The sequence below is a fragment of the Sphingomonas sp. FW306-1B-B10E genome (assembly GCF_058782005.1).
Window position 1 is genome coordinate 1 of the sequence record NZ_JBYSXG010000019.1, and the last position, 57,671, is coordinate 57,671.

Annotated in this window: 39 protein-coding genes (1 of these 39 running past the window's edge); 23 read left to right on the forward strand and 16 right to left on the reverse strand. The window is 67.3% G+C overall.

Going from position 1 to position 57,671, the window contains the following annotated elements; translation table 11 throughout:
- Positions 1-54: 54 nt before the first annotated feature.
- The 3 genes from AC3WJI_RS09560 to AC3WJI_RS09570 all read right to left on the reverse strand — a co-directional run bounded on the left by AC3WJI_RS09560 (position 55) and on the right by AC3WJI_RS09570 (position 3,569).
- Positions 55-1,776, reverse strand: coding sequence for an ATP-binding cassette domain-containing protein (locus tag AC3WJI_RS09560; RefSeq protein ID WP_492757025.1), 1,722 nt, complete (start codon positions 1,774-1,776; stop codon positions 55-57).
- A 135-nt stretch (positions 1,777-1,911) separates the two neighbouring features.
- Complete coding sequence (locus AC3WJI_RS09565; protein ID WP_492757026.1) at positions 1,912-2,919, reverse strand: HlyD family secretion protein; 1,008 nt, start codon at positions 2,917-2,919, stop codon at positions 1,912-1,914.
- Positions 2,916-3,569: a CerR family C-terminal domain-containing protein gene (locus AC3WJI_RS09570; RefSeq protein ID WP_492757027.1), complete on the reverse strand. Its 654-nt coding sequence runs from the start codon at positions 3,567-3,569 to the stop codon at positions 2,916-2,918. The genes AC3WJI_RS09565 and AC3WJI_RS09570 overlap by 4 nt, the downstream gene beginning before the upstream one ends.
- Before the next feature lie 116 nt (positions 3,570-3,685).
- On the opposite strand from AC3WJI_RS09570, the gene AC3WJI_RS09575 reads away from it, so the two are divergent.
- Positions 3,686-4,297 (forward strand): TetR/AcrR family transcriptional regulator, encoded by a 612-nt coding sequence (locus tag AC3WJI_RS09575; RefSeq protein WP_492757028.1) that lies wholly within the window; start codon positions 3,686-3,688, stop codon positions 4,295-4,297.
- Positions 4,298-4,299: 2 nt separating this feature from the next.
- Here AC3WJI_RS09575 and AC3WJI_RS09580 read toward each other — a convergent pair whose 3' ends face one another.
- Positions 4,300-5,670, reverse strand: coding sequence for a cytochrome P450 (locus AC3WJI_RS09580; RefSeq protein WP_492757029.1), 1,371 nt, complete (start codon positions 5,668-5,670; stop codon positions 4,300-4,302).
- Positions 5,667-6,791 carry a hypothetical protein gene (locus AC3WJI_RS09585; protein WP_492757030.1) on the reverse strand — a complete coding sequence of 375 codons (1,125 nt, stop codon included), beginning with the start codon at positions 6,789-6,791 and terminating at the stop codon, positions 5,667-5,669. The genes AC3WJI_RS09580 and AC3WJI_RS09585 overlap by 4 nt, the downstream gene beginning before the upstream one ends.
- Positions 6,792-6,812: 21 nt before the next feature.
- Between AC3WJI_RS09585 and AC3WJI_RS09590 the strand changes: the two genes are divergently transcribed.
- Positions 6,813-7,106, forward strand: a complete 294-nt coding sequence (locus AC3WJI_RS09590; protein ID WP_492757031.1) for a hypothetical protein — start codon at positions 6,813-6,815, stop codon at positions 7,104-7,106.
- Between the two features lie 32 nt (positions 7,107-7,138).
- Here the strand turns inward: AC3WJI_RS09590 and AC3WJI_RS09595 are convergent, their stop codons facing one another.
- Both AC3WJI_RS09595 and AC3WJI_RS09600 read right to left on the reverse strand, forming a co-directional pair.
- Positions 7,139-7,936, reverse strand: a complete 798-nt coding sequence (locus tag AC3WJI_RS09595) for a 3-deoxy-manno-octulosonate cytidylyltransferase (protein WP_492757032.1) — start codon at positions 7,934-7,936, stop codon at positions 7,139-7,141.
- Positions 7,937-7,946: 10 nt separating this feature from the next.
- Positions 7,947-8,942, reverse strand: a complete 996-nt coding sequence (locus tag AC3WJI_RS09600) for a KpsF/GutQ family sugar-phosphate isomerase (protein ID WP_492757033.1) — start codon at positions 8,940-8,942, stop codon at positions 7,947-7,949.
- 232 nt (positions 8,943-9,174) lie between these two features.
- Between AC3WJI_RS09600 and AC3WJI_RS09605 the strand changes: the two genes are divergently transcribed.
- A complete protein-coding gene (locus AC3WJI_RS09605; protein WP_492757034.1) occupies positions 9,175-10,047 on the forward strand; it encodes an FkbM family methyltransferase in 873 nt (290 codons plus the stop codon).
- A 17-nt stretch (positions 10,048-10,064) separates the two neighbouring features.
- Here the strand turns inward: AC3WJI_RS09605 and AC3WJI_RS09610 are convergent, their stop codons facing one another.
- Positions 10,065-10,727, reverse strand: a complete 663-nt coding sequence (locus AC3WJI_RS09610) for an ABC transporter ATP-binding protein (RefSeq protein ID WP_492757035.1) — start codon at positions 10,725-10,727, stop codon at positions 10,065-10,067.
- Positions 10,728-10,923: 196 nt separating this feature from the next.
- Between AC3WJI_RS09610 and AC3WJI_RS09615 the strand changes: the two genes are divergently transcribed.
- From AC3WJI_RS09615 to AC3WJI_RS09630, 4 genes are read left to right on the forward strand one after another with little or no spacing between them, the layout of a single operon-like run.
- Positions 10,924-12,099, forward strand: a complete 1,176-nt coding sequence (locus AC3WJI_RS09615) for a glycosyltransferase family 4 protein (RefSeq protein WP_492757036.1) — start codon at positions 10,924-10,926, stop codon at positions 12,097-12,099.
- Positions 12,092-13,444 carry a glycosyltransferase family 4 protein gene (locus AC3WJI_RS09620; protein ID WP_492757037.1) on the forward strand — a complete coding sequence of 451 codons (1,353 nt, stop codon included), beginning with the start codon at positions 12,092-12,094 and terminating at the stop codon, positions 13,442-13,444. Before AC3WJI_RS09615 ends, AC3WJI_RS09620 begins: the two co-directional genes overlap by 8 nt.
- A gap of 6 nt (positions 13,445-13,450) precedes the next feature.
- Positions 13,451-14,584 carry a polysaccharide biosynthesis/export family protein gene (locus tag AC3WJI_RS09625; RefSeq protein ID WP_492757038.1) on the forward strand — a complete coding sequence of 378 codons (1,134 nt, stop codon included), beginning with the start codon at positions 13,451-13,453 and terminating at the stop codon, positions 14,582-14,584.
- Between the two features lie 29 nt (positions 14,585-14,613).
- The gene (locus AC3WJI_RS09630) at positions 14,614-15,810 is read left to right on the forward strand and encodes an FkbM family methyltransferase (protein ID WP_492757039.1); all 1,197 of its coding nucleotides are present in this window, start codon (positions 14,614-14,616) and stop codon (positions 15,808-15,810) included.
- A 6-nt stretch (positions 15,811-15,816) separates the two neighbouring features.
- Here the strand turns inward: AC3WJI_RS09630 and AC3WJI_RS09635 are convergent, their stop codons facing one another.
- From AC3WJI_RS09635 to AC3WJI_RS09660, 6 genes are read right to left on the reverse strand one after another with little or no spacing between them, the layout of a single operon-like run.
- A complete protein-coding gene (locus AC3WJI_RS09635) occupies positions 15,817-19,011 on the reverse strand; it encodes a glycosyltransferase (RefSeq protein WP_492757040.1) in 3,195 nt (1,064 codons plus the stop codon).
- A 14-nt stretch (positions 19,012-19,025) separates the two neighbouring features.
- The gene (locus AC3WJI_RS09640) at positions 19,026-20,198 is read right to left on the reverse strand and encodes a KpsE/RkpR family capsule polysaccharide export protein (protein ID WP_492757041.1); all 1,173 of its coding nucleotides are present in this window, start codon (positions 20,196-20,198) and stop codon (positions 19,026-19,028) included.
- 15 nt (positions 20,199-20,213) lie between these two features.
- Complete coding sequence (locus AC3WJI_RS09645) at positions 20,214-20,966, reverse strand: ABC transporter permease (RefSeq protein WP_492757042.1); 753 nt, start codon at positions 20,964-20,966, stop codon at positions 20,214-20,216.
- Between the two features lie 32 nt (positions 20,967-20,998).
- Positions 20,999-22,243: a glycosyltransferase family 4 protein gene (locus tag AC3WJI_RS09650; protein WP_492757043.1), complete on the reverse strand. Its 1,245-nt coding sequence runs from the start codon at positions 22,241-22,243 to the stop codon at positions 20,999-21,001.
- Positions 22,243-23,490: a capsule polysaccharide biogenesis protein gene (locus AC3WJI_RS09655; protein WP_492757044.1), complete on the reverse strand. Its 1,248-nt coding sequence runs from the start codon at positions 23,488-23,490 to the stop codon at positions 22,243-22,245. The genes AC3WJI_RS09650 and AC3WJI_RS09655 overlap by 1 nt, the downstream gene beginning before the upstream one ends.
- A complete protein-coding gene (locus tag AC3WJI_RS09660; RefSeq protein WP_492757045.1) occupies positions 23,475-25,058 on the reverse strand; it encodes a capsular polysaccharide export protein, LipB/KpsS family in 1,584 nt (527 codons plus the stop codon). Before AC3WJI_RS09660 ends, AC3WJI_RS09655 begins: the two co-directional genes overlap by 16 nt.
- A gap of 333 nt (positions 25,059-25,391) precedes the next feature.
- On the opposite strand from AC3WJI_RS09660, the gene AC3WJI_RS09665 reads away from it, so the two are divergent.
- The 5 genes from AC3WJI_RS09665 to AC3WJI_RS09685 all read left to right on the forward strand — a co-directional run bounded on the left by AC3WJI_RS09665 (position 25,392) and on the right by AC3WJI_RS09685 (position 29,260).
- Complete coding sequence (locus AC3WJI_RS09665; RefSeq protein WP_492757046.1) at positions 25,392-25,973, forward strand: OmpH/Skp family outer membrane protein; 582 nt, start codon at positions 25,392-25,394, stop codon at positions 25,971-25,973.
- A gap of 208 nt (positions 25,974-26,181) precedes the next feature.
- A complete protein-coding gene (locus AC3WJI_RS09670) occupies positions 26,182-26,856 on the forward strand; it encodes an energy transducer TonB (protein ID WP_492757047.1) in 675 nt (224 codons plus the stop codon).
- Positions 26,857-26,899: 43 nt separating this feature from the next.
- Positions 26,900-27,451, forward strand: a complete 552-nt coding sequence (locus AC3WJI_RS09675; protein ID WP_492757048.1) for an RNA polymerase sigma factor — start codon at positions 26,900-26,902, stop codon at positions 27,449-27,451.
- Between the two features lie 58 nt (positions 27,452-27,509).
- Positions 27,510-28,493 carry a FecR family protein gene (locus AC3WJI_RS09680; protein ID WP_492757049.1) on the forward strand — a complete coding sequence of 328 codons (984 nt, stop codon included), beginning with the start codon at positions 27,510-27,512 and terminating at the stop codon, positions 28,491-28,493.
- Positions 28,475-29,260, forward strand: coding sequence for a helix-turn-helix transcriptional regulator (locus AC3WJI_RS09685; RefSeq protein WP_492757050.1), 786 nt, complete (start codon positions 28,475-28,477; stop codon positions 29,258-29,260). Before AC3WJI_RS09680 ends, AC3WJI_RS09685 begins: the two co-directional genes overlap by 19 nt.
- An 11-nt stretch (positions 29,261-29,271) precedes the next feature.
- Here AC3WJI_RS09685 and AC3WJI_RS09690 read toward each other — a convergent pair whose 3' ends face one another.
- Positions 29,272-29,988, reverse strand: a complete 717-nt coding sequence (locus AC3WJI_RS09690) for an STN domain-containing protein (protein ID WP_492757051.1) — start codon at positions 29,986-29,988, stop codon at positions 29,272-29,274.
- Positions 29,989-30,369: 381 nt separating this feature from the next.
- Between AC3WJI_RS09690 and AC3WJI_RS09695 the strand changes: the two genes are divergently transcribed.
- The 9 genes from AC3WJI_RS09695 (at position 30,370) to AC3WJI_RS09735 (ending at position 52,642) form a co-directional block, all read left to right on the forward strand.
- Positions 30,370-31,116, forward strand: coding sequence for a helix-turn-helix transcriptional regulator (locus AC3WJI_RS09695; protein WP_492757052.1), 747 nt, complete (start codon positions 30,370-30,372; stop codon positions 31,114-31,116).
- A gap of 11 nt (positions 31,117-31,127) precedes the next feature.
- A complete protein-coding gene (locus AC3WJI_RS09700; RefSeq protein ID WP_492757053.1) occupies positions 31,128-32,789 on the forward strand; it encodes a ShlB/FhaC/HecB family hemolysin secretion/activation protein in 1,662 nt (553 codons plus the stop codon).
- Between the two features lie 22 nt (positions 32,790-32,811).
- Entirely contained in the window at positions 32,812-34,590 is a 1,779-nt protein-coding gene (locus AC3WJI_RS09705; protein WP_492757054.1) for a DUF2341 domain-containing protein, read from the forward strand.
- Between the two features lie 22 nt (positions 34,591-34,612).
- Positions 34,613-35,026: an ExbD/TolR family protein gene (locus tag AC3WJI_RS09710; RefSeq protein WP_492757055.1), complete on the forward strand. Its 414-nt coding sequence runs from the start codon at positions 34,613-34,615 to the stop codon at positions 35,024-35,026.
- A gap of 10 nt (positions 35,027-35,036) precedes the next feature.
- Positions 35,037-35,756, forward strand: a complete 720-nt coding sequence (locus AC3WJI_RS09715; protein WP_492757056.1) for a TonB-dependent receptor — start codon at positions 35,037-35,039, stop codon at positions 35,754-35,756.
- A gap of 79 nt (positions 35,757-35,835) precedes the next feature.
- Positions 35,836-37,590, forward strand: a complete 1,755-nt coding sequence (locus AC3WJI_RS09720; RefSeq protein WP_492757057.1) for a putative porin — start codon at positions 35,836-35,838, stop codon at positions 37,588-37,590.
- On the forward strand, positions 37,590-38,003 hold the full coding sequence (locus AC3WJI_RS09725; RefSeq protein ID WP_492757058.1) for a hypothetical protein: 414 nt from the start codon (positions 37,590-37,592) through the stop codon (positions 38,001-38,003). The genes AC3WJI_RS09720 and AC3WJI_RS09725 overlap by 1 nt, the downstream gene beginning before the upstream one ends.
- Positions 38,004-38,063: 60 nt before the next feature.
- The gene (locus tag AC3WJI_RS09730) at positions 38,064-51,119 is read left to right on the forward strand and encodes a filamentous hemagglutinin family protein (RefSeq protein ID WP_492757059.1); all 13,056 of its coding nucleotides are present in this window, start codon (positions 38,064-38,066) and stop codon (positions 51,117-51,119) included.
- Between the two features lie 47 nt (positions 51,120-51,166).
- Entirely contained in the window at positions 51,167-52,642 is a 1,476-nt protein-coding gene (locus AC3WJI_RS09735; protein WP_492757060.1) for a Hint domain-containing protein, read from the forward strand.
- Between the two features lie 170 nt (positions 52,643-52,812).
- On the opposite strand, the gene AC3WJI_RS09740 is transcribed toward AC3WJI_RS09735, so the two are convergent.
- Positions 52,813-54,759 (reverse strand): type 2 periplasmic-binding domain-containing protein, encoded by a 1,947-nt coding sequence (locus tag AC3WJI_RS09740; protein WP_492757061.1) that lies wholly within the window; start codon positions 54,757-54,759, stop codon positions 52,813-52,815.
- 506 nt (positions 54,760-55,265) lie between these two features.
- On the opposite strand from AC3WJI_RS09740, the gene AC3WJI_RS09745 reads away from it, so the two are divergent.
- On the forward strand, positions 55,266-57,017 hold the full coding sequence (locus AC3WJI_RS09745) for a GspE/PulE family protein (RefSeq protein WP_492757062.1): 1,752 nt from the start codon (positions 55,266-55,268) through the stop codon (positions 57,015-57,017).
- A 2-nt stretch (positions 57,018-57,019) separates the two neighbouring features.
- Positions 57,020-57,671 carry the 5' portion of a type II secretion system F family protein gene (locus AC3WJI_RS09750; protein WP_492757063.1) on the forward strand. The gene runs 557 nt beyond the window's last position, so 652 of the gene's 1,209 nt are visible here — the first part of the coding sequence; the start codon lies at positions 57,020-57,022; its stop codon lies beyond the right edge, outside the window.

Sequence of the window (57,671 nt, forward strand, 5' to 3'; positions counted from 1 at the left end):
GCCCCACCCCAACCCCTCCCCTGAAGGGGAGGGGCTTTATACGAGGTACGCGCCTCATGCCGCCTCCTTTCCTTCGCGCTTGCGGTCGAATTCTTCGATCAGCGCGATGAAGGTGTCTTCCATCGTCGGGTCTTCGATATCGGCGAGCTTGCCGGCCTGTTTCTTCAATTCATCGGGGGTGCCGGTAGCGATCTGTTCTGCGCGATAGATCAGAGTGACGCGGTCGCAATATTCGGCCTCATCCATGAAGTGCGTAGTGACCAATACGGTCACGCCCTTCTCGACCAGCCCGTTGATATGCGTCCAAAATTCGCGGCGAGTGACGGGATCGACGCCCGAGGTCGGCTCGTCGAGGAAGAGGACGGGCGGCTCGTGCATCACTGCGCAGGCGAGCGCGAGCCGCTGCTTGAAGCCGAGGGGCAGGGTGCCGGCATTGACGTTGAGCTTGCCCTCGAGTTCGAAGATCTGGATCATCGCCTCGATCGCGCGGCCAGCGGCCTTGCGGTCGAGGTCATAGGCGCCGGCGAAGAAATCCAAATTCTGCCGGACGCTGAGATCGCCGTAGAGGGAGAATTTCTGCGCCATATAGCCGAGCGACGCGCGGACGTCGGCGCGTGAGCGGCGCAGGTCGTGCCCCGCCACCGCCCCGCTGCCGCTGGTCGGGGTGAGCAGCCCGCACAGCATCTTGAAGGTCGTCGATTTGCCCGCGCCATTGGGGCCGAGCAGCCCGAAGATCTGGCCGCGGGGGATCTGGAAGTGCATGTCGCTGGCCGCGACGAAATCGCCGAAGCGCTTGGTCAGGCCCTTCGCCTCTATCGCGCATTGATCGCTCTCGGGGATCTCGCGATAGCGTTCGGCGAGCGCGCTGGTGCCGCTCGGGCCGCCGCCGAGCCGCTCGATAAAACCGTCCTCGAAGCGTGGCGAGGCGGGCTCCATCGCAGCGCCTTCGGCATCGAGCGATTGCGGAGTCGGGGCGGGGGCGCCCTTGGCCATCAGCAGTCGCACCGAACGGCCCTGGATCGTGCCGTCGATCACTTCGTCGCGATCTAGCGTGCGCGTGAGGAAATGGCGGCGGCGGTCCTGGAAGCCTGTAACGCGGAAGACGCGGTCGGCAACCTTGCCGGTGAGGTCGCCCGGCGGCCCGTCGAACAGCAATTTGCCGTCGTTGAGCAAATAGACCGTGTCGCACTTCTCGGCCTCGTCGAGATACGCGGTCGACCACAATACGCCGATCCCCTGGTCGGTCAGGTCGCCGACCATCGCCCAGAGCTCGCGCCGCGAGATCGGGTCGACTCCCACGCCGGGTTCGTCGAGCAGCAGAACCTTGGGCGTCTTGACGAGTGCGCAGGCGAGTCCGAGCTTCTGCTTCATGCCGCCCGAGAGCTTGCCGGCGAGGCGGTCCTGGAAGCGGGCTAGGTCGGTGAAGTCGAGAAGGCGGTCGAAGCTCTGCTTGTGCTCGGCCTTGGGGAGGCCGCGCACTTCGGCATAGAGGGTGAGGTTCTCGAGGACGGTAAGGTCTTCGTAGAGGCCGAAGCGCTGCGGCATGTAGCCCAGGTCGTCGAGCTTCTGCCGCGGCGGCGCGCCGAGGACTTCGACCGTGCCTTCGCTCGGCGCCATCAGCCCGGCGAGGATACGGATCAGGGTGGTCTTGCCCGCGCCGTCGGGACCGACCAGGCCGGTGACCTTGCTGGGTTCGATCGTCATGCTGACGCCGTCGAGCGCGGTCAGCGTGTCGAAGCGCTTGACCAGGTTGGTGGTGCGGGCGACGCTTTCCACTAGGCACGCCTCTCCCTGAAAGGGAGGGGATGGGTCCGAGCGAAGCGAGCCGACCCCGGCCGCGGGATGGGCCGACGCTGACGCGTCGGCACCCACCCCCAACCCCTCCTTTTCAGGGAGGGGAGCAAGATTAGCCTAATCGTCATGGCGCGGCCTTGCCCCGATCACCGCGATCGTCACCGGCTGGCCCTGGCGCAGCGCGTCATCGGGATCGTCGACGATCACCCGGACCTGGTAAACGAGGTCGGTGCGCAGGTTCTCGGTCTCGACCGACTTGGGAGTGAACTCGGCGCGCGGGGCGATATAGCCGATCGTCCCGCGATAGGCCTTGGGGTTGCCGTCGGCGCGGACCTGAACCTTCATTCCCGGGCTGATCCGACTTAGGTCGGTCTCGGCGACATAAGCGCGCACGCGCATCGGCCGGTCGATCGACAGGGTCAGCACCGTCTCGCCCGGCTGGACGATCGCGCCGGGTTCGCGAGCGCGGGTCACGACCGTGCCCGCGGTCGCCGCGACCAGCCGCGTGTCCGACTTGTCGGTAGTGACGCTGGTGCGCGCCGCCTGCGCCGAGCGGAGCTCCGCCGCTGCTGCCGCGACATCCTCGCGGCGCGTGCCTGCCTGGAGCAGCGACAGCCCCTGCCGCGCCTCGGCGAGCTGGGCGGCGGCGCGGTCGCGGTCGGCGCGGGTCTGCTCCCAGAGGTCGCGGCTGATCGCGCCGGGCTCGACTAGTGCCTGGCGCCGGGCGAAGTCGCGCTGGGCATTGGCGTAGACCGCCTGCGCCGCGGCGACCCGAGCGCTCGCCTGGGCGACGTCCTGCACCCGGGCGCCGTTGCGTGCCTTGTCGTAATTGGCCTGGGCCTGCGCGACGCGTGCGTCGGATTCGGCGACGCGGCTATCGATCGTCGCGGTGTCGAGCGTCGCGAGCAATTGGCCCTGCGTCACCTTGGCGCCTTCGTCGACGCCGATCGCGCTGATCCGCCCGCCGACGCGGAAGCCCATATCGACTTCGCGGATGTCGACATTGCCGTAGAGGCTGAGCTCGGTATCGGGCCGGCCGGGCAACAGTCCGAAGCCGCGCGTGAAGATCGCCGCGACGACGAGCATGACGACCAAAGCGAGGACGGCCAGGCGGCGTCGGTTCATTGCGGCTTCTCCGAAAGGATGCAGAGCACGTTGGCGCGCAGGCGGGCGCGAAGCAGTGCGGCGGTCTCGTCATCGATCCAGTCGACCTTGAGTGCACGGCACACCGCGGCGCGGCCCGCGCGGAGCACCATCGCCTGGCCGAACAGCAGGATCGCCATCGCCACCGTCTCGCGGTGGGCAAGATCTGGCCGGGCGCGGCCAATCAGCTCGACGAACGCGTCGAGGATCGGCTGCATCGCCTTGGAGAAAAGCAATTCGAACGCCTCGGTCGGCGATTGCTGCTCGCGGATGATGAAGCGCGACCAGGCTTCGGTCTCGGGGCGCAGCATCATCTGGGCAAGCCCGTCGAGAACCATGGCGAGCGATTCGATCGCGGCCTCGCGCGAGGCCCGCCCGGCGGCGACCGCTTGCGCCGTGGCTTCGCCTTGCATCGCGCGGATCGAATTGGCGATATGCTCGGCGGCCGCGAGGTACAGCCCCTGCTTGCCGCCGAAATGATAAGTGATCGACGACATCGCGGTGCCCGAGGCGCGGGCGATGTCGCGCGTGCTAGCGCCCTCGAATCCTAGCCTGCCGAATTGGTCGATCGCTGTGTCGAGAAGTGTCGTCGAGACCATCCACACCTTCGTTCGTTCGAACGAACAGTGCATAGGCTTGCATCTTTCCGGCGACAACCCCCTTGTGTCCCAGTGGCTTGCACCCGATTAACCAGCTACGCGTTAATACTAGTGTATTTTCCACAGTTTGCGATTATGTACCGATCATTATGAAAATTGCCATCTGTAACGCTGCCAAAGGGCGCCCGCGCGAATTCTGCGTCGACGAAGCGCTGAGCCAGGCGCTTCGCGTATTCTGGAGCAAGGGGTATGAGGGCGCGTCGCTCACCGACCTGACCGATGCAATGGGGATCACGCGCCCCAGCCTGTACGCCGCGTTCGGCAACAAGGAGGCGCTGTTCCGCAAGGCGCTCGACCTCTACGAGCGCGAGAAGCTCTCCTACATGGAAGGCGCGCTCGAAGCGCCGACCGCGCGCGGGGTGGCCGAGCGGCTGCTGCGCGGGGCGCTGGAGATGCAGACGAGCGACTGCGAGCCGCGCGGGTGTCTGCGCGTGATCAGCTCGGTCGCCTGCGGAGTCGAGGCCGAATCGATTCGTGAGGAAGTGATCGCGCGGCGCAAGTCGTCGGCGGATGCGCTGATCAAGCGCTTCGAACGCGCCGAGGCGGCGGGCGAGCTCCCCGAGCATATGAACGCCGAGGCGCTTTCGGGCTATCTGGTGGCCTTGCTCCAGGGGCTGTCGCTCCAGGCCGGGGCGGGCGCCAGCCGCGAGGAGCTCGAGCGGCTCGTCGAGACCAGCCTCACGGTCTGGCCGACCAAGTAGCGTTAGGCGGGAGTCACGCGCAGTCGGATCGTCCGGCGCGGTCGCAGTGTAAGGCGGCTGACCGGCTCGGGGGTCTCGCCGGGCACCGGCGCCAGCTGGAAGCGCGTGACGAGCGCGGCGAGGACGATCAGCGCTTCCTGCACCGCGAAGCCCGCGCCGACACAGGCGCGGGGCCCCTTGCCGAACGGCAGATAGGCATGGCGGCAGGCCGAGCGGGCCCCGGCGCGCTCGAATCTCGTCGGGTCGAAGGCGTGCGGATCGGGCCAATGGTCGCGGTTGCGCTGGATCAGCCAAGGCGACACCACCAGCATTGCGCCGGGTTCGAGCTTCTTGTCGCGCATTGCGGTCGGACAAAGGACTTCGCGTAGGAAGAAGCTCACCGGGGGATAGAGCCGCAAGGTCTCGCGGAAGACGTTGCGAGTGCGTGGCAGCGACTTGAGCGCTGCGGCTTCGGGCGCCGCATTCATCCCGGCGGCGCGGCATTCGTCGCGGACTGCCTGTTGCAGCTCTGGGCAGCAGGCGAGGATGTACAACGCCCAGCTCATCGCGCTGGCGCTGGTCTCGTGCCCGGCGAGGAAGATCGTCGATACCTGCTCGACGATCTGGCGATAGCTGAACGGCGCGCCGGTTTCGGGGTGGCGCGCTTCGAGCAGGGTCTGGAGGATATCGGCCGGGCCGTTGGGTGCGCCGGCGTGATAGCCCTGGTAGCGCGCGCGGACGATCGGTTCGAAGACCTGGTGGATGTGCCGCGCCGCCTTCGCCGCCGCCCGGCGGAAGCCGAACGTGGGCAGGCCGTAGATGCGCAGCATCGACACCGACTGGGCGTGGCGCTGGTAGCGGTGGAAGGCGCGGTAGATGATCGCGGCGGGCTCGGCGGCGAGCTGCTCGGAAAACAGCGTGCGGTAGATGATGTCGCCGGCGACATGGGTCATCAGAGGGTCGATCGCGACGGGCTGGTCGCCCGGCAGCTTCTCGATGCGCGCAGCCAGGTCGGTCGCCGCGGCCTGCATCAGCGGGAAGACCGCTTCGAGCGCAGTGTGCGAAAAGGCGGGATTGACCATCTCGCGCTGCTGCTGCCAATCGTCGCCATTGGCCGAGAACAGGCTGTTGCCGATCAGCGGATCGAGCATCTCGACGAGGAAGCGGTGCTTGGGGAAGTCGCGCCAGCCCTCGACCATCGTCCGCTCGACCAGGCTGAGCTCGTTGGCGATGTAGAAGCTTTGCGCGGGCGTGTGGATCTCGCCCATCTGCATCGTGTAGCTCTTGTCGAACAGCACGTGGATCCACGAATTCCAGCCGCGCAGGAATCGCAGGAGCAGCGACGACTTGCTCGCATGCGGCTCGGGAAAGGGCGGGACGAAGCGCGGGGTCACGGGATCGTACGGAACAAGGCGACGGCTTCGGCGATCGTGCGGCGTGCGGCGGTGAGGCTGGGCAGGTCGAGCGGCGAGACGCGGTCGCCAACCCGCAGATAGTCGAAATGGATCTCGTATTTGTTGCGCCAGCCGCGGTGATAGGTCGCGGCGTCGTAGAAGATATGGAAGCGCGGCGAGAGCAGTTCGACCTGCGGCACGATCCGCTCGGCATGGAAGAGCAGCGGATTGACGCCGTGAAAGGCGGCGCCGTCGGGGGGCGAGCCCAGGTCGAACCAGCGGAACTGGCCGGCGGCGACGCGTCGCAATTCGGCGTGGAACGCCGTGGCGTCGCGCCGGCCCGCGACGAGCGGAATGCATTGGCCAAAGGTGACCAGCGCGAACTCCGAGGGTATCTTGCCGTCGAAGCGCGCGAGCAGTTGGTCCATCAGCGACATTGCGAGGATCGAACCGTTGCTGTGGGTGACGAGCAGGACTTCGTCGTGGCCGGAGGAGATTCCTGCGACAATCGCGTCGGCGAACAGGCCGAGCCGGCGCTCGAGCTCGGGGTGGCCTTCGCCCCCTGCGAACTCGCTGTTGAAGATGAAGAAGCGCAGCAGCCAGGGGACGTGGATCGCGCGGAGCAGCGGCGGGCCGGCTGCGATCGCGGTGAGGAAGGCGATCACCAGAGCGGCGAGCAGCGGCAGCCAGAGTGTGGCGAGCGTGGTCACCAGTGCCACGATCAGCAGCGGCAGCAGCAGCGCGGCGAGCGGCGGATAGGCCAAGGTGATCAGCGGCCCGCACGGTAGGCGCCGGGCGATGGCGCGATCGAGATAAGCGAGATGCGCGAGATAGGTCCGCGCCGCGCGCCAGGCGAGCGCGAGGGGGTTTCGGATCCACGCGCCGCGGACGATATCCTCCCAGCGCAGGAACGCGTACTCGGTGGTCACCTGCGCGGTTCCGTTGGCAATGGTCCAGTCGCTGCGGTGCGGCTTGGCGCCGCGCCGCGGAGTCATCGAAACCACCTCTCCGGTGCGTTCGGCGTAGCGCGCGAGCTGGGCGCGCATCAGCTGGCGGTAGAAGCGCACGCCGCGCGGATCGAACCCGCCGAGATAGAAGATCTGGCGCTTGAACCGGCTCACTGCGCGCGCCTAGATACCGGCATGCCGGAGGCCGAGCGCAACTATTGCCATCTGATCGATCCTCGCCGGCACGATCGCAATTGTGGCTGCCGGGCGCATGACAACGCCTATGGCATACACGGCGGCGGCGGCGAGCGCGACCGCTGGCGTGCCGACTGGGCGCTCTATCGCCACATGCGCGGGCAGCGCGATCCGCTGGCGGTGCCGGCGCTTTTGGCCTGTCTCAGTTGGGGCTGGTTCTTCTACAATTACCACCCCGGCCGCTGGTTGTGGCGCGGGCAAATGGTGCGGCGCTTCGTCAAGGCACCGGACTGAACCGGCTGCGCGCGGGCTGAAAGCGACGCGGGTCATGCCGGAACGTCGATGCCCAGGCAATTCTCGACCAGCGCGATGTCGCCAGGAAGGTTGACTTCCCAGAAGCCGGTGCGCGGCAACGGCGTTTCCACCGCGCGAATCCGAATGCCGTGGTGCAGGAAGCGAAGCTGCTCGAGGCCCTCCGCCTCTTCGAGCATCGTCGGCCCGGCTTCGATGTAGCGCGTCAAGGCCGCCGCGCGATAGGCATAGGCGCCCAAGTGGAGGAACACCGGCGGGAGCGGTCCGGCGTCAGGAAGGAAGGGCAGGACCCGCTTCGAGAAGTAAAGCGCGTCCTCCGCATCATCCACCACCACCGTGGTGCCCCCGGCGACTCCGGCGCGGTCACAGGCGGCAAGGCGCTCGATCATCTCGGGGGTACAGCGCACCCGCGGAGTGACGACGGCGGTGCCGGGGTCGTGGCGCATATGATCGATCAACGCTTGGACTGCGTCGGGCGGCGTGAGCGGCGAATCGCCCTGGAAATTGACGAGAATCCCGCCGGTCACGCCCAGCAGCCGCGCAGCCTCGGCACAGCGCTCGGTGCCGTTGCGGCAGCGGCGCGAGGTCAGCAAGGCGTGCCCGCCGAAACGGCTGACCGCTTCAGCGATCCGATCGTCATCGGTCGCGACGACGATCTGGTCGACTCCGCGGACGCGCGCGGCCGCTTCCCAGGTCCACTGCACCAGCGGCTTGGTGTTGCCGTCAGCGTCGGAAAGCTTCGCCAGCGGCTTGCCCGGGAAACGCGCGGATTCGTAACGGGAAGGAATGACGAGGGTGACGCCGCTATCCATGTACTTTCCTTCAGGAAACGCCGAGGCCTAGGAAATCATGGATATGCACCAGGCCGATGACGTCTTGAGGTGCGTCGGCGGCCACGACGACCAATGCGGTAATCCGGTTATCGCGCAGCAGCGCCATCGCGTCGCGCGCGACCGCATCGGCCCGGATCGAGTGGGGATCGGGGGTGAGGATATCGGCGGCGGTCGCTGTGGCGAGGTTATGCGCGTGACGGCGGACGTCGCCGTCGGTGATCACGCCGATCAGCCGGTGCTGCGCGTCCGCGACGATCGCGATGCCGAAGCCCTTGGCCGACATGATTGCGAGGACGTCGCGCATCGGAGCGGCGGGCGCGACGAGCGGGAGCGAGTCTGGGCCGTGCATCAGTCGCGCGACGGGCACCAAATCGCGGCCGATTCGACCAGCCGGGTGCAGCTGGCGGACGCCGTCCCGCGTCAATCCGCGCTCGCGCATCGCCGTCACCGCGAGCGCATCGCCGAGTGCGAGCATCATTGTCGAGCTGGTCGTCGGCGACAATTCGAGCGGGCAGATTTCGGCGGCCGGCGGCAGCGCCAGCGTGACCGATGCGATCAGCCCCAGTGCCGAGCGCGGGTACGCGGTGATGGCGATGATCGGGATCCCGATTGCGCGCGCACGATCGGCGACGGCGCGGCATTCGGGGGTCTCGCCCGAGTTCGACAGGATCAGCAAGGTGTCGCCGCTGCGCAGCGCGCCGATATCGCCGTGCAGCGCGTCGGCGGCGTGAACAAATGCGGATGGGGTGCCGGTCGCGGTCAGCGTCGCGGCGATCTTGCGCGCGATATGCCCCGACTTGCCGAGCCCGGCGACGACTACCTGACGCGCGGTATCGAGTAACAGCCGAACGGCGTCCGCGAAGCAGCCGTCAAGCGTCGCAGCCAGTTGCTGCAGTGCCGCGGCTTCGCCCGCGATCGCATTCCGCCCGGCGGCGACCAGCGCGGCGGATGTAGTGCTGGCGGCCTTGGCGTCTTCTAGGAGCACGATGGAGATCCAGTGATGCCAGGTGTGCGTTTCGGGGGCAGCGACTGACGATGCGTAAATGCCACCGGCTCGTTCGATAGCTGTGGGAAGTTACAGGGCGGGCGATAGGCGTGCGGCGGACTGCGTACGGCCTGTGGGTTTCCGCAGGTGTATCGTGTGCGTGCGTGCGGGAGAGACGAGTTCCCGCACGGCTTCGCCGGCATGCCGATCGAGCAACGAAGGAAAGCCGCAAGTGGCGCTGTTGCCGCATCTTTTCCGGAGCGAGAACGGTGGCCCGGCGCCCGGCACGCTGTTCGATCCGCGCGACCTTGTCACGCGACCGCGGGGCGACAGCGAAGCGGCGATCCGCGCCCTCTGCCACACTGCCTATCTCGGCGAGGGGCGTGCGCTGGCGCGGGTGCTTGGCCGCTACAAGATGTTCGTCGATACCAATGACGTGGGCCATTCCACCCACCTGATGCTCGACGGCTATTGGGAAATGTGGACGACGACCGCTATCGCGGCAGCGGTACGTCCGGGAATGACGTGCGTCGATGTCGGTGCCAATCTCGGCTATTTCACGCTGCTGATGGCGGACCTGGCCGGGCCGCAGGGGCGGGTCCACGCGTTCGAGCCCAATCCGCCGATCGCCGCGCGGCTGTGCGACACGTTGGCGGTCAACGGGTTCGGTGAGCGCGTAGTCGTCCATGAGATCGCACTTGGCGATCGCGAAGGCGCGGCGATGCGGCTGATCGTTCCCGAAAGCGAGCCGAAGAACGCGCATGTAATCCCAGGGGTGGCGGGCGATCCGGGGATGCTCGTAACGCGGCGGCTCGACCAATTTTCCGAGATCGCGCCGGACCTGATCAAGATCGACGCAGACACATCGGAAGAGCGGATCTGGGAAGGGATGGAGGGCATCCTCGACAGCGACCGGCGGCTGACGGTGTTCCTCGAATTCGCCGGCGCGCGGTACCTCGACCCGCGCGGCTTTCTCGAGCGGGTGACCAGCTTCGGGTTCGCGCTCTCGCGGCTCGATCCGGCGAGCGGGGCGGTGCCGGTCGACCATGACGATGTGGTCGATGCGCCCCGGGCGGTCGATCAGATGCTGGTGCTGGTCCGGTGACTCTGCAGGCGCGCGGATCAGGCGGCGCGCTGCTGGGCCTCGTGATGGACGTGGATCGCCTCGTCGATCGTGTCGTAGAAACGGAGCCGGCCATCCTGGAGCACCGCGCCGGTCCGGCAATAGTCCCGGAGCGTGCCCGGATCGTGCGAGATCAGGACGAGCCCGGCATGGTCGCTGCGCCGCTTGATCTCGTCGCGGCAGCGCTGGCGGAAACGCTCGTCGCCCGCCGCAGTGACTTCGTCGATCAGGTAGCAGTCGAAGTCGATCGCGAGGCTCGCGCCGAACGCCAGCCGCGCGGTCATGCCCGCCGAATAGGTCTTGATCGGCTGGTAGAGATAGGCGCCGAGCTGGGCGAAGTCCTCGACATAGTGGAGGAGCTCGTCGGGCGCGCGGTCGTAGACGCGCGCCAGGAAGCGCAGATTGTCGGCGCCGGTAAGGCTGCCCTGGAATGCACTCGAATAACCGATCGGCCAGGAGATCGACATCGCGCGAGTGATCCGGCCGGCGCTGGGATGCTCGACCCCCGAGATCAGCCGCATCAAGGTCGACTTGCCCGCGCCATTCGCGCCGCAAATGCCGAGCGCGGTCTCGCGTTCGAGGACGAAGCTGAGGTCGATCAGGACCTTCTTCTCGAAGTTGCGGATGCGGTAGGATTTATGGACGTTCTCAAATCGGATCACGTGCGCGACTCCGCGGGAAATATATTAGACTTCCGTATTTTGAATGAATGGGGTCAATCGTCAAGTAATTCGCCGAAATATTCAGATAATAATTATAGGTGATGTAATGCACGCATCATCTAACGAAATAAATATTCGCAAGATATATGATCGGCGTTATGTATTTCATGCCGAATTCGGCGCGTCTGCGCCGCCGGTGCAAGTGTGTCTGGATGCGCGGATGCTGGTGCGCGGCGGGACGGGGGTCGCGACTTATGCTGCGATGCTGGCCAGGTGCCTTGGCCAGGCCGGGGCGGCGCCCATGGTGCTCACCGACGAGTGCGGCGCCGACCGCCATCGCTGGCGGCGCTGGGCAGCGGCGTTGCGCGGCGGCGCGCGGCACACCCGCCCGCGCGCAGGCGAGCTGATCCGCGGCTGGCAGGGCGAGGGACTGGTGCGCCGCGACATGTTTCGCGAGGCGCAGGTCTATTTCGATTTCCATCGCAGGCTCATGCCGGTGGCGTGCGACGCGCCGCCGGCGGTGATGCACTGGACCTATCCGGTGCCGCTCTATCTGAAGGGCGCGATCAACCTCTACACCGTCCACGATGCCATCCCGCTCACCCATCCCGAGCTGACCGGGATCCGCGCGCCGCGCCACCGGCTGCTGCTCGAGCGGGTGATCGAGCGCGCCGACCGGATCGTCACCGTCAGCGAAGCGGCGCGGACTGCGATTGCCGATGCCACGGCGTGCCCCTCTGAGCGGATCGTGTCGCTCAGCCAGGCGATCGAACTGCCGCTGCAAAAGGATCCGCCACTTCCCGCCAGCCTTCGGCCGGGCAAGTTCTTCATTTTTTGCGGCACGATCGAGCATCGCAAGAACCTGATCGCGCTAGCGCGCGCGCACGCCGCCAGCGGGACGCGGCTGCCCCTGGTCATTGTCGGGCCCGATGGTTGGGGGGCGGGGGCGATCCGCGATGAATTGGCCAGGTTGGACAAGGTGGTGACGCTGCCGTGGCAACCGCGCACGACCTTGATCGCGCTGCTGCGCAATGCCCGCGCGCTGCTTTTTCCCACGCTGGCCGAGGGCTTCGGGCTGCCGATTATCGAGGCGATGACGCTCGGCACTCCGGTGCTGACCTCCCGCGGGGGGGCGACCGAGGAAGTCGCAGGCGACGCCGCCTTGCTGATCGATCCACGCGACGAGGCGGAGCTGGCCGTGGCGATAACGCGACTCGAGCAGGACGACATGCTGGCGCGACGGCTCCAGCGCGCGGGATTCACCCGTGCCGAACGCTTCGCGCTGGACGGCTATGCGCGGCGGCTGCGGCATTTCTACGCCGAGATGATGGCGCAGGTGCCGGCTCGGCAGGCGGCGGCCTCGTATGGCTGAACCGTTGCGCATCGGAATCGACGGGCTCAATCTCGCGCTCCCGCGCGGCACGGGTGTCGCGACCTATGCCCGTACCCTAGGCCGCGCCGTCGCGGCAATGGGCGGCGAGGCCGAGCTGGTGTTCGGTCTGCCGCTCCAACGCGGCGCGCCGACCGAGGTGCTGGAGACGCTGTTCTTCGAAGCAATGGGCAATGCGAGCGACGTGCCGGTGTCGCCGCCGCGGACGCTACGCGCGCGCTGGAACCGCTGGTACGTGTCGCCGCGCGTGCGGCCGCTACAGTCGATCGCGCTGCACGCACGGGTGATCGCGCCGGCGATCGCCGAGCGGCTGCCGCCCTTTGCCGGGCTGCACAATTTCTCCGGGCTGTGGAGCGTCGCAGCGCGGCATTTCCGGCGCTATGGGCGGTTCCTGCGGGTGCGGATGCAGAACCCGCCGCAGGTCATGCACTGGACCTATCCGGTGCCGATCCGGCTCGACGGCGCGGCCAATGTCTACACGGTTCACGACCTCGTGCCGCTGCGGCTCCCGCATACCAGCCTCGAAGATAAAGCCTATCACGAGCGGCTGCTCCGGCGCTGCGTCGCCGAGGGGGACCGGATCTGCACCGTCTCCGAGACTTCGCGCCGCGACCTGATCGAATTCGTCGGCGCCGATCCGGCCAGGCTGATCAATTGCTACCAGTCGATCGACCCGGTCGCCGCGCTCGATCCGGGCGAAGTCGCGGCGCGGCTGCGCGGCCTGTTTGCGCTCGCGCCGCAGGGTTATTTCCTGTTCTACGGCGCGATCGAGCCGAAAAAGAACCTTGGTCGGCTGATCGAGGCATTCCTGCTCGCCGAGCCGGAGGCGAAATTGGTGATCGTCGGCGGGCGGTCGTGGAAGGCCGAGACCGAACTCGGCCTGCTCGGCGGGGCGCACGGCACGACGCTGCCCGGTGCCGAGCGCATCACGGTGATCGAATATCTGCCGCGCCGCCTGCTCGACATATTGATCCAGGGCGCGCGCGCAGTGTTGTTCCCGTCGCTCTACGAAGGCTTCGGCCTGCCGGTGCTCGAGGCAATGGCGCGCGGCGTGCCGGTGTTGGTGTCGACCGGCGGGGCGTTGCCCGAGATTGCCGGCGACGCGGCGGTCGCTGTCGATCCTTATGACATCCAGGCCATCGCCGCCGGTCTGCGTCGGCTGGACGGCGACGCGGCGCTGCGGCGCGCTCTCGCTGTGGGCGGCCCGGCGCAGGCGGCGAAGTTTGGGCTGCCCGCCTTTTGCGAGCGCCTCTCGCAGCTTTACCGGCCGCTGATCGCCTGCGCCGAACCTGCCGCCTTACACTCCCTGACGCCTGCGAAAGCCTGACTCATGATGATCGTGCGCATTGCGACGGCGCTCCGCCTGTTGGGTCCGATAGCGGCGATATCGCTAGGCGGCTGCGCCACCTTGCCGCGGAGCGGCCCAACCGCGCTCGAAGTTCAGCACGCCGCGACCGAGGATCCGATGCTGCCGATGCGGATCGTCGACCTGACTCCGGATACGGTGGTGGCGGCTGCGGGCACGGCCAGCCAGGCAACGCTATCCACGCTCGCGGCGGCGCCGGGCACGGTCGACCGCGTCGGGGCGGGGGACGTACTGCAAGTCACGGTGTTCGAAGTCGGCGCGCGGCTGTTCAGCGGCGGATCGCTCGAGCCGGGAAGCCCTGGCAATTTCGCGCCGAGCGCGGGCGGGCAGGTGATGCCGGCACTGACGGTCGACCAGGAGGGCTATGTCGCTTTCCCCTATCTTGGCCGGCTGCTAGTAGGCGGGATGACCGCGGACCAGGTGGCGCACGAGATCGAGGCGCGGCTGGTGGGCTTCTCGCAGCACGCCCAGGTGCTGGTATCAGTGCGCGAGAACGTCACCAATACGGTGTTCGTGATGGGCACGGTCAAGACGCCGGGGCGGCTGCGGTTGACGCTGACGCGCGAGCGGCTGCTCGATGTGATCGCCGAGGCGGGAGGCGCGACGGGGTTCCCGTCGGACATGGCGGTACGCGTGACCCGGGGACCGCGCAGTGCCGAGACCCAGCTCGATCTGGTGCGCGCCGCGGGCCCCGACGACCTCGTGCTGCTGCCGGGCGACCGCATCGAAGTGCTGCCGCGGCCGCGCAGCTTCACGGTGTTTGGCGCGACCGACAAGGTTTCCGAAATTCCTTTCCAGACGCCGACGATGACCCTCGCTCAGGCAATCGCGCGCGCCGGCGGCCCGTCAGACCGGCAGGCGGATGCGAGCGCGGTGTTCGTGTTCCGCTATGTCGAGGGCGGCGGTACCGCGCCGGCGCCGGTGATCTACCGCCTCAACATGCTGCGGCCCGAAAGCTATTTCCTCGCGCAGCGCTTCGAGATGCGCGGCGGCGACGTGATTTACATCGCCAATGCGCGCTCCAATCAGGCGGCCAAGCTGGTGCAGATCATCAACCAGCTCTTCTCGCCGCTGTTCACCGTGCGCGAGCTGGCACGCTGAGCATTTCTTTGCGTAAAAAGGTCGCTTCGATGGAAAATCTCGCGCTCAACAAACCCGCGTCGCAGAGCTCTACCTGCGAATGGTCGGGCAGCCGCGATCCCTCGGTCGATGCGGTGGGGGCGAATAACGGGATCGTCTCCGGCGAGGCCGGATTCCACACCGCGCCGGAGCAGAATCCGTGGTGGCAGGTGGATCTGGGCGAGCTTTACCTGATCACGCGTGTCGTGATCCACAATCGCCACCACTGTGCCGATCGCCTGCGCCATTTCACCATCCTGCGCTCGATCAATGGGATCGACTGGTATCCGTGCTTCAAGAAGCGCGATCCCGGCGTGTTCGATGCGGTGCCGTTCGTTGCCGATCTGGCGGAGGCGAACATCGCCCGGTTTGTGCGGATCCGGCTCGATGCGAACGATTGCCTGCATTTCAGCGAATGCGAGGTGTTCGGACGCGAAGTGCCTCCCGACGATCGGCTCCCGCTGATGGAACACGATGTGCGCATGCTCGCGCGGCGGGAGTCGATACCGGCAGATCGCTCCGGGCGTCTCGTCCCTATCGACGGCCTCAGCCTGTTCGTCGACACCCAGCGCTACGCGCCCGCCATTATCGCCTCGATTGCCGAGGGGCATTACGAAGCCGGCGAGCGCGGCATCGTCCGTCAGATCGTGCGTCCGGGCGACCGCGTGCTCGAGATCGGCACCGCGATCGGGCTGGTCTCGATGGTGCTCGCAGAAATCGTAGACCCCGCCGCGATCCTTACCTTCGACGCCAATCCCGAGATCGTCGAGGATGCCCGCGCGAATTTCGCGCGCAACGACATGGCGGCGATCGATGCGCGCAACGGCGTACTGCATAATCGCGCGACGCCTTGGCCGGCCTCCGTCGACTTTTACGTGGCGAAGGAATTCTGGGCGTCGCGCCTCGGCGCGTCGGCGTCGGACCCCGATATCAGCCATGTCGTGCCGGTCCCGACCTTTATCTTCGAAAACGAGATCGCGCGCCACCGCGCGAACGTCATCGTCTGCGATATCGAAGGCGGCGAGGCCGACCTTTTCGCCGCCGCGGATCTGTCGGGCATAAGGCTGATCGTGATGGAGACGCATTATTGGGCGGTGGGCGAGGCGCCGATCGACGCGATGGTTCGCAAGCTAGTGCTCGACGGCTTCGACATCGACCTGCGCTATACCGGCAACAACATGCTCGTCGCCCGCCGCGAGCCGGTTTAGGCAGGGTCAGGCAGCGGGCAGATCGACCTTCAGGATCGCATCGATCTCCGACCGCATGTGGAGCAGCCGCGATTCCATATCCGCGTTCTCGGCTCGGATCGCCTGACGCACGAAGGTCGCCCAGGGAGAGTTGAAGAATCCCTTGTCGACGTGGAGGACGAGGTTCGCCTTGTCGGGGTGCTTGTCGAGGATCTGGTGGAACATGCCCTGATCGTCGGGAATTTCCTGGTTCCAGTGGCGCGCATCGGCGACAAGGTCGTATTTCGACAGGAACGCGACCCAGTCGCGGATGAAGCGGCGCATGAACGGGTGACCGAGATTGAACAGCATCACGCCGATATTCATGTTCCAGAAGTGATCGATATAGTCGCCTGACGGCGCGCCGATCATCGCGTAGCGCGCCTTGTTGGCAAGATAGCCGCGCAAATCGAATGCCTGATCGACGATCCACGCGTCTGCGTCGACATGGAGCACCCAACCGCGGAAGCCATGATCGAGCAGTTCGCTGAGCATGTCGATGCGGTTGTAGGTGGCGTGCCACGGCAGATCGCCACGCTTGAGCCCGACGAACGCCTGATAGGCCAGGCCGTGCCGTGCACAATAGGCCCGGGTCGTGCGCGCGCTCTGCTCCATCATCGGATAATAGACCATCGGGTCGCAGGTCTGCAGGACGAGGATGCTGGCGTCCGTGTCCGGCTGCGCCGCTTCGTCGATCTCGGGTGGCGAGACAAAGCTGGCCGCCTCCGCGAGCGCAGAACGCGGACGAAGGGTTGCGCCGCAATCGTCGGCTAGCGGCCCCGGCATCAGCATGTTGGTGGCCAGTGCTTCGGCGAAGCGCATGCGATCGGCCATGTCGGCAGCGTCGCAAAGGTAAGCGCCGAGAACTCCGGGGCCGATGACCCGGGTGTCGTGGCCGTCTCCCGATCGTGCGAGGTTCTCGTGCGTGTCGGACGTGATCTCCACGTCGAATTCGTCCGTGTCGCCGCCGATGAAGTCGAGGCTGATCCATTTGACTTCGGAGGGGGCCAGGCGGGCCCGGGTTCGCCGACCTGCCGGGCTTCGCAATTCCACCGTGCAGTGATGCCCCGGCAATCCTTTTACGCCGACATAGATGCGCGCGCGCGCCGGGGGCGCCTCCATTCGCCAGCCGATCCGCGCGGCGCCGGTCGCCGTCCAGGATCCCCACTCTTCCAGGCCGTGCCACGCGTCGCCAGCGCGAAGGGGCTCTCCCGAGACCGCATCGGCGTGCAGCGACAAGTCAGACCGAGGACTGAGCGGATAATAATAGCCGGTTTTTGCTAGCATACGGCCGGTTTTGCGTGACCGGCCCGGGGCGCCGGCCTCGAACTGCGTCACGACCGAGTCTGCAATCTGGCGACCGATATCCTGCCAGCGCCTTGCGTGAAACTCCGCGTCGATCTTGACCTCGCGCTCTCTGCGGAAGGCGGCATCATCGATCAGCCTGGTCAGCGCCGCCTGTAGCGAGGCGGGGGAATCGATATCGAAATATTCGGCGAAGTCACCGCCTGCCTCGGGCAGCGACGAGGTGCGCGCGAGCAGGGGCACCTTGCCGTGACACAGGCTCTCGGTGACCGGCAGGCCCCAGCCTTCGTATCGGCTCGGATATGCGGTGAACAGACAGGCATCGTAACAGATTGCCAATTCCTGATCCGACAGGCCGTGGAGGAACAATACCTGGCGCTGCAGCTCCTCGCTGGCGGCGACGCGTGCGAAAACCGCGTCGTTCATCCATCCGCGACCACCGACAAAGACCAGCTTCGGTGTCGCGAAAGCGCCGCGCTCGGCGATCAGCTTGCGCCAGGCGTCTAGCAAGGCGAGGTGATTCTTGCGCGGTTCGATCGTCGATACGAACAGAACGAACGGCTGGCGGAGCAGCCCGTGCCGGCCGAGGAACGCCTCGGCCGCGCCAGGTTTGGCGACCGGCACGGTGAAGCTGGCGTCGAGCGGGACGGTGATGGCGGCTTCGGGGCGCAATGTGTGGCCTAGCCGTTGCGCGCAATCGATCAAGTCTCTCCGGGTCGAGTGCGAGTTGGTGAGAAACAGGTCCGCGGTCTCGAACACCGACAGCAGCCAGCGTGTGTAGTTTCGGGTGACATCGTCGAGACAGAATTGCGGCGCGACCACGGGGATCAGGTCGTGGACGAACGGGATGTAGCGGATCCCCGATTCCTGCTTGGCGTTGCGGACGTGGAGCAGATAGTCCGGAAACCACGACGTTCCGAGATTGATCAGATAGGCGCCCTCGGGGAAGCGGAAGCGGTCGGCCGCGCCGATCGTCAGCTCGAGCCTGGTGGTAAGCGTGCGCCATTCGGCCGAGGCAACTTCGCCGCCGGTCATGCTGAGCGCGACCAATTGGGCGAACAGACGGTTGGGAACCTCTACCCAGCGGCCTTGGAAGATGCAGCAGATCCGGATCTGGTCGCCGGCTTCGTGCAACAGGTTGCTGACGATCGCAGCCTGGACCCGCTGGATGCCGGTGGGCAACCGCGAGTGGCGGAAATGGTGGATCAGATCGGAAGTGTCGAACACGAACGGATATGCGCTTTCGAGCGCAGCGCCGGTGAGATTGCGACCGTCCGCCTCGGCCTTGGCGAGCGTTTGGAGCAAGTCGAGCGCGCGAGAGATATCCGCGGGCTCGAACCCCTCGGGAAGCCGCTCCCTGGCGATATCGCTGAGCATTGCGGCAAGTGCATCGAGCGGAGCGGGCTGGGGTGTCGGGTCGGGTGCGGAATCGATCGCCGCGCTGGTTGCGGCGAGAGCCGCCTGGAGCCGGTCGGCCGGGATCGTCACGCCTTGCGACAGGAGACCCTGAAGCTCACCGAGCGCGTCCGCCTGCGTCGGGGCAAGTTCGAGCGAGGCCAAATAGGCGGTCACCGCATCCGACGGCCGTCCCGCGATCTTGAGCAGATGGCCGAGCTGGAGATGCGTGTCGGCGATCGTACCGTCGAGCGCCAAAGCGCGGCGATACGCGGTCTCAGCGCCTGCAAGGTCGCCGCTTTCCTTGAGCGCATGGCCATATTGTACCCAGATCGGCGTCAGCGAGGGGTCGATTTCCAGCGCGGCGGCATAGGCAGTCGCGGCCTCGCCCCACAGCCGCGCATCGCGCGCCTTGTCGCCCTTCGCGACCAGCGGGAAGGCGGGCGAACGGAACATCTGGCGGACGCGCGATTGCAGTTTCATGCGGGTTTCCCGGTTCAGGCGGCGTGTTCGCGGACGCCGGCGACGATCAGCCAGCCGACTGCGTAGGCCAGCAGCAGTCCGAAGAAGACGCTGGCGATGATCTTGAACGATTGCGGGTAGAGCGACTTGACCGGCAGATTAGGCTCGACCGTGCGGACGACGAACAATTGCTGGCGCACTGCCTGCTCGCGCGCGCTCTGCAGGCCCGCCGCGGCGGCGGCGTAGCGCTTGGCGGCAAAGTCCTGGCGGAGCTGGAGATTCTCATAGCCGCCAAGATCGGCGGCCATCGCCATGCCGCTGCCGGTGAGCTTGCCCGACTGGGCATTGGCCTGGGCTTCGAGCGCCGCGACTTGTTGGCGCAAGGCAAGATATTGCGGGGCGTCGTGGCGCACAGCTTGGCCCATCGCGCTCAACTGCGCCTTCGCGGCGGCGAGACGGCCCTGCAATTCGGAGACGAGCTGAATCTGGGCGGTGCTCGAACGCTGCGGATCGATGTCGCGGCTCTGCTCGCGGAAGCCGGTCATTCGGCCCTGGACCGAGACCAGCTCTTGCTCGGCATCCTGCAATTGCCGGCGGCTGACCGCGAGCGCATCGTCATACGCACGCTTGTTGAGCAGATTGACGCGGCGCTCGCCGATCTCAAGCAAGGTGCGCGCGATCGCGAGCGAATCCTCGGGGCGGAAGGCGCGGACCTGCATCGTCGTGATGCCGGTCTCGGCGTTATAGGCGAGGTGCACCTGGCAGCGGTAATATTTGAGCACGGTCTCGGGCGGGCTGTCAGAGGCGAGGCGGCTCAGCCAGTCCACGCCGGGCCGGCGGAACATGCCGGTCAGCGCGACGCGGTCGTCGAGCATGCGTACCGCATCGTGCGAAGTGAGATAGTCGCCGAGCGCCGCCGATTCGGTCTGCGAGGGCGAGACGGTGTTGTTGAGGCCGAGCAACTGGCTGATTCCCGAGGCGCTCGCGGCGCTGCTGCCCGACGCGCGCACGACGAAATGGGCCTCCGAGATATATTGCGGCGAGGCGATCAGCCCGAAATAGACGGTGACGACCAGGGTCGGGAGGACGACGATCAGGAGCAACATTCGATAGGGCGCGATCATCGCCGCGACGCGCCGGATCGGCGCGGGGCGCGGCGGCGCCGGCGGGTCCTCGACGAGCGTCTCCTGGCTGGTCATGCCGTGCATCGGTTTCGCTCCGGCTTAGAGATGGACATGGCGGCGCACGACCCTGAGCGAGAGGAGGCCGGCGAAGCTGAGGAAGAGATTGCAGGCGAGGATGACAGGCAGGTCGACGAAACGATCGTCGCAGCTGCGGAACTGGCCGAAGCGCGCCATTTCGAAAATCTGCGTCATCGGGAACCAGGAGAGCCAGGTGCGATAGGGCTCGGGCAGCCAGATCAATTGGAAGAAGGCGCCCGATGCCGGCATCAACAGATAGGTCGCCGGGTGGATGAACTTGGTGATCAGCTTGTTCTCGTAGGTGCACGCACAGATCAGCATCGACACGCCTAGCGAGAACCACAGCATCAGCACGATCGCGAGGCCCAGCCAGAGCGGCCGGGCGGGCAGATCGGCGACGCCGAGAGCGGTCGCGGTGGCGATTAGCAAGGCGAAGGTCGCAAAGGTCGCGGCTGCCTCGAGCAAGGCGCGCGCGAACAGCATGTCGAACAGCGTGACCATGCGGTGGTAGAGCAGCGGCTTATTGGCTTCGATCGTGCTCTCGGCGCGGGTTATGATCGCGCGGAACAGGATGAAGACGACATAGCCGAGGATCGCGAACGGCACCGGCAGAATATCGGAGCTGTAATGGGTTTTCTGGCCGGTATGCATCGCCGCCACCGCTCCCGCGAGCAGCGCCGGCTCGGCAATCATCCACAGATAGCCAATATTCTCGCGGCCATAGCGGGTGTGCAATTCGCGCATGATCAGCGCGCCGATGACGTTGGATTGCACCCTGAGGCCACGGCGCAAAATGGCGGCCTCGCTCAGCACGAGGCCAGTTCCTCGATCGCACCGAGCGCGATGTCGAAATGCGTGTCCCAGCGCGGCATAGCGAAGTGGGCGATCCGCACGCATTGGGCCTCGCGGCGTGGCGACGACGTGACGGCGTAGTCGCGGATCGCGTCAAGCCAGGCATTTCCGTCGAGTGGGTCGAGATATTCGGGCGCGCCGCCGCCTGCCTCACGATGTGCCGGCAAGTCGCTGGCGATCACCGGCACCCCCGCTGCCAGCGCCTCTGCGACCGGCAGCCCAAACCCTTCGGCAAAGGACGGCATCAGCAGCGCCTGCGCGCCGCGGAGCAGGCCGGCAAGCGCGGCGTCGGGCAACCGGCCCCGTTCGTGAACGATCCCGCGCAGCGCGGTGCAGCGGTCGAGCATGTCGAGGACGTTTTCGTTCTCCCAGCCACGCCGTCCGACCAATACGAGATGGGGAATCGCCTCGCTCGGCAGTGTCTCGGCCAGCCGGCGCCAGAGGTTTAGCAGCAGCAGATGGTTCTTACGTGGCTCGATCGTGCCCAGACAGACGAAATAGGGCGTGTTCGACGCCTCGGGTGCGGCATCCTCTGCGGGCGCCTGCGCCACGCCCAGCGGCGCGACCACCGTCCGCGGCGAGGCCAGCCCCCATTGCGCGAGGCGGTTGCCCAGCGCCGCGGCGGTCGCATGCGAGTTAGTCAGCACTAGATCGGCGTGGCGCGCGATGCTGGCGATCCGCGCGGCGTGGCGCACGCTGCCGTCGGGCCGGGCATATTCGGGATAGTCTACCGGGATCAGGTCGTGGACGAGGCAAGCGAAGCGCGCACCTTCGGCCCGCAGCCGGCGCGCCAGCGACGCATCGTGCCGCAGATGATTGGGCGATACCTGGAGGACGATCCGCGGTCCGGTCCGGGGCGGGATCCTGCCGGGGAGCGAAGCCGCCAGCGCTCGCGCAGCCTGGCGAAAACGGCTCCGCGCTTGCGGGCGGTCGCCGTCCCAGCGGGCCTCGGTAGCGTCGAGGAAGCGGAGCACGGCGCGGCGGGAGAGCCGCCCATAGAGTCCGCAGGGGTGCGTCGCTGCGAACGCTAGCCGCTCGGGCATGCGCCGCCACAAATGCCGGGCATAGGCCATCTCGACGCGGTCGATCCCGGTCGGGGTGGCATGGAGGGCGCGCGACAGCAAACGGGAGAGGTCGAGGACGACCTCGCACCCGCCTGCGGGAAGGCGCGCGCTCTCGGCGATTGCGGTCTCGCGCATCAGGCGGTCGCCCGCGCCGGGGGCGTAGCCGACTGTGCCGCTGGCGACTGGGTCAATCGCGTGACCGCGGCGGGCACCAGCAATGCCCGGCCGGCCTTGCTGCTGAAGCCGCCGCGCAACAGGCAATGATCTGCCAGCACTCGGCGAAAGGCGTCGAAGATTTCGATCTGGACGCTACCCGGCGCGCGCCAGAAATCTTCGAGTGGGCCCTGGTGGGTGATGCCGGGTACGTCGTACACCGCGCTGCCCAACGTGTGCACCGGGACGCGCTTCGCCAGCGCGAGCGTGCCGGTGGTGCTGTTGACCGTGACAACGCCCAGCGCGCCGTGCACCAGTGCGTCGATATCGCCCTTTTGGAGGAAAGCGACGCGTTCGGCGATCCCCAGCGCGCGGGCGCGGCGGAGGACGAAGCGGCGCCAGTCGTGCCGCCCATTGTCGAGGGGATGGAGCTTGACCGCTAGCGCTCGATCGGCCGGCGCATGCGCGGCGAACGAGCGGAGGACCAGTTCGATCGCTTCTGCCATGCCTGAGAAGGGCGAATGGACTCGCAACTGATAGTCCGAGTCGAGCTGCAGCGGCAGCACGAAATACGGCATGCGCTGGAGGCGTCGCGTAGCGCGCGGACTCCGCCAGCGTGCTACGGGTTCGGCGATCAGGCGGCGCAGCCAGCCTATTGCCTCCGCTGTGACCGGAAATGGCCGGTGCGAGCGAAACTGCGCAAACCGCGGGGTCATCAGCCAATTCGCCGCGTAATAGAGCCAAGCCTCACGGAAGCGTTGGATAAAGCTTCCTGGGATCGACGCGCATTCGGCGAGCGGCGGCAGGCCCTGCGCGCCGCGAAGATAGGCGCCCGGCTCGCGCGGCAGGCGCGAATGGCCGTTCACTCCGCCGCGTTCTAGCGTCACCCAGTCGGGGCGCACATAACCTTCCTCGAAGACGTGCACGGCGATCGCCAGTGCTTCGCCCGCGGCGCAGGCGATGCGGTGGAGCGGGCGGCAGTCGCCGAACAGCAGGATGTCGGTCACGGCTTCGCGCGCCACCAATGCGCGCAATGCGTCTGGCCAGGCCTCTGCGTTGCCGCGATATGCGCAAGCGCCCGGGCCACGCCAGTCGAACCAGTCGCCGCCGCAGAAATTGACGCGAAGCGTGCGATGCCCTTGCGCGGTGAGCGCGCGCGCCAGTTGCGCGAAGAACGGGCCGGGCGGTCCCTGGAGGAAAAGGAAACAGCGCGTCACGCCGAGTGCCATCCGCGGGTCTTCAGCCGCATCTTGCCTTGCAACTGGCGCAGCCGGGTTAACAGCGAAGTGCGTTCGGGCGCGGCGGCGAGCCGGCGAACCAGCAATTCGGGCGGGCAGGGCAGGCCGCTGACCGGATCGAGATAGCGCGGGTAGAGTATCAGCGTGCCGGCGACGAGTTGGTCGAGCGTCAGCGTCCGTGTGCGCCGGGGAATCGGCGCGCGGTCTGCGGTCAGTCCCCAGCCCGCGTAGAATGGCTGCCCGTGGCAGATGACCGCAACCCCGCGCAGCAGCGCTTCGAAGCCGCCGAGCGAACTGAGAACGTGTACCTCGTCCACCTCGCGCAATAAGTCCGGGAGCGAGATCGAGGCACCGACGACGCGATCGGCTTCTGCCAGCGTCTCGGGGGGCATTTCCCCGCCCGAACGATGCCCGGCGAGCACGTCGGGATGCGGCTTGTAGGCGATGTAGCTGTCGGGTCGTTCGCGTCGTGCGGCGCGGAGCAGGCCGGCATTGCCGAGCTTGGCTGGGTCGCCGAACCGCAGGGATCGATCGTCCGCGACCTGACCGAGAACCAGGATCCGCGGCCGATTTTTGGGCCATGCCATCGCCGCGCCGCCGCTCGACCGGCCATATTTGCTGAGACCCGCCATGACGATCGCCGCGCGCAACGCGCGGGCGCGGGCGAGGAGCTCCGGATCGAATTCTCGCGTCTGGAGCAAGATTTCGAGATCGGTCGGCCGGCGCGCGTCGTAATAAGGCGCGCGGCTGTCGATCGTGATCGACTGGGGCGGTACGAGGTTGGCGCCGAGCCCGAGCGAGCGGAGGAACCCGTCCTCGACATGTCGGCAGGCGATGCCGGCCTCTGCGGCATCTGACGCGAAGCTCTCGGCGACACGCGACGGCCAGATCGCCACCGCGCCACCTGTCGCGCGTGCGGCGGCGATCGCCGTCAGTGCGGCATCGACGTGCGGCGAGGCGGACCCGGTATTGCCCAGAAACGCGTTCATCTGCGCACGCTTCCAGCGCCGCATCCCGTGCTGGACGGCGATATCGCGGTTCGCCTCGATCCAGCGGCGCCACTCGCCGAGGATCTGGATCGCTTGGCGCGCCAGGATCGCGCGGCCTTCCCAGGGGTCGCGATACGCCGTGCGCCAGACGAGATGCGCGAATGCCGCGAACGCTACGGATTCCGGGTCGGCGGCGAGTTCGTCCCCGGTGTCGATGCACTGTACGCGGCAGCCCGCCGCCCGGGCGAGCAACGCGCGCGGGTCCCCTGCACGCACGACGACGGTCTCGACTTGATCGAACAAATGCCAGGGATCGACTGCTCCGGCGATCAACTGGACATCCGACGCGGCGTAACGCGCGGCATCGTCCAGCATTTCGGGCGACGGCAGATGCACTACGCTGCACTCGCCGACGAGCAATCGGCGCAACTGGTCTGGACCGGTCACGCAGACCAAATGCCGCACCGTCGGCGCCAAGATCGGGCGGCTGCCCCAAAAGCTGCCGCCGACCCGCTCGGCGCACAGGGCGTCGCAAAGGCGTCGCGCTTCGTCCGGATCGAAGGCCGACACATCGGAAGGCGCGGTTCGTGCGACCGAGAGCGCCAGCGGTTTCCGCCCCGCAATCTGCGGCGGCGGCTGGAGCAGCGGCTCTCTCAAAGCGGCTGGCCAGCACGTTTTGGCACGCGTCTGCAGCGCCGCGTCAAGGCGATCTCGCATGGCGATTTCGGCGTTCATGTGAGCGCACCTCGATACTCTGCATTTTCTATGCGCGCCTCAAATCGGAGGGTCACCTGTGGGAAGGCGCAGGTCTGCGGCGCGTTGGCGAAGCCCTGTGGGTTCGCACAGTATATTCGGCGCCTCGCGTCCGGCAGCAGCGCATCGTTCGCTCGCCGGAGGTTCTCAATGCGTGTCCTGAGTTTTTGCATATTGCTCGCCTCGGTTCCCGCGGCCGCGCAGGCACAGACTTCTGGCCAGCAACCGGGGCTGGGCGGACCAGTGGTGCCGGGCATATGCCTGTTGTCGCGCGAAGCGATCTTCGCCAATGCCAAGGCCGGCGTCGCCGCTTCGGCACGGATCAAGCAATTGACCGACGCTGCCCAGGCCGAGGTCGAGGCGCAGCGCAAGCCGATCGATGTCGATGTCGAAGCGCTCCAGAAAGAAACGTCGAAACTTACCCCTGAGCAGCGCGCACAGCGCGAGCAGGCGCTCGCCGCGCGGCTGCGCCCGGTCCAATTGCTCGCCAATCAGCGCAGCCGCGAAATCGAGGCGACTCGCGCCAAGGCGCTGGAGCGGATTTCGGTCGAAGCGCAGCCGGTGATCGCGCAGGTCTATGGCCAGCATAAATGCGGCTTGCTGGTCGACCGCAACACCGTATTGGGCGGCAATTTCTCCAACGATCTGACCGCCGAGATGGTTCGCGCGCTCGACGTGAAGATGCCGACGATCACGTTCGACCGCGAGACGCTGCCACCAGCCGCGAAATAAATTCGGCGTACTGCGCCGGCGCAAATGACGGCGCGCAGCTGCTATTCTTTGATGCGAAAGGGTTGGCGCAAAGTCTTATTTCGCAACAGCCGTCGTTTAATCCTGTGGGAAAGCACAGCTGTGGAAAACACTCGTCAACGGCATGTAACATCCGAGTCCGATATTGGTTGCCTAGCGATTTTCGGCTGACAATCCGATGCGAATATTCATGCCCGGTCAAAGCAGGATCAACATCGTCGGCCTGCTCTGCTCCTTCGTGACTCAGGCTGCGCTCCTGGGTGGTTTCTTCTTGCCGAGCTGGTGGGAAACCCCGCCGCGGGCCAAGGCGCAGCGCGCCGAGCGGGCGCTGGTCATCGAGTTTCTGCCGCTGGCGCGAGAAAGCGGCACCCAGACGGGATCCGAGCACGCTCCCAGCGCCGACCGCCTGTCGCTGCGGGGGACGGATCGGCACGATGCGCCGGCACGGCCATTTGGCGACGTGATCCGTCCCGTGACGGTCGCGGCGCGTGCTGCCGAGACTCCGGTCGTGACCGCTGCTGCCGCCACCAGCGCGGCGGCGCCGATTCCAGTGGGCGAGCTCAGCGCCTATCAGCGGCGGCTCTACGAGATCGTCGCGCGCAACAGCCGCTATCCCGCCGAGGCGCGGCGGCTGCAACTGTCCGGGGTGACGCATCTCGCGTTTCGCCTGGATCGTCTGGGCAATGTGCTCGACAGCTGGATCGAGCGCAGCTCGGGGTCGGACCTGCTCGATGATGCCGCGCTCGCCGCGCTCGAGCGCGCGCGTCCACTGCCGCCGATCCCGCCGATGCTACCAGGCGAATTGGAGTTCGTCGTCGAGATCGATTCGTCGCTGATCCAGCAACGCGCGCAACTCGGCGGTTAGGCAATTTGACGCGCGCGGCGGCCCCCTCCTGCAGCGAGGCGTTGTGAGCCAATCCGGCCGTGACGGCCTGGTCGGGCTGCTGCTTTCCACCTATCCCGAACTCAAGCGGCGGCTCGCGGCGCGGCTGGGATCGGCCGAGCTCGCCGGCGAGGCGCTCCAGGACACTTATATCCGGCTGCGCCGCTCGGACCATCTCGGCGAAATCCACAATCCAAAATCCTATTTGTTCCGCATGGCGATTAACATCGCCAGCAATCGCAATCGCGCCGAGGCACGGCACCTGTCGGCGGCCGACGTAGAGACGCTGACCGAGATCCCCGACGAGGCGCCCGATTCGCTGCGCATCCTCGAGGCGCGGTCGGAGCTCGCGGCGGTCCAGCGCGCGCTCGATGCGTTGCCGTCGCGGCGGCATGCGATCTTCCGCAAGGCCTGGGTCGACGGGACTTCGCACGAGGCGATCGCCGCCGAGTTCGGGCTGGCGATCCGCACCGTCCGCCACGAATTGCTGCTCGCGACCCGCCAGATCCATGCCGCCACGCGCGAAATCGCGCTCGCCGACTTGCAGTTTCGGCTCGCGCAAGTGTCTAGACGATAAGGAGGCGCGAGATGACGGGATGCGCCGCGTTCACAGCGCCATGGGACGGCAATCGCGAATGAAGGGGGACACCATCTTGGGCGAGGCCGAGCTCGCGCGACTCCGGCTGGAGGGGTTGGAGCATCTCAACCGCCTCCAATCCGGTGCCGCCACCGAGCGTGACGAGGCCGAGTTCCTGTCCTGGCGGGGGGCGAGCGCTGCGCATGAAGAAGCGTTCCGCTCGGCGGTGCGGCTCCAAAGACTCGTAGCGCGAGTCGAGCGCGGCGAGACGGCGGTCGAGACCGACAGCGCGGTAGTGCTGCCCTTCCGCAAGCCTCCCGCGCTGTCACGACGGATGGTGATGGGCGGTGCGATCGCCGCCTCGCTAGTGGGAATCCTGGCGGCTGGCCGTTCGCTGGACCTGATTCCTTCGCCCGATGTCCTGCGCGCCGACTTCAGCACCGGCGCCGGACAGCGCAAGCTAGTGCGGCTGGCCGGCGGCGCGTCGATCGATCTCAACACGCGCACCGCGATCGTGCTGCGCGGCGACCTGGACCTTCCCGCGGTCGAGCTGATTCACGGCGAGGCGGTGCTCGCCAGCGGGAGCAGCCCGGGCGCGCGCGTCGCGTTGCTCGCCGGGGCGGGACGGAGCACCGGCCACGCGGCGCGCTTCAACGCGCGGCGTGACGAAACGGGGGTGTGCATCACGTGCCTGGGCGGCGCGGTCGAGGTCGCCTGGGCGGGCGAGACGCGCCGGCTGCAGGCGTCGCAAGACGTGCGCTACGACGATGCCGGGATCGGCACGGTCGGCAGCGGGGTCGACACCGGCGTGCTGACCGCGTGGCAATCGGGCACGCTGATCTTCCACAACATGGCGATGCGGAGCGTCGTCGCCGAGATCAATCGCTATCGACCGGGGCGCGTCTTCCTCGCCAATGCCGAACTGGCCGAGCGTCAGCTGAGCGGCACCTACCATATCGATCGCATCGACGATTTCTTCTCGCAGGCGCAGCTCGGGCTGGGGGCATGCAGTCGGAAACGCCCGTGCGGGGCACGATGGTGATCGATGCGTTGCCCGCGATCGTCCCGATGCTGGTCGCGCGGATCGGCGAGAGCCGGACCGCGGCGGACCTGCGCGACTGGCTTTCGCTCGCCGCGCAGATGCTTGGCTTTGTCGGCTGCCATTATATCCATATCGGGCATTCGCTGGTCGATCCTGAGCATCGCACGCGCGATTGGCCGGCGCGATTCCTGTCGACACGCGAATGGAGCGAACGCGCGGAAATCGCGGCGTGGCTCGCCGCCGATCCGATCGCGTTGCATGTCCGCGGTGCCTTCGCGCCCTTCGCGTGGTCCACCGGTGGGTTCGAGGATGCTGAGCCGATCCTACGGCCGGATGCAGCGAGCCAGGCCTGGCTTGCCGCCGAGCGCGGCCACGGGGTGCGAGGCGGGGCGGCGGCGCCGGTGCAGGATTACGGCGCTGGGCCGGCCTATCTGAACTTCTTCGGCGGGGATGCGGAGCATGCCCGGCTGCTGTGCGAGCGCGGGGCGCCCGAACTCGCCTTCATCGCAATGCAGTTCCATGCACGCGCGAAGCAGGTGCTTCCGCTCTCGGACCGCGCGCATGTCCAGACAGCACTGACGCCGCGCGAGATCGATTGCCTGCGGCTGGCGGCGCTGGGGCGGACGGTCGCCGATACCGGTGCCGCGCTTGGGATCACCGGGCGGACGGTGGAGTTCCATTTGAAGAACGCGGCGGAGAAGCTTGGCGCGCCGTCCAAGGTGCGCGCAGTGGCATTAGCGGTAGGACGAGGACTGATCCACTTCTAGGCGATAGGCGGTCAGCGTCGGCCGGTCACCGCGACGCGCAGCGGTTGGGTCAATCCCGCGGGGGGATGGGGAATCGCGGCGCCGGTCAGAACCAGCCGGAGCAGCCGATCGGTGGTGCCGTCTCCACTGCTGCGCTCGATCCGGACCTGCGCGACCCTGGCGTCCTCGCCGATCCGGATCCCGATTACGGCACTGAAATCGCGCCGGGCGGTGCGCTTGTCGGCCTCGAGCCGCGCCTGGAGCGCCTGTTCGAGCAGGTCATAATAGACGCGCCGGTCGAGCGGCGGGGGCGCCGGGGTCGGCGCGCGCTCGCGTACGACCACGCGGCCGAGCGGGATCAGCGCAGCGGTGTCGCGGATCTCGGGACTGTCGGCGGGGGCGACGACCACTGCGTCGGATCGCGTATAGCGCGCGACCAGCCCGGTGCCGCCGAGCAGCCGGCGCAAGGCCTCGCGCGGCGTGAACACGCCCTTGACCGGTGCCGAGCGGCGCCCGCTGGTCAGCCCGCTGGCATAGAGCAGGGGCACCGCGGTGATGCGAAAATATTGGTCGAGCGCGCTGTCGAGCGACTGAGCTGGGATGTCGAACACGACGCGCTGTTGTGCGGCCGCGGGGAGCGCGTGGGTTGCCGCCGCCGCCGCGACGAGCGCCAGGGAGTGGGGGAGCACCATGACGCGAAGATAGGGCGGAAGTGGCTTGCTGGCGAGTTGCGCGTCGGCGGGTGCCACGGTGACCAGCTTATTTCGATCCTGTGGAAAAGCGCATTAATTCGCGCCGATTTCGTTCTAGACAACACCGCGAAGGCCGCCAATATTTCGTATAGATGCAATAATAAGGTCAATGATCGGTGATTGCCGACTTTAAATTCGTCCAACAAATAAGTCTTATACGATGATCATCAGAACATGAAGAAGTGATTAATTGTCGTAGAAACTTAAGATTTCCGGATGACCCGGATCGAGCATTATCCAGTCTACCCATCCGCAAAATGTGACAATAAAAAGACTCTGACATAAACCAAAATGTAACAAATTTTCTTTGCCGCGGTCTGCGCAGCCAAGTGTCCTGTCAGCAAGGCGCTGATGGGGGGATCCATGCTTGCAACCTGTGTGCTGGAGCGCGCTCCGCACTCGATCGAAGGGTCGGCGGCCGAGGCGCGCCAGCCCGAACTCGCCCGATGCGCGAGCGTCGCGGCGTTGCGCAGCTGGATCCAGCATTTCGCGCGCGATCTCGGCTTCTACGGCGCGCGCTATGTCCATATCGGGCATGCGGCGCAGGCCGCCGCGGGCGCACCGGCGCGCTTTCTCTCGACTTCGCCGCGTGACGGCGCGGGCGCGTGGCTCGATTGCGATCCGGTGGCGGCGATGATGCGATCGGCCTTCGCGCCGTTCGCCTGGACAACGCGCGCCGCGCCGGGTGCCAGCGGGCTGCAGCGCGAATGGCTCGACGGCGAACGCGGCCGCGGCGTTCATGCCGGGATTGCAGTGCCGGTGCAGGATCATGCCGCAGGACCGGCCTATCTCAGCCTGTTCGGTGTCGACGAGGGCGGGACCGCGCGGTTGCTCGCCGAGCGCGCGCCGCAGCTCGCCTTTGCCGGAATGCAGTTCCACGTCCGCGCCAAGGCGCTCATCCCGCTTGCACCCGCCACACAGAGCCGCGTCGAGCTCACGCTGCGCGAGATGCAGTGCCTCGAGCTTGCGGCGATGGGCCGCACGGTGCCGGCGAGCGCGAGCGCGCTGGAGATCGCCGGCCGGACGGTCGAGTTCCACCTCGCCAACGCCGCGACCAAGTTGCGTGCGGTCAACAAGGTCCATGCCGTCGCGCTCGCCGCGAGCGAACGCCTGATTCTGGTCTGAGCGCGCCCCGCATGACCCGCAGGATCCGTTTTCGCGAGATTGGCGGCGCGCTGCTGATGGCGGCGGCGTCGCCGGCGTACGCGCAGGAGCAGGCACCCGAGAAGTTCATGATCGGCGCGTTCGACGTGTCCGGGGTGACCAAGCTGTCGAGCGCCGAGATCGAGCGGCTGATCTACCCCTTTCTCGGCCCCGGGCGCAGCAACGACGACGTCATCGCGGCGCAGAAGGCCTTGCAGGACGCCTATGCCGCCAAGGGCTATGGCGCGGTGCTCGTCGACGTGCCGGTCCAGCCCGCCGAGAGCTTCTCGCAGGGGATCGTGCTGATCGCGATCAACGAGGCCCCGGTCGGGCGGGTGCGCGTCGTGGGATCCGAGCATCATGCGCTTTCGGTGGTGCGCGCGCAGGTGCCCTCGCTGGTCGAGGGCCAGCCGGTCGACCTCAAGAAGCTGCAACAGGAAGTGGCGCAGGCCAATCGCGTGCCCGACCGCACGATCGACCCGGTGTTCCGCCCGGGCCAGGTGCCGGGCACGGTCGATATCGATCTCAAGGTCGACGACAGCCGGCCCTATCACGGCGTGCTCACGGTCAACAACGACGCGAGCCCGTCGACGCACCCGCTGCGCGTCGCGACGACCGCGAACTACACCAATTTGTGGGAGCTCGGCCACACGATCTCGCTGACCTATTCGGTGGCGCCGCAGGACCGGCGGCAGAGCGAAGTCTTCTCGGCATCGTACAACGCGCCGCTGATCGGGACGCCGTGGAGCTTCACGATCTACGGCTATCGCTCGAACAGCAACGTCGCGTCCCTGGGCGGCACCAACGTGCTCGGCAACGGCACCCAGATCGGGCTGCGCGCGAACTATCGGCTGCCCGGCGACACGCTGTCGCAGCAGATCAGCTTCGGCCCCGACTTCAAGGCGTTCAAGGAGCGGCTGTTCCTCGCCGGCAAGCCGCTGCGGCCCACCCCGATCCGCTATCTGCCGGGCGTCGTCGAGTACAGCGTGGGCGGCTATGGCGAAGGCAACAGCTTCGATGTGACGATCGGCGCGACGGCGGGCTTCCGCGTCGTGCGGCGATCGGCCTGCGTCGCGCTCGACCAGGGCCAAGTGCCCGATGCCGCCGCGGCATGCGCGCTCCCGGGCGGGGGCGTTGGCGTGCCCGAGGACCAGTTCAGCGGCCGCGGTGTCGATGCGCGCGAGAATTTCGTCCACTTCAATGTCGACGCCAATTGGGTGCAGGAGCTGCCCGGCGAGATGGCGCTGGCGCTGCGCCTGTCGGGCCAACTCGCGGATTCGCCGCTGGTCACCAACGAGCAGTTCGGCATCGGCGGCATGACCAATGTCCGCGGCTATTACGTCTCCGAAGCGGTGGGCGACGACGGCTATGTCGAATCGGTCGAACTGCGCTCGCCGGACATTGCCGGGTTGATCAGCGGCCCGATCGACGAGTTGCGCGCCTTCTGGTTCGGCGATCTCGGCTTTGCGCGGGTGCGGGCGCGGGGGCTCGAGCAGGAATCGCGCTTCCGTATCGGGGGCATCGGCGGCGGGCTCCGCTTCCGTCTGCTCGACAATTTTTCGGGCGAGGTCCTGGTCGGTATGCCGGTGGTCGACGGGCCGGTGAGCCAGCGCGGCGAGGCGCGATACACCTTCTCGCTCAAGGGCGAATTCTGAGATTTAGCAGGGGGATGCAAACGTGGGCCGATTAATACTGACCTGGCTGATCGCGATGCTCGTCGCGACGCCCTGCATCGCCCAGGAGGCCGCGGGAGGCTGGTGGAACAAGGACTGGCCCTACCGCAAGGCAGTGACGGTCGACACCTCGCCCTCGGGGACCAATCTGAGCGGCGCGATCGGCCGGACGGTGCTGCTGGTGCGGCTGCACAACGGCAATTTCACCTTCACCGACGCGATGCAGAACGGCGCCGATCTCCGCGTCGTCGACACCGACGGCAAGACGCCGCTGCCATTTCATATCGAGCGCTTCGATGCCGGCAACGGCCTCGCCGCCTTATGGGTGTCGGTGCCCAATCTCAATGGCGGCGAGAAGCGCCAGATCTGGCTGTATTTCGGCAACAAGAACGCGCCCGCGGGAAGCGACATCGCCGCCACCTATGATCCCGACACGCTCGCCGCTTATCATTTCAGCGAGAATGCCGGGCGTCCGGCCGCCGACCTCACCGCCAACCACAATGGCGCGCAGAACGGTGCGCCGGGGGTCGACGACAATGGCGTGATCGCCCGCGCCGCGCGCTTCCCTGGGCAGGGCGAGCTGACCATTCCCGCAACGCCCTCGCTGGCGATGCCCGCAGGCGCGCCGCTGACGCTCTCGGGCTGGGTGCGGCTCGATCAGGCGGCGGGCGAGCAGGCGATATTCACGCGCGGGCCTTTGGTGCTCGGCACGGCGAACGGCGTGCCGTTCGCGCAACTGGGTGAGCAGCGGATCCAGGGAACCAGTGCGCTCAAGCAGGGCGAATGGGCGCATCTCGCCTTCGTCGCCGACGGCCAGGCGCTGCGGCTCTATCTCAACGGAGTCGAGGCGGCGAACGTCGCGGGCGCAATGCCCGCGCTCGACGGGCCGATCACCCTTGGCGGCGGTGCCGGCCGGCCGTTCACCGGCGAGCTCGACGAGATCCGCCTCGCCAAGACCGCGCGCCCGGCGGCGATGCTGCTAGCCGCAGCGCAGTCCGAAGGGCCCGCGAACAAGCTGGTGACGGTGGCCGATTCGGCCGAGCGGCAGAGCGCGGGCGGGGGCACCTTCCTCTACGTGCTGAGCAAGGTCGAGATCATCGACGCCTTCATCATCGGGCTGTGCATGGTCATCCTCGCGCTGGCGATCGCGGTGATCATCTCCAAGTCCGGCTATATCAACCGTTCGGTCCGCGCGAATGCCGCGTTCCTACGGCGCTTCCGCGCGCTGCACGAGGATCTGGTGAGCATGAAGCAGGTGCCCGATATCGGGCCCGCCGAGCTGGCCTTCATCGACAAGGCGCCGCTCGCGCACCTCTACGAGATGGGCGTCGAGGAGCTCGAGGTGCGCCGCCAGCTCCGCGGCCGGCGTCCGCTGTCGGGAGAGGCAGTCGAGGCGATGCGCGCCGCGGTCGACGCGGTGATGGTCGAGGAGAACCAGAAGCTCGAGCGCTGGATGGTGCTGCTGACGATCGCGATCTCGGGCGGACCGTTCATCGGGCTACTCGGCACCGTGCTCGGGGTGATGAACACCTTTGCCGGGGTGGCGCTGGCGGGCGACGTCAACGTCAATGCGATCGCGCCGGGTATCGCCGCGGCGCTGATGGCGACGATCGCCGGGCTCGCCTGCGCGATCCCGTCGCTGTTCGGGTACAATTATCTCAATTCCCGGATCACTGCGCTCTCGGACGAGATGCGCGTGTTCGTCGATCGCCTGATCACCCGCCTCGCCGAGATGCAGAGCGAGGACTTGCCCCCGCCCGCGCTTCAACAGGCGGCCGAATGAGCGCGGATCGAGGAGAGCCGACATGCAGATCAACAAGCGCAGCAAGCCGTATGACGACATCAACATCACGCCGATGCTCGATCTCGCCTACGTGCTGCTCGTCATCTTCATCCTGATGGCGACCGCGTCGGTGCAGGGGATCAAGGTCGACCTGCCCAAGGCGAGCGCGGCGCAGAGCCTGGTCCAGCCCAAGACGATCGCGATCACGGTGACCAACGAGGGTCAGATCTTCATTGACGCCTTCCCGGTGACGCTCGCCGATCTCGAAACGCGGCTGCGCAACGCCAAGGCGAGCAACCCGGACGTGCCGATCGTGCTCAAGGGCGACCAGACCGCGCAATATGGCAAGATCACCGAAGTGCTCGACCTTTGCCGGCAGCTCGACCTCAACAAGGTCGGGCTGGTGACCGGCAAGCCGAGCCCCGGCGGCGCCTGAGGATCGGACGGTGGCCCAGGCAGCCCTCGAGACGTTCCGCGAGCCGCGTGGGCTGCCGCGCTGGACGCCGTATGGCGTCGCGGCTTTGCTCGTGTTGGCTCTGGCCTGGTTCGTCTACCAACAGCTCAACGCCGTGCGCGGGGTGAAAGTCGAGGCGCCATCGCCGCAGATCGTCAGCATGCTGCCGCCGCCTCCGCCACCCCCACCGCCGCCGCCCGAGCCCAAGGAAAAGCCGCCCGAACCAACCGAGCAGCCGCAGCCCTCGCCGGTCGACGCGCCGAAGCCGCAACAGCAGCAGCCCCAGGCCGCGCCGGTGACGATCGCGGCGCCGGCGCAGGCGGGAAGCGACGCCTTCGGGCTTTCGGCGGGCAGCGGCGGCGGCAATGGCGCGCCGTCGAGCACGGGCACGTGCCTCGGCACCAATTGCGGGCCTGCGCGCGGCGGCGGAATCGGGCTCGGTTTCTATCGCTCCTATCTGAGCTCGGCGTTGCAGCAGCGCGTGTCAGGCGACGACCGGCTCAACCGGCTCGCTTTCTCGGCCGACCTTTTGCTCACTGTTGACGCGCAGGGGCGCGTGACCGGCGCGCGGCTGGTCGAGGCGCGCGGGCGCGACGACGATGCAACGATGCGGCGGCTGACCGAAGTGCTGCGCGGGGCGACGCTCGACCCGCCGCCGCCGGCAATGGCCTTTCCATACAAGATCACGGTTCGGGGGCGGCGCCCGCTCTGAGCGGCGCCGCGAGCAAAAGGGATTCGGAATGTCGGGGTATCGAGATTTTGGCCGAACATTGCGCGCATGGCGATGCGGAGTGGCGGCGATCGCGTTGCTGGGCGCCGTGCCCGCATTCGCGCAGGGCGCGGCGCCGTCGGACAGCGCGATGGTCAACCTCGTCCGCCTGCTGATCGAGCAGGGCGTGCTGACGCCTGAAAAGGGCGCGGCACTGATGCAGCAGGCGCAGGCCGAGGCGGCGCAGGCGCGCGCGGCGCAGGTCGCTGCCGCGCCGGCCGGCTCGCAGGCGGTCGCGTCGCTGCCGCCGCCCGCGGCGGGAACGATCCGCGTGCCCTATGTCCCCGAGACTGTACGCGCGCAGATCAAGGACGAATTGCGCACCGAAGTGATGGCACAGGCCAAGGCGGAAGGCTGGGCGGCGCCGGGCACGGGCGCGCCCGATTGGGTCAACAAGATCCGAGTCCATGGCGACCTGCGCTTCCGCTCGGCCTCGGCTTTCTATTCCAAGACCAATTCGAACCAGATCATCGACGTGTCCAATTGGAACGCGACGGGGCCGATCGACACGTTCGGCGGCTTCCTGCCGGTCCTCAACGCGACCAACGACCGGTTCAACACCGCACAGATCCGCGCGCGGCTCGGCGTCGACGCCACCGTGGCAGGGCACTTCCAAGTCGGCATCCAGCTCGCCACCGGTGACGATCCCGGGCCCATTTCGACGAACGCGCTGCTCGGCGGCGGCTTCCGCAAGCGCGACGTGTGGCTGCAGAACGCCTATCTCAAGGGCGAGCCGATCAAGGGCGTGACCGCGATGATCGGGCGGTTTGACAATCCGCTGCGCTCGACCGACCTGATGTTCGATCCCGATCTGGCGTTCGACGGCGTCTATGGCGAAGTCGACGCCGGGCGCTATCTCGGCGACGACCTCACTTTGGCGATCCGCGGCGGCGCGTTCCCGATCAATTTCGGCGACGACAATTACCCGGCCTATGCGATCGAGAAGCGCAACTTCCGCGACCAGTATCTCTATACCGCGCAGGCCGAGATCGGGAAGAAGTTCGAGGGCGGGTTGGACGGGCGGCTCGCAGTCGCCTATCACAATTTCACCTATCTGCGCGGGCATGTCTCCGACCCCTGCGATGTCTATTCGAGCGACCGCACGCAATGCTCGACCGACGCGCTCGCGCCGGCGCTGATGGCCAAGGGCAATACCTGGATGTTCCTGCGTCGTTTCGATCCGAGCGCGCGGCCGGGCGACGCTGCGATCATCGAGCCGCAATTGGTCGGGCGCAAGTTCGGGTTCCGCGTGCTCGACGTCAACGGCACGGTGTCGGTGCCGATCGGCGATACCGTGGTTGCGCGCGTGACCGGGCAATATCTCTACAATTTCGGGTTCGATCCACAGAACATCTGCAACGAGAGTGTCGCGGGCGAAGGCCAGCCGCAGAACAATTTCGTCGCGGTGCCGGGCGATCTGCACGGGGTGTGCGAGGCAGGGTCCACGGCACGCTTCGTCGGCGGCAACCAGGGCTATGCCGGCTATTTCGCGATCGGGCACCGCGATTTGCTCAACAGCGAGGCGGTGCGCGCGCCACGCGGGGCCTGGGCGCTCCAGGCGGGGTATAAATATCTCGAGAGCGACGCCGTGCCCGACATCTTCACCGACAGTGATTTCCATTTGGGCGGCACCAACGCAAAGGGTTATTTCATCGGCGGTAAATATGCGCTGTTCGACGGGATCACCGTCGGCGGGCGCTGGCTGAGCGCCAACGAGATCGTCGACCAGCCGCTGGCGATCGACGTGCTCCATCTCGACCTCGGAGTGGCGTTCTGATGCGCCGGCTCGCTCTCCTGGGAACGGCGCTGCTGCTCGGCGCCGCGGGTGCCTCGCCGGCGGCGCAGCAAGCAGCTCCGGCGGATCCGAACGCGCAAGTCGCCAACCTCCAACGCGAGATGCTCGCGGCGCAGGAGGAGATTACGCGGCTGCGCGGCGCGCTTGCCGGGCAGCGTGACGCGGAGGCGCAGATCGCCGCATGCCGCGAGAAGAATGCGCGTCTGGCGGCGATCGGCAACGAGCTGATCGAGTCCTACGGCAAGCGCTATCGCAAGGGCGCGTTCCTCCCATTCGATACAGGACGGCGCAAGCTCGAGGCCGAGCTCCAGGAAAGCGGCGACCGCATCTACGACAATCGTGCCGATGCTGCGCCGCGTCCGGCCGTAAATCCTGCGCCGCCGAAGAATGACTGACGGGCGCATCTTTTCTTCCTCCGGCGCTGGTTCGCGCCGCCTTTCGCGTGGAGTTCCCCGATGACTTTGCCTCCTTGCCGCGGCCGCGCGATGCTGATGATCGGAGCGAGCCTCGCCACGCTGGCGGCGGGGCTGTCGGCGGCGCCGGTGCAGGCCCAGACCGCGGCGGCGCGGCTTGCGGCACGGGTCGGTGCACCGCGGCCGCAGGTGCAGGCCCCGGGCGCCACGCCGCTGCGCAGCCCGACCGCGCGCGGCGCGCTGGCGCGGCAGCGCGCGACGCTGTCGCGTACCGAGCAGATCCGCAGCCTGATCCTCTCCGCCCGGGTTGCTGCGACCGGCAGTCGGCCGCCGGTGAGCGACGGCCTGGCGGCGGGCGGGCTCGATCCCACCGACACGATCCGCGAAGCGATCGCCGCCGCGCGCGCGGGCGACCCCCAGCGCGCGCAGGTGCTGCTGGTCAGCGCTGGCTTCTCGAACGATGCGACTGGGCTCAAGACTTGGGAGGGGGCGGGGCTGCCGAGCCAGGCGACGGTCGACGGCAAGGTCCAGGTCACGATCGACCAGACGCAGGAACGTGCGCTGCTGTCATGGAACAGCTTCAACATCGGCGCGAACACCACGCTGCAGTTCAATCAGAAGTCCAATGGGGTAGCGCAGCCGGGTTGGGTCGCGGTGAACCGCGTCGCCGATGCCGTGGCGCCGAGCCAGATCCTCGGCAATCTAAAGGCCGACGGCACCGTCATGGTGCTCAATCGCCAGGGTATCCTATTCGGCGCGAGTGCGCAGGTGAACACCCACTCGCTGCTCGCGAGCACGCTCGAGCTCGGCAATGCGATGCGGTTCACGGCGGGATTGGGCACGCCGTTGCGCGCCACGACGATCGCCGAGCGCAACGGCGCCTTCCTGCAGAACGGATTGTTCGGCCCGGCGAACGGCAGCACGGGCAGCACCGGATCGCAGGACGGCGATGTCCCGTTGCTGGTTTCTGCCCTGCTCGAGCCGGGCCAAGGCCCGGTGACGTCGCCGCGCTTCGCAACCCAGGTGGAAGGCGCGATAACCGTCGATTCGGGCGCGCGGCTGACCGCCGGGGCGGGGGGCTTCCTGATGCTCACCGCGCCGGTGATCGAGAGCGCCGGCATTCTTCGCGCGACCGATGGGCAGGTCAGCCTCCAGGCCGGGCGCGCGGTCAGCTATGTCGCGTCGACCGGCGCGGCGACCGATGCCGACCCCAATGTACGCGGCTATCGGCTGAACAGCCTCTCGTATATCGACCCGGCGACAGCGGTCCCGCGGGCGGGCACGCCCGACGACGGCGTGGTGCGCGTTTCGGGGCTGATCGAATCGCGGCGGGGTTATTTGTCGCTCGGCACCGGCGCGTTCGGATCGGTCGACCTAACCGGGATGCTGGCGGCGACCACCAGCGTCTCGCGCAACGGCAAGATCGCGATCCTTTCGGGCAATGTCACGCTGGGCGGCAATGCCGATGCGGCGCGCGCGGCGGGAATCGAGATCCTCGCCGATGCGAGCGGGGAGACGATCCCGATCGGCACCGCGGCCGAGCCGGCGACGTTCAAGGCCTCGCAGATCGAGATCGGGACGCAGCTGCAGTCCGCCAGCCGGCCGTTCGGCGAACGCGTCGCGACCAATTTCACGATGGGCCAGAACGCGGTGATCCTCGCGCCCGGGGCCAATGTGTCAATCGGCGCGACGACCCTGACCGACCCGGTGCCCTACACCGCCTTTCCCGGCAAGGTGGACATCGCCAGCGGCGCGATGATCGACGTCAGCGGGCTCAAGGATGTCCAGCTCGACGCATCGCGCAACGCGATCGAGATCACTCCGGTCAAGCGCAACGAACTGCGCGACACGCCCAATTACCGCGAGGTCGCGCTCGATGGGAATTTCTCGCTGAACGGCGCGACTCTGTTCGTCGATCCGCGCGTGCACGGGGTGCGCGCCGACGGTGTCGCCTGGATCGGATCGCCGCTGATCGAGGCGGGGAGCCTGGCCGGACAGCTTCCCGCCACTGCCGCAGAGTTCATGACCAAGGGCGGCGCGGTAACGCTCGCGACGAACACGCTGCTGGCCACCGCCACGCCCGACGCCGCCAACGCGCCAACGGTGCGGATCGCGCGCGACGCGACGATCGATTTCTCGGGCGGCTGGGTCAGCTATGCCGCGGGAACGGTACGTACCAGCCGGCTGATCGCGAGCGACGGCCGCATCGTCGACATCAGCAAGGCCGATCCCAACGACGTCTATGTCGGCGTCGCCGAGGGCTTTACCGAGATTCAGCCGCGCTTCGGCATCGTACGGTCGCACCTCAACGCGCCGGCAAGCGCGGGCCGCACCGACAGCGCCTATGACGAGGGGCGCGACGCGGGGGCGCTGACGATCGCGGCGCCGGCAGTCTCGATCGACGGGATCTTCCACGGCGACAGCTTCGCGGGGGCGCGGCAAGTCGCCGGCGGCGACCGGCCGAGCCTGCTCGTCCAGCCGGGTGCGCGCGCGCTGCAGGCCAGCGTTTATGAACTGCCGGCGGGCGGCGCGCTCAGCATCGCCAGCATGGGTGATGTGCTCGTTTATCACGGCAGCCGCGGCGCCGCGCAATCGAACGCCGCCGAATTGCTCCTCAACGACGACATGCTGTCGAACGCTGGCCTGTCGCTGCTCGGGCTGACGGCGAGCGGGCAAGTGACCTTCGCCGGCGCGAACGCGACGAGCCTGCAGAGCGCCGCGGCGCTGACGATCGCCGGTCCTTCCAAGGTCGAGCTCGCGCCCGGCGGCGCGCTGCGCGTGACCGCGGGTCGGACGATCCGCTTCGACGGCAGCGTGATCGCCGCATCGGGTTCCATCACCGCCGAGACCCGCGCTACCGTGACGGCCTTTGCCGGCGGCCTCAACGACCCGGGGTCGATCTTCCGCGCGGGCCTGTACGGCACCGGCACCGGCGACGATCTGGTCAGGCTGTTCCCCGAAGGCATGAATTCCGCCAGCCCGCTCGACATCGTGGTCGGCGGCAGCCTGTCGACGGCCGGCCTGTGGGTCAACGATCTCACCGAAGGCGGGATCGCCCGCGGTGGCGCTTTCTCGGACGGCGGCAGCATCAGCCTGACGGTCGCGCCGAGCATCTTCGCGGCGATCGGCACCGACTATGCGACGGCGACCAAGGGCATCGACCTGAGCGGCAGCATCCGCGTGCGCGGCCGGCTCAACGTCGCGTCGGGCGGCTATGCCGACACGGTCGGCGGGCTGGTGCTGGACGGTCGCGGTGGCGACGTCACGCTGCGCAATGCCACGGTATATGCGTCGACCGAAACGACGGGTCGCGGTGTGCTGACCAGTGCGCAGGAGATTTTCAGCGACGCGCCGTTTTATGGGAACAACCAGTCGGTCGATTTCACGTCATTGCCCGCTCAAGGCGATCTTCGGCCACTGCGCTCGGCGATCGTTGTCGATCCGCGTTCCACCGTCGACATCGCCGCGGGGGCGATTCAGGGCTTCGGTTTTGCCGGCGGCGGCCGCTTCACCCTGGTCGCGCCCGATATCAGCTTCGGATCGGAAACTCGGGCCGCAAGTACTCATATCGGGCTGGATTTCTTCCGGACGACGGGCTTCGGCACGCTCGACCTCAGCAGCTATCGGTCGCGCTTCGTTGACGATCTGTTCACTAACGCGCAGGCCGGCAAGTCGGCGTTCCTCGAGACGACGCGATTGGTGGTCGGCGCCGGCGAGACGCTCGACCTGACGCAGTGGGTGTTGCCGTCGATCCTGAGCGCCGCGCAGGCGCAGGCGCTGCGCGGTCTGGCGACCGGTGCCGATGTCACCGCGCAGAATCTGTTCGCGCCGATCAAGCCGAACCAGGTCTGGTATCAGCGCGCGGCCAATCTGGTGCTCGGCGGGCTCACCGAACTCGACATATTGGCCGGCGGGACGATCAGCGGCGCGCCCCAGGCGAGTATCACGGTTTCCAAGCTCTACAATGCCGGGCGGATCGTGCTTCCGGGCGGCAGCATCGTGCAGCGCAACGACTTGCCGGCCCGCTTGATCACGTCGGGCCTGGGGGTACGCGACGCCGCGCTTGGCGGGCGGGGGCTGGCCGACGCGTTCGGCGGGCCGATCGATTCGGCTGGGCGCTTCGCCGAATCGGCCGCGAACGCCGCGGGCATCGTCGACCCCGCCAATACGACACGAGTGCTCACCAATGCGGAACTGGTCTCCCGCGAAGGCGCCGATCGGCTGATCCACTTCCTCGGGCTGGTCGATACGAGCCAGGGGATCGTGCTCGATACCGGCAGCGTCACCGACCTGTCGGGCGTGGCGCTGTTCGATCCGAATGCGGCCTTGCGTCCTAGCGGCGAGCGGATCCGCGCCGGGCGGGTGATCGACGGCGGCAGCATCAGCCTCGCCACGCCGCGCGAAATCACACGACGGACGACCGCCACGCTGACACCGGCCTTCAGTAGCGGGCGGACGCTGGTGCGGCGCGACGGCGCGGCGGTCGACATCAGCGGCGCGAGCGGGATCTACGACCAGGCGCTCGGCCAGGGACTCTATGCGCCCTATCTGGAATGGAGCGCGGGCGGGCGGATCTCGGCTTTGGGCGGCGGTTCGCTCGGCACCGCGCCGATCGACGCGCATGGCGGCGCGGCGAATGCGGAGGGTGGGACGCTCGAATGGCTCCGGCCGACGCTGGGCGTCGGTGCCGGGAAAGCGGGCGCCAATTATCTGACGCCGGACTTGCTCACCGCGAGCGGATTCGACACGCTGATCGCGCGCGGATCGCTGACGCTCGATGGCGATTTCTCGCTCTTCCTGCGCAAGGCGCTGATGGTGACATCGCAGGATCCGACCGGCATCGACGATGTCAATGTCGGCCGGGTCGGGGTCGGCGCGACGGTGGGAACGCGTGCCGATGTCGGCGCCAATTATGTCCGGCTGGCGAGCAGGCTCGCGCTGGCTTCCAATCCGATCCAGACTGTCGGCGATGGCGCGCTGGTGCTACGCGCCGGCGCCCAAGGCTTCGACCTGGTCGGCGCGATCAGCTTCGACCGGTCGCTCGCCGCGACGACTCTCAGCACGCCCGGAGACGTGCGGCTGAGCGGCGTGCTGGGCAATGGCATCACGAATTCCAGACTGACCACCTTGACCGGATCGCTCACGGCCCAAGGTGCGCTCACCATCGACGCGCGTCGCACCTATGCGACCACCGGCACGGGCAATCTGCAGGCGCGCCTGGAGGGCGTGACCGACGGCCTCGCATTGCCCTACGACATCCGCTCGCTGCAGAGCATCCGCTTCGGCAACACCTATCTCGATGCCAATGCACCTGCGCCGCTCTCGGCGGGGACCTATTTGCGGGTGCTGGCGCCGACGATCGTCCAGGACGGTTATCTCGCCGCGCCGCTCGGGCTGCTCGAGATAGGCGACGCCACGACCCAGTCGATCCGCTTCGGCGCGGGCAGCGTGACCACCGTATCGGGCGCCGGGCTCAATGTGCCCTATGGCACGACCACCGACTTGATCGAATATTTCTCGCCGGCGCTTCCCACGCCGATCACGCGCATCCCGACCGGGCAATTGCAACTCACCGCGGGCACGATCGTGCAGGACGGCGGCGCGCGGATCGACGGGCGCGGCGGCGGCGACTTGTTCGCCTATGAGTTTCAGTCGGGGGTCGGCGGATCGCGCGACGTGCTCGATCGGATCAATCGCGATGCGTTCAGCAGCAACGGGTATGACCGCGCGACGGGGCAGGGCTATCTTTATCCCGACCAGCGCCAGGTGTTCGCATTGGTGCCGGTCGAGCAAGCGAGCCGGATTGCGCTCTACGATCTCGAATATTCGCGCGATTACGGCCGTGCCGGTCCGATCGATCTCTATGGCGCGCAGGCTGGGTTGAGCGTCCGCCTCGACGCTGCGCCGGGCGTCGCCGCGGGCGAATATCTGCTGCTCCCTGCCAAATATGCGATGTCGATTCCTGGCGCGTTGCGGCTCGTCGAGACCGGCGACGCCGTCACGCCGCTGCCGGGGACGAGCGCCACGCTGCTCGACGGCAGCGTGATCGTCGGCGGCAGCTATGGCTATGCCGGCACCGGGATCGGCGAATCGACGCGCCATTCCTTCACGATCCAATCGAAGGATGTGTTCGGCAAATATTCGTCGATCAAGACGACGAGCGGCTCGGCCTATATCGCCGACAAGGCGGACAAAGCCGGGATCGCGCGGCCGCGTATCCCGCTCGATGCGGCGCGGGTGGTGCTGAGCCCGCTCAGCGAGCTGCGGCTGGCGGGGGTATTCGACACGCGCGCCGGCGCGGGCGGGCGGGGCAGCGAGTTCGACCTGATCGGGACGAATATCGTCGTCGCCGCGGCCGGTGCGGCAGCGACCCCCGGTGCGGTGATGATCGCCGATTCGGCGCTCGCCCAGCTCAACGCGGCGAGCCTGCTGATCGGCGGGCGGCGCAGCGACGCGGCGGACGGCACCACCGCGCTGGCAGTGACCGCGCGATCGATCACCGTTGCGAGCGGCGCGACGCTGCAGGCGCCCGAATTGCTGCTGGCGGTCGCGGGCGCGGGCTCGCAGGTCACGCTTGCCGACGGCGCGGTGCTGCGCGCGGTCGGCGATGCGGGCGTAGCGGCGGGCAGCGACTTCTCGGTTGCGGGCGGCGGATCGCTGGTGCGGCTGTCGAGCGGCGACGAGCGGCTGGTGACGCGTACCGGCGCCAGCGATTCGACGATCGCGATTGGCGCGGCGTCGCTCAGCGGAAACGCGCTCACGCTCGATACCAGCGGTTCGCTAGCCGTGGCGGAGCGCGCGACGATCGCGGTGCCGCTGATCGCCCTGAGCGGCCAGGCGATCGCGTTCGACGACAATGCGGCAGGAACGCCGGGCGCGATCGGCGCCTCGCTCGAAGCCAAGCTCGCCGCCGCATCGCGACTGACGATCCGCTCGCCAGGGGCGGTGCGCTTCTCGCAGGGCACGCACCGGTTCAACGATCTGGTGCTCGACACCGCCGCGATCGCCGCGACCTCGGCGGCGACGGGGACGGTGACGCTCCAGGCGCGCGACGTCCGAATCGCCAATTCGGGCGCAGCGTCGGACGGCTGCAGCGTCGCGGGATTCTGCGGCGCTGCGAGCGCACTGGCGATCGACGCGCGAACGGTGCGGCTGGGCGCGAACGACGTACGCGCCGCAGGCTTCGCCGATGCGGTGACGGTAGCAGGCGTGAGCGGGATCTATGTCGAGGCGAAGGGCAGCTTCTCGGGCGACGTGGCCGACCTGACGCTGCGCGCGCCATTCCTCGCCGATCGCTCCGATGTCACCGATCCGCGCGGGCAGAAGGTGCGCGCCGACTACACGCTGCTGACTAGCGGCGACTTCGCCCTGGTCGCGCCGACGGGAGCCGTGGCCGCGCCCGAGGGCAATGTCGCGCCGGGTGCGCGGATCGCGATCGGTACGATCGACGCGCGGGTCGCCTCGGCGCGGATCGAAGGCGCACTGGTGCGGGCGACGGCAGGAATCATCGACGTACAAGCGCAGGGCGACGTGACGCTCGCCGGCGCGACGCTGTCGGCGCCGGGCTATCAGGCGGTGTTCGGCGACGCTGCCGATCCGGTTACGGTCTCGGCGGGGGGCGGCACGATCAACCTGCTCAGCCGCAGCGGCAATCTAGCCACCGATGCGCGCTCGACCCTGGTCAGCGACAGCGGCACGGGCAGCGCCGGACGGCTCAACCTTCTCGCGGGTAACGGTACCTTGGTGCTGGACGCCGTGATCAACCCGAATGCGCAGGGCGCGCGTGACGGCAACGTCGCGCTCGACGCCGGCAAGTCGGCGTTCGACCTGGGCGGGTTCGCGACGCGTTACGGGCGGCTGTTCGGTGGCGAAGTGGAGATACGCTCGGGGGCGGGCGACCTTGTGCTCGCGGCAGGGCAGAAGCTGCGGAGCGGTGCGGTCACCCTTGTCGCCGATGGAGGCACGATCCAGATCGGCGGGACGATCGACACCTCCGGCGCGAGCATCGTCGGGCTTTCGGCGGATGTGGCGCGAAAGGCGAAGGTCGACGGTGGCGATATCGCATTGTGGGGGGCGGGCGGCGTGAGCCTTGCCGCGACCGCGTTGCTTGACACGCACACCAGCGGCTATGCCGATGGCGACACGCGGCCGGCCTCGGCGGGCGATGTGACGATAGGGATCGCGCGCAGCGACGCTGCGATCACGATCGCGCAGGGCGCGGTGATCGACGTCGGCGCGCGGCGCACACAGGCGGCGCTCGCGGCGGGCGAGAGTGGCGCGCGGTTGATCCCCGAGATCATCACCAATCCGTCGACCGGCGCTCCGGTGAACGTCTATCGCCATGCCGCACCCGATGTCGGCGGGACGGTGCATTTCCGCGCGCCTGTGATCGGCGCGGCGCAGGACAAGGTGGCGCTGAGCCAGCGCGGCACGATCCTCGGCGCCGACAGCGTTCAGCTCGAGGCGTTTCAGCGCTATGATCTCGACGCGCTGGCGGCGAGCGGGCTCTATTCGGGGCTGACCCGCACCGCTGACGGCACGCTGGCGCTGAGCTTCGCGGCCAATGCGGCGAACAGCGGCGGCAAGCGCAATCCGTTCACCGAGGATTTCCTCCTCGCCGACGGCCGCGAGTCGTTCGTGCGCTTCATCCAGGGGTTCGGCGTGTCGACGCTCGACGGCAGCGGCCTCGACGGCATGCGGTTGCGCCCGGGCATCGAGCTCGATGCGGCGGGGGCGGTGCGCACCGATACCCAGTGGAACCTGGCGGCGGCGCAATTCACTCCGGCGCAGCTTCAGGCCGCGGTCGACGCGGGCGTGCTGCGCGTGCTTCCCGAGCTCGGCACCAATCCGGCGACCGGCCAGCCTTATTACGCGGTCAACCCGGGGCGCGAGGGCGAATTGCTCGAGCGCCACGCCGACTTCCTTTACCGCGTCGGCGGCTCCGCGCGGGGCGAGGCGCCGGTCGTGACCTTGCGCGCGGGCGGGGCGCTGACGGTCAATCGCAGCATCAGCGACGGCTTCTTCACTTTCCGCGACAAGTCCGACCCGGCCTATGTCAGCTACCAGCTCGGCGGCGGCAACCGCGCTTATGCACCGGCGGTCCAAGCGACCTGCGGCACTAACAACGCCAATTGCGGCACGGTGGTCAGCTATCCGGACGGCGTCACGCGCACGCCGACCGCGGCGCAGACGCTGACGATCGCGCTCAACGCTGCGGCGCAGCAGGGCGACCTGCTTTCGGGCGCGCCCTTCGTCAATTCGCCGCTGGCGCTCGCCGGTAACGGCGCCGCAGCCGGCGGCGAGGGCAGCGACTCGCTGGGCTTCGCCGAGCTGTTCCCGTTGCTTTCGGACCAGAACGCGATGCGTTCGTCGGACCTGCGTCTGGTCGCGGGCGCGGGGACGGCGCTGTCTGCCAATCCGCTCCAGGTCGATCGCGCGCGGGCGGCCGACCTGCGCGTCGCCGGCGAATATGCTTATAGCCTGACCGCGACCGGGACGGTGAGCTTCGCCGGCGAGCTCCAGTTCCAGCTGCGCCAGGGCACCAACAACCTCAATCTCGACCTGGATGAGCTCGTCGACACGAGCGAGACGGCGAGCGGCGTCAATGCGCTCACCGCCGATTCCTACACCGCGCTCAACTGGGGAACCGCGACCACCGGGCTGAGCGCTGATGCGCGTGCGGCGGCGCAGCGTTACTTTGCCGGCAAGGGCTATCGCTTCGTCGGAGCGGCGAACGCGCCGTCGGGGATCATCGCACCCCTGGGCGAGGTGACCGCCTTCCTGCAATCGTTCGAGCCGACCTATCAGGCCGGGCTCGCCAGTGGACGGACCGGCTACACCGCCAATCGCACGCCGACCCTGCTGAGCTATGGCGCGGGGGATCTGGCCAAGGCGTTCGTCCGCACCGAGATCCGCACCGGAGACGGCGCGATCGCGCTGGCGGCGGCGCGCGATGTCGACCTGCGGACGACGTCGGATCCGGTCTATCGGACCGAGACCGGCCTGAGCCAGGCGGCGCCGAACTACGGCGCCACCAACCAGGTCGCGCAGGTCGGTGGCAGCGCGGTCTACACCGCGGGCGTTCGCATCGCGCCGGTCGACATACACGCGCGCATTCTGGGCGGCGGTCTGGTCACGCTGACCCCCGACAGCCCCTATCTGGCGCTCCGGCCCGAGCGCGTGAATTTCATTCCCTCGCCCAAGGGCCTTTCCGACACGATCGCCGTACTCGCCCAGGGGGGCGGCGATGTTTCGATCGAGGCGGGCCGTGACGTGCTGGGCCGACGTGACGTGTGGAGCGAATATTTCCTCAACCAGGGCCGCGCGCCCGCCGGCGGCTCGATTCCGTCGCGCGATCCCGCGGTGGTCGGGCTGCAGAGCCAGCGCTGGCGAACGGGAATCGTCGGTATCGACACCGAGATCGGGATCGCGCCTTCCCTGTTCTCGTCAGGTGCGGGGGCGCTGGCGGGCGGCGATGTCAGCGTGACAGCGGGCCGCGACGTGCGGGAGCTGATTGTCGCGCTCGACAGCGGCGTGACAACCACGTCCAGCGCAGCGGGTACGGCGATGCTGACCCTGGGCAACGGCAATCTTTCGCTGTTCGCAGGACGCGACATCGCTGCGGGACGCTACGACGTCGCCGTGGGCAGAGCGGACATCCATGCCGATCGCGACGTCACTGCGTTCGGCACGGAGGCGATCCCCGGCGCAGTGCCGCAGAATCTGCGTATCCGCATCACCGACGCGGTGGTCGATCTCTCGGCGCGGGGCTCGGCGACGATCGCCAGCGTATCCTCGCTCGGCGTCAATCCGGTCGCGGTCGAAGACCCCACTTCGCTCGGCTTCTACAGTCCGGGAGCGCTTTTCAGCCTCACCGCCAACGGTACCGCCGCGCTCGCACAGACGGCAACCCAGGTGGGCGGATCGACCGACACCCGCGATTTTGGGCAGGCGCTCGAAAGCGTTTCACCGCGCCGTTACCTGCAAGTGCTCCCGCCATCGTTCGAGATTACCGCGATGTCGGGCAGCGTCGCGCTGACCCCGGGGATGTCGCATCTGCTCTACCCGTCGCCGATCGGCCAATTGCGCCTGTTCAGCGCCGGCGACATCGATCAGCTGGTCATCGCGATGTCGGACGCTGAGTCGACGATACTCGGCGGCGCTTTCAGCGACCGCAACACCAAGCTGCCCTACGAGATCCCGTACGTCACCGCGGCGGATACCGACAGCCGGCTGCGCCAGCAGCATAATCGCTTCACCACCCACTTGAACGATCCCGAGCCGGTGCGAATCTACAGCAATGGCGACATTCTCGGCTCGGCGATCTACCTGCCCAAGCAGGCGCGGATCACCGCGGGCGGCGACATCGTCGACATGTATTTCCTCGGCCAAAACGTGCTGACCTCGGACGTCACTCGGATACGCGCCGGGGGCGACATATTGGGCACGGTTCGACAGGGCGCGCAAAATCCCTATGTCCGCTCGAACAACTTCATCCTCGGCGGTCCGGGCACGCTGATCGTCGAGGCCGGGCGCGACCTGGGGCCGTTCGTAACTTCGGCCAACATCTTCTCGAGCCAGGTGAACCTCACGTTCAGCAACGCGGGCGGCATCCGCACGGTCGGCTCTGATTACAATCCCTGGCTGGGCGACACGGGCGCGGCGCTCAGCGTGCGCTTCGGCATGGCGGCCGGCGCCGATTATGCCGGGCTGCGCGATCTCTACCTGGCGCCTGGGGGGCAGGACAGGCTCGACGGCGATCTGTTCGAGCAAGTGACCGACGCGTTCGGCAATCGCTCGCCCGATCGCACGCGGCCGATCTACGCGCCGCTGCTCGCCGAATGGCTGCAGGCGAACGCCCCGCAGGCCTTTGCCACGATCTTCGGCGGCCAGACGTTCGCGGACAGCGACGCCGGCCACGCGGCGCGCGCTCAGGCGGCCTATGGCAAATTCGCCGAACTCTATGCCGCCTTCACCAAGGTCGATCCACTGCGCCAGCAGGATTTCCTGATCAACCAGCTCTATTTCAACGAGATCGAGCAGGTCGGCAATCCGGACGGCGCATCCTATCAGCAATATGTCCGCGGCTATCGCGCCGTGCAGGCGCTGTTCCCCTCGCGCTTGGGCTATACCGACAATCTCGCGCTCTACACGACCGACCCGGCGACGGTCTCTGCCGACCATCCGCTCGGCGAGCCGGTGCGGATCGTGGCCAATGGCCAGCCCCAGGCGGCCGCGCGGGTGCACACCGGCGATGTCGACCTGCGGCTCGCCACGCTGCAGACCGGGCGCGGCGGCAGCCTCAATATCCTCGGCCCGGGGGGCGACGTCATCGCCGGATCCGTGGTGCGCACCTCCGAGCAGGCGAACAGGCGGGGCACCGCCCTTTCCGCGATCAATGTCGGTCTCCCACCGTACCTCGAGGCAGGATATCTGAGCGAACGGATAGGCAACGGCTTCCAATCGGTGCCGCTCGGCTATGAAGGCGTGCTGACGCTGCGGGGCGGCGCGGTGCGATCGTTCACCGACGGCGACTTCATCCTCAACCAGAGCCGCGTCTTCACCCAGGCGGGCGGCGACATCGTGATGTGGTCGTCCAACGGCAACCTCAACGCCGGCCAGGGGCCGAAAAGCGCGTCGAACTTCCCGCCGATCACCGTGCGGTTCGACTGGAACGGCCTGGGCGAAGTCAACAGTGCGGGCAGCGTCGCCGGCGCGGGCATCGGCACGTTCCGGTCGAGCCTGCTCGATCCGCCGTCGGACGTGGTGCTGATCGCGCCGGTCGGCGAAGTCGATGCGGGCGACGCGGGCGTGCGCGCTTCGGGCAATGTCGTGGTCGCGGCGGCGCGGGTCGCCAATGCCGACAATTTCAGCGCCGCGGGTGACATCACCGGCGTGCCGAGCGCGGCGATCACCGCCACGCCGGTAACGCCGGCGGACGCCAATTCGGCGATTGCCGCCATGGCCGCCGACGCCGCCCAGGCCAACCGTAACACCGATGCCAATCGCCGCTCGATCATCACCGTCGATGTGTTGGGCCCGGCGAGCGACGGAATTTGCGAGGATCCCAAGCGCAGCGACGATCCGGATTGCCGGTAAAGAAGATACGCGAATGTAAAATTTATCGATAATATGGGAGAAATCACATGCCGCTATCAAATATAAATGATGCGACGCCATTGATTGGGTTGGTAATATCCGGTCAAAATCTCTACGGATTGCAGGTAGATGATAGTGAATTTAATGAAACATTGAGTGGGTATCGCTATAATGACGGAACTGCATCATTTTTTATATCTGGCCAGGGTACTGGATACTCAAGCATAAAAATTACGTCTTCGACTTTTGACAACAACATAACATTATCTAGCGGTTCGGGCACAGCTGCTGGCGTTATTATCGGCGTAGATTTTATAGATAGTAATGGGGCGGCATTTCCTGCTGAGTTCGCCATAGTTGCTCAAGATGAAAAGGGCATATTTATCACGCCGGTGAGTGTGGATACCAGTACTGGTGCCCATTCGATCAATACTGGCCAAAATCCGTTCTATCTAGCTCAAGGGTCAACTGGCGCACTACCTATCGATACGCGAGTAGACGGGACATTCGAATTCGATCCCGCTCCCTTTCAGGCGGAGGGGCTGGCTTGCTTCGTGGCAGGTACGCGTATAGCCACTGCGCGCGGTATAGTTGCGATCGAAGGCCTGCGCGCGAATGACTTGGTGCAAACTTTGTCCGGAGCAGTACGTTCTGTAAAGTGGCTCGCGATGTCGCTAAATTATCCCTCCCGACACCCGCGTCCGTGGGAAGTGCATCCGGTGTGCATTCGCGCCGACGCGTTCGGTATGGGACTGCCCGAGCGCGACCTGCGTGTCTCGCCTGGCCATGCCATCTATGTCGACGGCGTATTGATTCCGGCGGGATATCTGATCAACGGCGCTACCATCGTCCAGGAGCAGGTGGAGCAGGTCCGCTACTATCATGTCGAGCTTGGCAGCCATGACGTGATCCTGGCCGAGGGCTTGCCGTGCGAGAGCTATCTCGATGACGGCAACCGCAGCAGCTTCGCTAATGCGGCTGAATTCACCGAAGTGCATGGTCGCCTCGATCCGCGGAGTTGGGACGAGGCATGTGCCCCGATGGTCGCAGCGGGGCCGCAATTGGTGGAAGTGCAGCAGCGGCTTCACGCTCAGGCTGAGGCGCTGGGCTGGGTCAAGTCCGATGACCCGGCGCTGCGTCTGATCGCCGAAGGCCAGGAGATCGCGCCGCTGCATCAGGCGGGCAACCGCTTCTGGTTCGCGGCGCCGGCGGTCGATGCGCTGACGCTGCGCTCGAACAGCAACGTGCTGGGCCAGATGATGCCGGGTCTCGGCGACGACCGCCGGCTTGGCGTCGCGCTCGCCGAACTGCGCATCGACGGCGTGCCGATGGCGCTTGAGGACGAACGGTTGGCTGAGGGCTTCTACCCGCTCGAGCGGCACGAACAGCATGCGTGGCGCTGGACCAACGGCAGCGCTGGTCTGACGCTGAAGCTGGCCGCGCCAGCGATGATCGAGGTCACCCTGGCGATGGTCGTTCCGAACTGGACTCGCCAGGCGCCCGAGTTGCGCGTCGTCGCCTGACTTCGATCCTCGTATGAAATGGCGGCCGCCCGGGCGATGGTCCGGGCGGGGGGCCCGTTTCTTTTAGCGAATATACGACCTTTCGACGGTCTTGCTGCGCATGAAGGCCATGAAAAAAGCGGCCCTGGATTGCTCCAGGGCCGCCGAGTTGCGTGCAGCTTTCGATCGGTTCAGGCGCCGGCGAGGCCGGTGCAGACCGTTGCATTGGTCGTGGTGGTCGCAGCGCGGCTCGGGCTGTTCTGGATCCAGAGATTCAGAGTGCCCAATGCCGTGGAGCCACCAGCCGCATCGACCTGGGTCGAGTTGCGGAGGAAGGTCTGGCTGATGGCATTGCGCCATGCGAGCGGCACCGCACCGATGTTCGAACGATCGAGCAGGCCGGGGGTCGTGCCGCCGATGCCGATGAACATGTTTGCATTCTGGGGTAGAGCGGCACCGTTCTCGTCGTTCGAGTAGACGCCCAGATTATGACCAATGAACTCGACCATGTTCCGGCGATTGTTCGTCGCGTAGCACTGGTGACCCAGGAACTGCACGGTGCCGGTGATCGGATAGCCCGCGCCCGGATCGGCGAGGGTGCTGCCCGCTGCATACATCACGTCATACCAAGCGAGCGGATTGGTGCGGGTGGCAGCGATGTTGGCGCCGCCTGCAGGATTGCGAACCAAACGGGTGTCGCCCGTCTGCCATGCGCCCGCCGAGTCCGATTCCGGCGGCGTGATCGAGCCGAAGGCCGACGTGGCCTGCGGACCCTCCGGCATCACCCAGGTGGTGGCGCTGACATTGGGGTTCTGCAGCGCGGCGGCGAACAGCGGTGCCGATGCGGCCGAGTCGGAGCCGGCGATGAAGTCCGAACCGATATAGCCGATCTTGCCGTTGAGCAGGACGTTGCTCGCGGTCGGCGAGGCATAGTCCGGTGCGAAGCGGATCGCGTCACGAACGCGGCCGCTGCCGTCGGCGAGCAGATAGAGACCGCTGCCGGCCGCGCCCGTCGGGTTCGACGGAAGGCCCGTCTGCGAGCCCGCCGGAGGCGTTAGCGTGACGATCCCGGTGCCGTCGTAATACTGGTTGCCGATCGAGTTGGTCGTGCCGGCAACCGGCTGGGTCGAGCTGGGCGAAGCGCCGGTATCCGCACGGACGTTCTTATAGTCGGGCACGTTCGCGCCGGGGGTACGGTCGTAGGGCAGCGTCTCGGCGTTGACGGCGTACTTGTTGGTCAGGCCGGAGATGTTGCACTGTGCGGCGAGCGCGCGGGTGAAGATGTCGGTCGTGCCCGAACGGTCCATGCGGCCGACGAGGCGGACCGGAACGCCGTCGGCATTCCAGCGCGTGGTGCTGTCGTCGACGTCACGCAGCGAAGTGCCGCCATTGTCGGCGGTGAACGCTGCGTCGTTGAAGTTGACGATCGCGCCGTTGAACACCTTGCAATAGGTGTCGCGGCTCATCCGCAGGCCACCCGCGGCGACGCCGTTGATGGTGCGCGGCGAAGTGACGCGGAAGGTGAAGTCCTGCGGTGCGAGCGGGTTAGTGTCGCGGCCATAGACCGGGTCATAGGCCACGCCGACCGGGAGCACGTACTTCGGGAACTGGATCGGCTTGCCGCCGAAGGTCGACGCGCCCGTCGTGGCGTTGTTGTACGCCTGGATGTCCGAAGGCGCAGCGCCGCCGTCGGAGAAGGCGAACTGGACGTGGCTCCAGCTGGCAGTGGTGTCGAGCGCATTGTTGACGAACGGGTTCTGGACGGTCGCCGAGAACTGGTAGCTGTTCAGGCGCCAGGCCTGACGGCCGAAGCCCGAACCGGTCGCGATGTAGCGTGCCGCGAAGTTGTGCTGGATCTCGCGGCCGCCGGCGGCGGTCTCGTCGCAGTTGAACGCGACCGAATAAGGCGGCGAAGCGAAGTTCATCTCGGGAACGGTCGACAGCGCACCGGTCGAGACGCCGAGCTGCTGGTGGTCGCCGATGCAGTTGGTTTCCTGCACGACGACGTTCTGGATCGACGTGGCGCCGGCGCCGCGCAGATAGGTGTCGGTAGGGGCGGGCAGGCTCTGGCCATAGGCCGCGGTGGCCATGGCGCTGCTGGCGATCGTCGCCAGAAGCATGACGTTGAAACGCTTCATGTTCGTCTCCTGTTGATCTGAACTTGGGCTTCCGTGCTGTGTCGGTCTGGTCTAGGCGCAGTCCGTCCTTCGCCATCCGCAGGGATGACGTTGATTACGACCTTTTGTTGATGCGCGGCGCAGTTCGAAGCCTATCGGTCCGTTAAAGTCCCATTTGCTTCAGACGTGCATCGCTTGATGCGTCATGAACTATACTTGACGTGTTCAACACAAAACTGCGTATCGATAATGTACAATTATCGATTTTGCTAAGGTCGGTTGCGACTCGACGTTGATCCGACAACATATTGCTATCGAGTCGTAATTACAGAATTATGATAGCGTCGAAAGTTCGACAAAATATCGAAAAAAACGAAAGATCAAATTTCGGGTTTCTAAATATCGCCCTAATCAAAAGAACGATATATCTGAAACTATACTGTAGTAAACCACAGCTATGCCCAGCCTGTTCGTTGGCGATTATCAGGCGACTCCCGGTGGGAAGTCCGGCCAAGGGAAAGGCGGCGATGGTGGGAACTATCACCGAGGCGGCGGAACGGATTGAAGGTTCCTGTCACAATGCGGCGCGCGGTCCCGCAGGGGAGGGCGGTGCCGCGCCCGTGCCGGTCGACCTCCCGACGTTGCTGCGATCGCGTGGGTTGCTCGCCGAGGAAGCGCTGCAGCGCGCATTGCTGATCGAGCTCGAGACCGGCGAGCGACTCGATGCAGTCATCACGCGGCTCGGGCTGCTGTCCGAGGACCGGCTGGTGGCCGAGATGAGCGCGGCGACTGGGCTGCGTGTGATCGATGCCGCGGCGATGCCCTCGTCCGCAGCGGCGGGTCCCGAGCTCTCGCCGGCCTTCCTGCGCGACGTCCGCGCAGTGCCCATCCTAGCCGGACCCGACGAAGTCCGCATCGCGGTGTGCGACCCGTTCGACAAGTTCGTGACGATGGCGCTGGGGTTCCGGTTCGGCCGCCCGGTCACGCGCGTCCTCGCCCGCTCGAGCGACATCGATGCCGCGATCGAGCGGCTCTACCGCGCGCAGCCGCTAGAGGCCGAGGCGGAAGTCGAGATCGCTGACGAGGATCTCGAGCGGATGAAGGATCTGGTGAGCGACGCGCCGGTGATCCGCGCGGTCAATCGCATGATCGCCCGCGCCGCCGACGAGCGCGCCTCCGATATCCATGTCGAGCCCGACGATGACGGGCTCGCGGTGCGCTTCCGCATTGACGGGATGCTGCGCGATGCGGGGCGGCTGCCGCCGGCGATGCGCGCGTCGCTGGTCTCGCGGATCAAAGTGATGGCGGGGCTCAACATCGCCGAGCGCCGGCTGCCGCAGGACGGGCGGTTGCGGATTGCGGTGCGGGGACATGAAGTCGATCTACGTGTAGCGACCGCGCCTTCGATTCACGGCGAGAGCGTGGTGATGCGCATCCTCGACCGTTCGAAGCTCGCGCTCGATTTCGGCGCGCTCGGGTTCGACGCTACGCTGGCCGGGCGAATCCGCGAGGCCGTCGCGCGCCCGCACGGCATCGTGCTGGTCACCGGCCCCACCGGCAGCGGCAAGACCACCACGCTCTACGCCGCGCTCGCCGAGCTCAACACGCCCGAGCGCAAGCTGCTGACCGTCGAGGATCCGATCGAATACCGGCTGCCCGGCGTGATCCAGACCCAGGTCAACCCCGTGATCGGCTTCACCTTCGGCGCGGCACTACGCTCGTTCCTCCGCCAGGATCCCGACGTGATGATGGTCGGTGAAATCCGCGACACCGAGACCGCGCAGATCGCCGTCCAGGCGGCACTGACCGGGCACATGATCCTGTCGACCCTGCATACCAACACCGCCGCGGGCGCGGTCTCGCGGCTGCTCGACATGGGCGTCGAGCCGTTCCTGCTGGGATCGGTGCTGGTCGGCGTGCTCGCCCAGCGGCTGGTGCGCCGGCTCTGCCCCGATTGCCGCGTGCCGTACGATGTCGCGGACGGGGTGCCCGACGAGCTCGCGGCGATCCTGGCGGCGCAGCATATCCGCCGGCTCCACCGCGCCGAGGGCTGCGCGCGCTGCGGCGGCAGCGGCTATGCCGGGCGGATCGCGTTGCTCGAATTCCTCCGCGTCGACGACCAGGTCGCGCGGCTGGTGCTCCACCGCGCCGACACCGCCGAGATCGTCGCGGCCGGCATCGCGGGCGGGATGCGCAGCCTCGCCGAGGATGGCGTCGCCAAGGCCGGAGCGGGGCTGACCACGATCGAGGAAGTGCTCCGCGTGGCGAGGGGCGACTGACCATGGCGAGCTTCCGCTACCGCGCGGTCGCGCGCGACGGATCGTCGCTGGCGGGCGAGATCGAGGCCGTGGACACTGCCCAGGCGGCGGCGAGCCTGCGCCGCACCGGTGCGACGCCGCTCGAACTGGTGGTCGCGCCGCGCCGTCCGGCTCGCCCCCGCCGGTTGCGCGGCGGCGCTCGGCTGGCCGCGGCGACGACGATCTCCGAGCTCGCGGTGCTGCTCAATGCCGGGCTGCAGCTCGACCGCGCGCTCGCGCTTTCGATCGAGAATGTAGAGGACAAGGCGGTTGCCGGCCATCTCGCCGAGATCTTGCGCCAGGTGCGCGAAGGCGTGCCGCTGTCGCAGGCGATGGCCGACAAGCCCGAACTCTTCGCGCCCGCATCGGTGGCGATGGCCGAGGCGGGCGAGGCCAATGGCCGGCTGGGCGCGGCGCTCGCGCGGCTGTCGGGCGCGCTCGAGCAGGAGGCCGAGCTGCGGCGGCTGGTGGTCTCGTCGATGATCTATCCGATCGCGCTGCTGGTGATTGCAGTGGGCGTCGTGCTGCTGATGCTGCTGTTCGTCGTCCCGCAGTTCGAGAGCATGTTCGAATCGACCACGCAGGCGTTGCCGACCGCGACGGTGGTGGTGATGCAAGCGAGCCGGCTGCTGCGCG

Excerpts from the sequence above, each read along its gene's own strand:
- AC3WJI_RS09640 (WP_492757041.1), bottom strand. The coding sequence starts at position 20,198 with ATGCACGGCATGACCAGCCAGGAGACGCTCGTCGAGGACCCGCCGGCG.
- AC3WJI_RS09725 (WP_492757058.1), top strand. The coding sequence starts at position 37,590 with ATGCGCCGGCTCGCTCTCCTGGGAACGGCGCTGCTGCTCGGCGCCGCG.
- AC3WJI_RS09730 (WP_492757059.1), top strand. The coding sequence starts at position 38,064 with ATGACTTTGCCTCCTTGCCGCGGCCGCGCGATGCTGATGATCGGAGCG.
- AC3WJI_RS09680 (WP_492757049.1), top strand. The coding sequence starts at position 27,510 with ATGAAGGGGGACACCATCTTGGGCGAGGCCGAGCTCGCGCGACTCCGG.
- AC3WJI_RS09625 (WP_492757038.1), top strand. The coding sequence starts at position 13,451 with ATGATCGTGCGCATTGCGACGGCGCTCCGCCTGTTGGGTCCGATAGCG.
- AC3WJI_RS09735 (WP_492757060.1), top strand. The coding sequence starts at position 51,167 with ATGCCGCTATCAAATATAAATGATGCGACGCCATTGATTGGGTTGGTA.
- AC3WJI_RS09635 (WP_492757040.1), bottom strand. The coding sequence starts at position 19,011 with ATGAAACTGCAATCGCGCGTCCGCCAGATGTTCCGTTCGCCCGCCTTC.
- AC3WJI_RS09590 (WP_492757031.1), top strand. The coding sequence starts at position 6,813 with ATGCCGGAGGCCGAGCGCAACTATTGCCATCTGATCGATCCTCGCCGG.
- AC3WJI_RS09740 (WP_492757061.1), bottom strand. The coding sequence starts at position 54,759 with ATGAAGCGTTTCAACGTCATGCTTCTGGCGACGATCGCCAGCAGCGCC.
- AC3WJI_RS09655 (WP_492757044.1), bottom strand. The coding sequence starts at position 23,490 with ATGGCACTCGGCGTGACGCGCTGTTTCCTTTTCCTCCAGGGACCGCCC.
- AC3WJI_RS09745 (WP_492757062.1), top strand. The coding sequence starts at position 55,266 with ATGGTGGGAACTATCACCGAGGCGGCGGAACGGATTGAAGGTTCCTGT.
- AC3WJI_RS09710 (WP_492757055.1), top strand. The coding sequence starts at position 34,613 with ATGCAGATCAACAAGCGCAGCAAGCCGTATGACGACATCAACATCACG.
- AC3WJI_RS09665 (WP_492757046.1), top strand. The coding sequence starts at position 25,392 with ATGCGTGTCCTGAGTTTTTGCATATTGCTCGCCTCGGTTCCCGCGGCC.
- AC3WJI_RS09565 (WP_492757026.1), bottom strand. The coding sequence starts at position 2,919 with ATGAACCGACGCCGCCTGGCCGTCCTCGCTTTGGTCGTCATGCTCGTC.
- AC3WJI_RS09670 (WP_492757047.1), top strand. The coding sequence starts at position 26,182 with ATGCCCGGTCAAAGCAGGATCAACATCGTCGGCCTGCTCTGCTCCTTC.
- AC3WJI_RS09700 (WP_492757053.1), top strand. The coding sequence starts at position 31,128 with ATGACCCGCAGGATCCGTTTTCGCGAGATTGGCGGCGCGCTGCTGATG.
- AC3WJI_RS09570 (WP_492757027.1), bottom strand. The coding sequence starts at position 3,569 with ATGCACTGTTCGTTCGAACGAACGAAGGTGTGGATGGTCTCGACGACA.
- AC3WJI_RS09650 (WP_492757043.1), bottom strand. The coding sequence starts at position 22,243 with ATGCGCGAGACCGCAATCGCCGAGAGCGCGCGCCTTCCCGCAGGCGGG.
- AC3WJI_RS09595 (WP_492757032.1), bottom strand. The coding sequence starts at position 7,936 with ATGGATAGCGGCGTCACCCTCGTCATTCCTTCCCGTTACGAATCCGCG.
- AC3WJI_RS09575 (WP_492757028.1), top strand. The coding sequence starts at position 3,686 with ATGAAAATTGCCATCTGTAACGCTGCCAAAGGGCGCCCGCGCGAATTC.
- AC3WJI_RS09620 (WP_492757037.1), top strand. The coding sequence starts at position 12,092 with ATGGCTGAACCGTTGCGCATCGGAATCGACGGGCTCAATCTCGCGCTC.
- AC3WJI_RS09630 (WP_492757039.1), top strand. The coding sequence starts at position 14,614 with ATGGAAAATCTCGCGCTCAACAAACCCGCGTCGCAGAGCTCTACCTGC.